This window comes from Mycobacterium sp. SMC-17 (assembly GCF_045310915.1).
GTDB lineage: Bacteria > Actinomycetota > Actinomycetes > Mycobacteriales > Mycobacteriaceae > Mycobacterium.
Genome location: NZ_JBJIAK010000020.1, coordinates 1 through 56,508, shown reverse-complemented (window position 1 = coordinate 56,508; position 56,508 = coordinate 1). Strand labels below are relative to the sequence as shown.

Genomic DNA, 56,508 nt, shown 5'->3' with positions numbered 1-56,508 from the left:
AGCTGGATCACGCTGCCCATCCTGGGTGTGCTGCTCGGCGCGCTGGTCGCGTTCATCATCTTCGGCCGACGCGCGCAGAAGTCGGTCTACAGCAAGGCTGACGGCCAGACCGGCGCGGCGGCCTGGGCGCTGGACAACATGCGCGGCCAGTGGCGCGTCACGCAGGGCGTCGCCGCCACCGGCAGCTTCGATGCCGTGCACCGCGTGGTCGGCCGGCCGGGTGTGATCTTCGTCGGCGAGGGTTCGCCGCAGCGCCTGAAACCGCTTCTGGCGCAGGAGAAGAAGCGCACCGCACGACTGGTCGGCGAGGTGCCGATCTACACCATCGTGGTCGGCAACGAAGAGGACCAGGTGCCGCTGGCCAAGCTGGAACGGCACCTGACCAAGCTGCCCGCCAACATCACCACCAAGCAGATGGACGCCCTCGAGTCGCGCCTGGCCGCCCTCGGTACCAAGCTGGGCCCCGGCGGCCTGCCCAAGGGCCCGCTGCCCGCGGGCGCCAAGATGAAGGGCATGCAGCGCACCGCGCGTCGCAAGTAGCCCGCCGCCTGCGATTTGTGCACGATTTTCCGCGCTGACCGCGGAAAATCGTGCACAAATCGCTTCGGTCAGCGGCGCAGGACGGCGGTGTTGGTCAGCCGGTCCTGCAGCCCGCGGCCGTCGGCGTCGGTGAACAGCGCCGGCACGGCCAGCAACACCAGCAGCATGCGGACGAAGGCGCGGCCGAGGCCGACGTACTGGCTCCGGCCGACGGACACGACGCGCAATCCCAGTGCGAACTGGCCCGGCGTGAAGGTGAAGAGCCGCACCGACACCGTGCCGACGACGACCCAGGCGATCACCGCGGGTGTGCCGTGCCAGACGTATTGGTATTCGTATTCGCTCAATCCGCCGAACACCACACTCAGGGTGCCGAGGCCGTAGCAGATCAGCCAGTCCACCAACAACGCGGCGAAGCGGCGCCCGAATCGGGCGAGGGAACCCGGGCCGGTTTCCGGCAGGCCGAGGGCTTTACCCGGGTACGTGGAGTCATCAACGGGGCGCTGCGATTCGGGCCCGGACAGCCACGAACCGAGCCGGAATTCATCAGCACCTGCCATGGTGTCAGGATAGGCGTGCGCGCTCATGCAACCGAACCGCGCGGCGGGTGGCCCACGGTTCCAGGAACCACCGATCGCGTAACGTCCGCGAAACATACGGTTGATTGGCGTGCAACATCGTGTCCCTAGGTTCAACCGCGGGTAACACCAGTAAAGGAGATCACTTACGTGGCAGAAAAGACGTCTGACGACATTTTCAAGCTGATCAAGGACGAGAACGTCGAGTACGTCGACATCCGTTTCTGCGATCTGCCTGGTGTTGTCCAGCACTTCTCGATCCCGGCTTCGGCTTTCGACGAGAGCGTTTTCGAAGACGGCCTCGCGTTCGACGGTTCGTCCGTGCGCGGCTTCCAGTCCATCCACGAGTCCGACATGATGCTGCTGCCGGACGCCAACACCGCGCGCATCGACCCGTTCCGCGCCGCCAAGACGCTGAACCTGAACTTCTTCGTGCACGACCCGTTCACGCGTGAGGCCTACTCCCGTGACCCGCGCAACGTCGCACGCAAGGCCGAGAACTACCTGAAGAGCACCGGCATCGCCGACACCGCGTACTTCGGTGCCGAGGCCGAGTTCTACATCTTCGACTCCGTGGCCTTCGACTCGAAGATCAACGGCACGTTCTACGAAGTCGACTCCGAGTCGGGCTGGTGGAACAGCGGCGAGCCCTACGAGGCCGACGGCTCCCCCAACCGCGGCTACAAGGTCCGCCCCAAGGGTGGCTACTTCCCCGTCGCGCCGTACGACCACTATGTCGACCTGCGTGACGAGATGTCGACCAATCTGATCAACGCCGGGTTCACCCTGGAGCGCGGCCACCACGAGGTCGGCACCGCCGGCCAGGCCGAGATCAACTACAAGTTCGACACGCTGCTCGCCGCGGCCGATGACGTGCTGCTGTTCAAGTACATCATCAAGAACACCGCGTGGGCGAACGGCAAGACCGTCACCTTCATGCCGAAGCCGCTGTTCGGTGACAACGGCTCGGGCATGCACGCCCACCAGTCGCTGTGGAAGGACGGCAAGCCGCTGTTCCACGACGAGTCCGGCTACGCGGGCCTGTCCGACATGGCGCGCCACTACATCGGCGGCATCCTGCACCACGCCCCGTCGCTGCTGGCGTTCACCAACCCGACGGTGAACTCCTACAAGCGTCTGGTGCCGGGCTACGAGGCCCCGATCAACCTGGTGTACAGCCAGCGCAACCGCTCGGCGTGTGTGCGTATCCCGATCACCGGCAACAACCCGAAGGCCAAGCGCCTCGAGTTCCGTTGCCCGGACAGCTCGGGCAACCCGTACCTGGCCTTCTCGGCGATGCTCATGGCCGGTATCGACGGCATCAAGAAGAAGATCGAGCCGCTGGCCCCGGTCGACAAGGACCTCTACGAGCTGCCGCCGGACGAGGCCGCCAACATCCCGCAGGCCCCGACCTCGCTGGCCAGCGTCATCGACAAGCTCGAGGAAGACCACGACTACCTCACCGAGGGTGGCGTGTTCACCGAGGACCTGATCGAGACCTGGATCTCGTACAAGCGCGAGAACGAGATCCTGCCGGTGCAGATTCGCCCTCACCCGTACGAGTTCTCGCTCTACTACGACTGCTGAGTCGCGAGCACACGAACTGCCCCTCTCCTCCGGGAGAGGGGCAGTTCTGTATCGGGGTGACGACGTCGGGGGTGCCCGCTTGCCCACCGCGAACAAGTACGGTAGCCTAACCATCGCGAGCGTCACTGCTCGCGGTGCTGACAACCTCACAGGTCAACGGAGAGATTCGTTGGCCTTTTTCGTTTCTCTCCAGCCCTATTCACAAGCGAGAGAATGAGGTTCGCCCATGTTCACGGTTTTCCTGTTGGTCAAGACCAACCCCGAGTGGCTCGGTTTCCCGGTCGCTAAACGGTTCGACGAACTCACGCTGCATCTGCAGCCGATCCTCGATCGCCACAAGGCGGTCAACTTCACGTGGTACGACACGGAGTTCTACACCGCCCGGGTCACCGATGTCTGGATGCTGACGGCCGCAGACCCGCACGAGTATGAGCTGGCGGTCGAAGAGCTGCGCGAAACACCGCTGTGGGACCGGTATTTCGCCATCGTCGAAATCCTGCCCGGAGTCGCGAATGCCTACGCGGACAACTACGGCCGGGCCGCTATCGGATGACCGGTAGCCGGGTTGCCTCTCCCTCCGGGGAGGGGCAGCCCGGTGGCTCAGCACCCGTCGCCGCGGCGCTGTGAGGCAAATCGCGAGAATTTGCTCCCATTCCGCAATCTCGCAGCACCTGGCGCGTCACAGGAACCTCATATGATGTCGCCATGGCTCAGACTGACATCGAATCCCGGCTCGACGCTGTAGCTCCCATCGTGCTCTCCGTGTTCCGGATGGTCATCGGCTTCCTGTTCACGCTCCACGGCGCCACCACGCTGTTCAAGTGGCCCGTCGACACCAATCCCGGCATGGCCGCACCGGATTTCGGTAGTTTTCCGGGCTGGTACGCCGGCGCCATCGAGCTGATCGTCGGCATCCTGGTGTTCACCGGTCTGGCCACCCGCATCGCGGCCTTCATCGGTTCCGGCGAAATGGCTTTCGCCTACTTCATGGCGCACCAGCCGAAGGGCCTGCTGCCCATCGCCAATGGCGGCGAGCCGGCGGTGCTCTACTGCTTCGCGCTGTTCCTGCTGGTGTTCACCGGCGGTGGCGCCATCGCGCTGGACGCGCTGCGCAAACGCTAGTTACAGGCCCCGGTCCACGCGAAACCGCTTGAGTCCGTCGATCTTCTCGGCCAGCGTGGCCGTCGGACCGCTGTAGAACATCCACGGCATCGTGACGTTGCCGGTGATGCCGGCCCGCGCGGCGCGCTCGAAATGCTCCGGCAGATAGGCGTCGGCAAGCGGTGTCAGGATCTCGTAACCCTCGAGCGGTAAACCGTTTTCGACCCGCAGTTCGCGCACCCGCGTCGCCGCGGCGATGGCCTGGTCGGTGGTGATCAAGTCGCCGATCCAGCCGTCGTTGCGCGCAGCCCGGCGCAGGGCGATCTCACTGAGCCCGCCGACGTAGATGGGCACCGGCGGCGGCGTCGGCTCCATCTCGAGCCGCGGCACCTGGTAGAACTCGCCGTCGAACGATGTCCAGCCCGGTTGCCACAGCTGCCGGATCAGCTCCAGTATCTCGTCGGTGCGCTTGCCGCGGCGCTCGAAAGCCTGCCCCATCAAGGCGAATTCGTCGGCACACCAGCCCACACCGACACCGAACTCCACGCGGCCACCGGACAGACAGGCCGCGGTCCCGACCGACTTCGCGACCGAGAACGGGTCACGCATCCCCGGGATGTACACCGTCGTCACGAATTTCACGCGGCTGGTCACCTGCGACAGGGCACCGACGAGCACCCACGGGTCCGGCCAGTGCGTGAACGGCTGCCAGCGCCGCTGCCCGTCGGGTGTGTACGGGTAGGGCGTGCTCAGCGTCTCCAGGTTCACCACGTGGTCCGGGATGGCGATGCCGTCGTAGCCGAGATCATCTGCGGCCCGGGCGATCTCGGTCACCTCGCTGATGTCGAGGAATGCCAGGGAGACGTAGAACCTCACTCGCGCGCCCAGGAGGGCCTGATGAAGATGCCGTCGGCCTCCACGCTGACACCGTCGACATCGGACAGCGTGCCGCGGGCGAACGTCTTGACGCCGTCGACACGGTCGATCCAGGCCTCGGCCCGCACCGGCCCCTGCTTGGTCCCCCGCACGTACCGCAACGTGATGGTCCCCGTGAAATGGGGCTTGGTCAGCCCGTCACTGGCCGCCTCCCCGAGAATGTGGTCGAGCACCAGGGCGCAGATGCCACCGTGCACCAGGCCGGGCGGCCCTTCGTAGGGCAGGCCCAGTTCGAACTCGGCCCAGCACCGGCCGTCCCCTTGCCCGCCCTCGTGGTGGATCTCCATCGGCGGGGCAATCGCATTGCGCACGCCCACAGCCGGATTCGTGTAGGCCAGCGGCCGTCCGGTGTCCGCGTTCCGTAGCGTCGAGGTGCTGTTGTGCTGCACCGCCACGAGCCGGTCGGTGACCGATTCGATCGCCGCCTGCGCCTCGGCGATGGTGGCCTCGTCGACACCGGTCCGGATGCCGGCGTCGATCAGCCTGCGCACCGCATCGGTGAACGGTCGGTACACCGCCAGCTGACGCTCGTATTCCGCATCGCTGATCACGTCGAACGGAAAATCACTCACGCTGCCTACTCCCCAAACACCTTGCGCACCACGGTTTTGGCACGACGGGTCACGCGCAGATAGTTGTCCAGGAAGGCGCCGCCGTCGCCGCTCGGCCACCCGGCCGCCACCGCGACCGCGTTGAGCTGACGGCCCGGACCGGGCAGTTGGTCGGTCGGCTTGCCGCGCACCAGCACCAGGGCGTTGCGCGCGCGGGTCGCGGTCAGCCAGGCCTGCCGCAGGATGTCCGCCTCGTCGCCCTCGATCAGCTGGGCCGCCTCGATGGCGTCCAGCGTCTGCAGCGTCGAGGTGTTGTGCAACGTGGGAACCTGGTGCGCATAACGCAATTGGAGCAACTGCACGGTCCATTCCACGTCGGCCAGGCCACCGCGGCCCAGCTTGGTGTGGGTGTTCGGGTCGGCGCCGCGGGGCAACCGCTCGGCGTCGACGCGGGCCTTGATGCGCCGGATTTCGCGCACCGCGTCCGCCGAGACGCCACCGGGCGGGTACCGGGTCTTGTCGGCCATCAGCAGGAATCGTTCACCCAGTTCCAGGTCCCCCGCCACGCGGTGGGCCCGCAGCAGGGCCTGAATCTCCCACGGCTGCGCCCACTGTGCGTAGTACGACTCGTAGGACGCCAACGTCCGCACCAGTGAGCCGTTGCGGCCTTCCGGCCGCAGCCCGGCGTCGACCTCCAGCGGCGGGTCGCTGCTGGGCTGCCCCAACAACGTCCGCACCTGTTCGGCGACCCCGATCGCCCAGCGCACCGCGGCGGACTCGTCCGCCCCGGCCGCGCCCTCGACGGGTTCGCACACGAACATCACGTCGGCGTCCGACCCGTAGCCCAGTTCGCCGCCGCCGAGCCGGCCCATGCCGATGACGGCGATGCGCGCCGGCGGGCCGGCGGGTCCCGAGCGTGCCCGGATCACCGCATCGAGCGCGGCCTCCAGCACCGCGACCCACACCGAGGTCAGCGCCTTGCAGACGTCGACCACCGGCAGCAGCCCCAGCAGGTCGGCCGACGCCACGCGCGCCAGTTCGCGACGGCGCAGGGTGCGTGCCGCGGCGATGGCGCGGACCGGGTCGGCGTGCCGGCCGGCCGAGGCGACCAGCGCGCGGAACACCGCATCCGGTTCCACTTCAAGCAGTTTCGGCCCCTGCGGACCGTCGGCGTACTGCTGCAGGACTTCCGGCGCCCGCATCAGCAGCTCCGGCACATAGGCCGACGTGCCCAGCACCCGCATCAGCCGCTTGGCGACGGCACCCTCGTCACGCAGGGTGGACAGGAACCAGCGCTGGTCCCCCAGTTCCTCACTGATCCGCCGGTACGCCAGCAGGCCCGCGTCCGGATCCGGGGTGTCCGACAGCCAGTCCAGCAGCGTCGGCAGCAGCACCTGCTGCACCGTGCCGCGGCGACCGCTGGCGCTCGTCAGCGCGGCGAGGTGCGTCAGGGCGCTCTGCGGGCCTTCGTAACCCAGTGCGGCCAACTGTCTTTCGGCCGCGGCGGTGGTCAGGCTCGGGCCGAACTGGTTTCCCACTTCGAGCAGCGGCTGATAGAAGAGCTTGGCGTGCAGGCGGGACACCCGCATGTTCTGCCGCTTCAGGTCCTCGCGCAGGACGCCGAGCGCGTCGTGCTGACCGTCGGGCCGGATGTGCGCCGCGCGCGCCAGCCAGCGCCACGCCTCGTCGTCGCCGTCCTCGGGCAGCAGGTGGGTGCGCTTGAGTCGCTGTAGTTGCAGCCGGTGCTCAAGCAGCCGCAGGAACTCATAGGACGCAGTGAGATTCGCGGTGTCGTCGCGGCCGATGTAACCGCCGGAGCCGAGCGCCGCCAATGCGTCGACCGTCGAGGCGACGTGCAGCGAATCGTCATTGCGGCCGTGCACGAGCTGCAACAGCTGCACCGCGAACTCGACGTCCCGCAGGCCACCCTTGCCCAGTTTCAGCTCGCGGGTACGCACCCCGGCGGGCACGAGATCCTCGACGCGGCGCCGCATGGCCTGCACGTCGGGCACGAAATCCTCACGGTCACAAGCAGTCCAGACCATCGGCATCAGCGCGTCGATGTACTGCTCGCCCAGCTCGGCGTCACCGACGGCCGCGCGGGCCTTCAAAAGCGCCTGGAATTCCCAGGTTTTGGCCCAGCGCTGGTAATACGCGACGTGCGACTCCAGGGTGCGGACCAGCTGGCCGGCCTTGCCCTCGGGCCGCAGCGCCGCGTCGACCTCGAAGAAGGTCTCGCCGGCGAACCGCATCATCTCGCCGGCCACCCGGGTGGTCACCGAGTCCGCCGTCTCCGCCACGAAGATGACGTCGACGTCGCTGACGTAATTCAGTTCGCGCGCACCGCATTTGCCCATTGCGATGACCGCGAGCCGGGGACCGGGCTCGTCGCCGCACACCGTGCGGGTCGCCACGACCAGTGCCGCCGCGAGCGCCGCGTCGGCCAGGTCGGACAGGTGCTCCCCCACGGTGACATACGGCAGCACCGGCTCGTTCTCGACCGTCGGCGCGACGTCCAGCGCCGCCAGCACCAGGATGCGGTCCCGGTAGTAGGTCTGCAGCACCGCGGAAGCCGTTGGGGTACCGGCGACTTCGGATGCCAGCCGCTCGAAGTCCTCGAGCAGCTCGGCGCGCGACGGCAACGTGATGTCACCGTGCAGCAGTCGCCACGAAGCGGGGTGTGCCACCAGGTGATCACCCAGGGCCAGCGACGACCCCAGCACGGCGAACAGCCGGCCCCGCAGGGCCGTGTCGGTCACCAGCAGCGAGCTGAGCTCGGCCCAGTCACCCTCGAGGGCGTCGGCGATGCGCACCATGGCGCGCAGGGCGCTGTCGGCGTCAGGGGCGCGCGACAGCGACCACAACAATGGGACGTGCGCGTCGGTGTTCCAGCCGAGCCGGTCGAGGTCCGCCCGCGCCGTGGGCGCCACCAACCCGAGGCGCCCGACGCTGGGCTGTGTGGGGCGCTGCGTCGCGGGGTTGGGCACCACCCGACGTTAGCGCACCATCACGGCGTCACAGCGACAGGTATTCCTTGAGTTCGAACGGTGTCACGTGGCTGCGGTAGGTCTCCCACTCGCTGCGCTTGTTCCGCAGGAAGTAGTCGAAGACGTGCTCCCCCAAGGCCTCGGCGACGAGTTCAGACTTCTCCATCTCGGCCAGCGCCACACCGAGGCTGCTCGGCAGCTCCTTGTAGCCCATCGCGCGACGCTCCTCGGGCGTCAGGTTCCAGACGTTGTCCTCGGCCTGCGGCCCCAGTTCGTAGCCCTTCTCGATGCCACGCAGGCCGGCGGCCAGCAGCACCGCGAACGCCAGGTACGGGTTGCATGCCGAGTCGGGGCTGCGCACCTCGATACGGCGCGACGAGGCCTTGCGCGGCGTGTACATCGGGACCCGCACCAGGGCGGAGCGGTTGGCCGCACCCCACGACGCGGCGGTCGGGGCCTCGCCGCCGTGCACCAGCCGCTTGTAGGAGTTCACCCACTGGTTGGTGACGGCGCTGATCTCGCTGGCGTGCGTCAGGATGCCGGCGATGAAGGACTTCGCGACGTCCGACAGCTGCAGCGGATCGTCGGCGCTGTGGAAGGCGTTGGTCTCGCCCTCGAACAGGCTCATGTGGGTGTGCATCGCCGAGCCCGGGTACTGGCTGAACGGCTTGGGCATGAACGTGGCCCGCACGCCCTCGTTGATCGCGACTTCCTTGACCAGGTACCGGAAGGTCATGACGTTGTCGGCCATCGACAGGGCGTCGGCGTACCGCAGGTCGATCTCCTGCTGGCCGGGTGCGCCCTCGTGGTGGCTGAACTCCACGGAGATGCCCATGGACTCGAGCGCCTCGATGGCGTGCCGGCGGAAGTTGGGGGCCGAGTCGTGGATGGCCTGGTCGAAGTAGCCGTTGTTGTCGGCCGGGACCGGCACCGAGCCGTCGTTGGGGCCGGGCTCCAGCAGGAAGAACTCAATTTCCGGGTGCACGTAGCAGGAGAAGCCCAGATCGCTGGCCTTGGCCAGTTGCCGGCGCAGCACGTGCCGCGAGTCGGCCCACGACGGCGAGCCGTCGGGCATGGTGATGTCGCAGAACATGCGGGCCGAGTAGTGCTTGCCGGTGCTCTTGGTGGTCCACGGCAGCACCTGGAACGTGGACGGATCCGGGCGGGCCACCATGTCGGCCTCGGAGACGCGGGCGAAGCCCTCGATGGCGGATCCGTCGAAGCCGATGCCCTCTTCGAAGGCGCCTTCCAGCTCGGCCGGCGCGATCGCCACGGACTTGAGGTATCCGAGCACGTCGGTGAACCACAACCGGACAAAGCGAATGTCGCGTTCTTCCAGCGTGCGCAGCACGAATTCCTTCTGGCGATCCATGTCCGCAGCGTAGGCAGCAGCTGTTAAATCCGTGTTACCAAGTGGACTCTGTTCGGCATGTTTCGCTGGTGAGACGCTCAGGTCAGCACCGCAATCCCGCCGCCGGCAGCACGGATTGCGTCAGGAACGCCACCACGGCCGTGTCGATGCACCGGTCACCGTTGAACACGACGGTGTGCTGGGTGCCCTCGTAGCTGATGAGTGAGGCGCCCAGTTCGCGCGCCAGGTTCACCCCGGCTTGATACGGCGTGGCCGGGTCGTGCGTGGTGGACACGACGACGACCTTGCCCGGGCCGGGCGACGCCGGCGTGTGGGGGCGGGACGTCGCGGGCACCGGCCACATGGCGCAGACGTCGCGCGGCGCGTAGCCGGTGTACTGGCCGTAGCTCATGAACGGCGCCAGCTGGCGCGCGCGCTGGTCGGCGGCGGCCCAGGTCGCGGGATCGGTCGGGAACGGCGCGTCGACGCACCGGATCGCGGTGAACGCGTCCTGCAGGGGCGCGTAGTGCCCGTTCTGATCACGGTGCTGATAATCGTCGGCCAGCAGCAGCAGATCGCCGGCGTCGCCGCCGCGCTGCAGTCCGATCAGCCCACTGGTCAGAAACTTCCAGTACTTCTTCGTATAGAGCGCGTTGATGGTGCCGGTGATCGCGTCGGAGTAGCTCAGGCCCCGTGGATCGGACGTCAGGCCCGGGCGCACGGCGAGCGGATTGACCAACTGCTGGTACCGCGCCACGAACTGCGTCGGGTCGTTGCCCAGCGGGCAGCCGACGGACTGCGCGCAGTCCGTCGCATAGTCGTTGAAAGCCGTTTGGAATCCGGCCAATTGGAGCAGGTTCTCGGTGACGGGATCGGCATTGGGGTCGACGGCGCCGTCGAGCACCATGGCGCGCACCCGGTCCGGGAACCGTTCGGCGTAGGCCGCACCCAGCTCGGTGCCGTAGGAGAAGCCCAGATAGTTGATCTGCGTCTCACCGAGCGCGGCGCGCACCACGTCCATATCCCTTGCCGCCGAGGCGGTTCCGACATTGGCCAGGAAGCTGCTGCCCATCTGCTGCAGGCAGTCCTGCGCCGTGCGGCGGCTGACGGCCTCGATGTGCGCCACCCCGGCCGGGCTGTAGTCGACCATGGGGTCGCGGCGGTTGGCGTCGAATTCGGCGTCGCTGCGGCACCGCAGTTGCGGCGTCGAATGCCCCACGCCGCGCGGGTCGAAGCCGACGAGATCGAAGCTGCGGCCGATCTCGGTGTCGGACAGGACGGCGCCCATGCCCGCGACGGTGTTGACGGCCGACGCTCCCGGACCACCGGGGTTGACGAGCAGCACGCCGAGGCGCGGGCCCGAGGCCGGGACCCGGATGACGGCCAGCTTCGCTTGTGGCCCTTGCGGATCCGCGTAGTCGACGGGGACGCTGATGTTGGCGCACCGCGCTGTCGGCAGGTCCGTGGTGTCACCGATGACGGGTTCGCAGCTGCCCCAGGCCGGCGCCTGTTCGTAGTAGGACTGCAGCGATTCGGGGGCCGCGTGCGCGACCGATCCCGGCGCGGCGCTGATGGCCACCAGCAATCCGACGACCCCTACCGCACACCGTCGTCCACGACCACCCGCCCGCCACATGGCACACATGGTCGCACGGCGCGCAGCCCAGCCGAAGCCTGGTTCCGGAGGGAGACAACCCGGCAATCAGACGGTGACCGAACAGTTATCTCCCGGCAGCACCGGACTTTTCGCGAATCAGCATTTCGCGCCCGCCTCGGGCACGGTCCCGTTGACCAGATAGCCGGCCGCGTGTTCGTCGACGCAGCTGTTGCCCTGGAACACCACGGTGTGCTGCGTGCCGTCGAACGTCAGCAAGCTGCCACCGAGCTCCTTGGCCAGGTCCACGCCGGCCTGGTACGGCGTCGCGGGGTCGTGGACCGTCGAGACCACCAGCGTCGGCGCCAGGCCCTTGACCGAAATCTCGTGCGGTTTCGACGTCGGCGGCACGGGCCAGAACGCGCAGGTGCCGAGCGGCGCGTCGCCGGTGAACTGGCCGTAGCTCATGAACGGCGCCACCTCGCGGGTGCGCTTGTCCTCGGCAATCACCTTGGCGCGGTCGGTGATCGGCGGTTCGTCGACACAGTTGACCGCCACCCGGGCGTCGGTCGAGTTGTCGTAGTGGCCGTCGGCATCGCGACCCATGTAGGCGTCGGCGAGCCGCAGCATGATGTCGCCGTGGCCGCCCGCCAGCTCGGTGAGGCCTGCGGTGAGGTCCTTCCACATCGCCGGTGAGTACAGCGGCAGGATGGTGCCGACCAACGCGTCGCTGTAGCTCAGACCGCGCGGATCCTTTGTGGGAGCAGGCTTTTGGACCAGCGGGTCGACCAGACTGTGATAGACGTCGTTGACCTTGGCCGGGTCGGTGCCCAGCGGGCAGTCCGGGTTGGTGGCACAGTCGGCGGCGTAGTTGTTGAACGCGGTCTGGAACGCGGCGGCCTGGTTGATGTCGGCCTCGATCGGATCGGCGTTGGGGTCGACGGCGCCGTCGAGGATCATCGAGCGCACCTTGTCGGGGTAGTCCTCGGCGTACTGGGCGCCGATCCGGGTGCCGTACGAGTAACCGAGGTACGTCAGCTTGTCGTCGCCGAGCGCGGCCCGGATGGCGTCCAGATCCTTGGCGACATTGGCGGTCCCGACGTTCTCGAGGAACTCCTTGCCCATCTTGTCGACGCAGCGCTGCACGAACGCCTTGGTCTCGGACTCGATGTGCGCGACACCGGCGGGCGAGTAGTCGACCTGCGGGTCGGCGCGCTGCCGGTCATTGTCGGCGTCGGAGTTGCACCACACCGCGGGCTTGGAGGACCCGACGCCACGGGGGTCGAAGCCGACGAGGTCGAAACGCTGGCGCACCGAGTCGGGAATGTTGTTGAGCAACGACACCGCCGCGCTGACGCCGGACTCCCCCGGACCGCCGGGGTTGATCACCAGGGACCCGATCTTGTCGCCGGTCGCCTTGATCCGCAGCAGTGCCAGCTGCGCGACGTCGCCGTCGGGCTTGCTGTAGTCGACGGGCACCGACAGCATCGCGCACTCGGCCCCCTTGGGGATGCGCGACTGCGAGTCCGGGGATGTGGTCTGGCACGGCGACCACTGCAGGGGCGCGCCCGGCTTCGGCACCGCGCGGGTGGCGCGTCCGTCGATCACCTGGCTGCAGCCTGTCGCCATCACGAGCACCATTGCTGCGGCGAGACTCCCCCGTCTGAGGTTCATGGTCGACCATGGTGCCATGTGCGCTGGTCTGACCTGATGAGGGCGTTGCCGCGCGCCGTCAGACGGTGGCGGCGGCAACCAGTTCGTCCAACGCGGCGGCGAACTCGTCGGCCATGTCCCACAGGTCCGGAACCAGTTCCGGGCAGGAGATCAGGCCGACGTCGAGCGTGCCGTTGAGCGACATCACGGTGATGTTGAGCCCGGAGCCGTGGAACAGCGGGCCCAGCGGGTACATCGCCTTGACCTCGGCGCCGAGCATGTACAGCGGATCCTGCGGACCGGGCACGTTCGAGACGACGAGGTTGTGCACGGGCTTGGCCTCGGCCAGGCCCGTCGATGCGAACACCCGCATCGCGGCGCCGAACACCGACGGCGCGGCGAACTGCGACCAGTCCTGCAGCAACGTCGCGCTGATGGCCGAACTGTGTTGTTTGGCAACGGTGCTCGAGTCGGCGATGGCCCGCAGGCGCTCGGCCGGGTCTTCGATGGTGGTTTCGAGTTTGGCGAACATGCCGGATACCTGATTGCGGCCCGGGCGGTCGGATTTGTCGCGCACGGACACCGGGCACATGGCCACGAGGGTCGATTCCGGCAGCGCGTCGCGCTCGGCCAGGTAGCGCCGCAGCGCGCCCGACACCAGCGCCAGCACCACGTCGTTGACCTTGACGTGGAAGTGGTTCTTGACGGTCTTGATGTCCGCGAGGTCCAGCTGCGCGAAGGCGACGTTGCGGTGCGCGGTGACGTTGACGTTGAAGGCCGTCTTGGGTGCGGCGAACGGCGCCGCCATGGTGAGTCCCTTGGCGGCGCGGCGGACGGTGTCGATGACGGTCGTAGCCGTCGAGGGCAGCACGTTGGCCAGCTTCAGCGGCCGAGTGAAGTACTTGACCGCGCCGCCAACCGCGATCTCGAGTTCGGAGGCGGTGCCGGCGGCCGCGACCGGCTCGGGCGCCGGTGCGTCCGGCTCGAGGGTGCACAGCTGCGACATCAGGTTGGCGCCGGTGACGCCGTCGATGCCGGCGTGGTGCATCTTGGTCATCACCGCCAGCCGGCCGCCGTCGTGGGCGTCGGTGCCGGCGATGTTCTCGATCACCCACATCTCCCACAGCGGGCGGCTGCGGTCCAGTTGCAGCGCGGCGATGTGGCCGCAGATCTCCGACAGTTCGACACGGCCGCCCGGGGCCGGCAGCCCGATCCGGTGGACGTGCCGGTCGATGTCGAAATCCGGGTCCTCGACCCACACGGGGTGGTCGAGGTTCAGCGGCGAGTCGGCCAGCTTCTCGCGGAACTGCGGCATGGCCGCGATGCGCTCGCTGAGCATCTGGCGCATCTTGTCGAACGTGTAGCCACCCGGAATGGTGGCGGCGTCGAGTTCCAGCATCGCGCACACGTGCAGGGGCTGCACGGCGGTCTCCAGATAGAGGAAGCTGGCGTCGAGTCCGCTGAGCCGTTGGTATCCGGGCATGGGCGTGATCGTAGGCGGCCCGGATTACCCAATGTGAGGCATTCCACTTCATGTGTCGTTCACCTTGGGGGTGCGGTGGTGGCAGACTTGACGGCGTCAAACGTCCCGGGGACCCGATATGGGCCTCGAGGTTCGTACCGACCAACACATTTGAGGACGACGATGTCTGATCAGGTTTACGGCGCTGCCCCGGAGTCTGTCTGTACGACCCCGCGCACCAAGATTCGTACCCACCACCTGGCGAAATGGAAGGCCGAAGGCCACAAGTGGGCGATGCTCACGGCCTACGACTACTCCTCAGCCCGCATTTTCGACGACGCCGAGATTCCCGTCCTGCTGGTCGGCGATTCGGCGGCCAACGTGGTCTACGGCTACGACACCACGCTGCCCATCACCATCGACGAGCTGATCCCCCTGGCCCGCGCGGTCGTCAAGGGTGCCCCGCACGCGCTGGTGGTCGCTGATCTGCCGTTCGGCAGCTACGAGGCGAGCCCGCAGCAGGCTCTCGCGACGGCGACCCGTTTCATGAAGGAGACCGGCGCCCACGCGGTCAAGCTGGAGGGCGGTGAGCGGATGGTCGAGCAGATCGCCGCACTGACCCAGGCCGGCATCCCCGTCGTGGCCCACATCGGTTTCACCCCGCAGAGCGTCAACGGGCTCGGCGGCTTCCGGGTCCAGGGCCGCGGTGAGGCCGGCGACCAGACCATCCACGACGCCATCGCCGTCGCCGAGGCCGGTGCCATCGCCGTCGTACTCGAGATGGTGCCGGCAGAGCTGGCCACCCAGATCACCGGCAAGCTGACCATCCCGACCGTCGGCATCGGCGCCGGCGCCAACTGCGACGCGCAGGTGCTGGTGTGGCAGGACATGGCGGGCATGACGGCGGGCAAGACCGCCAAGTTCGTCAAGCGTTTCGGCGACGTCGGGGCCGAATTGGGCCGTGCTGCACGGCAATACGCCGCCGAGGTGGCGTCCAGCGTGTTCCCGGCCGAGGAACACTCCTACTGAGTCAGCCGCGACAAGACGCAAAACTGCCCTTCTTCTCGAGAAGAAGGGCAGTTTTGCGTCTTGTCGCGGGATATCCCTACGCGAATTCCGGCTTGCGCTTGCCGACGAACGCGCCGACGCCCTCTTTGCCGTCGGCCGACGACGCACACTTGGCGATCAGCCGGCCCTCGCGTTCCAGCTGGGTCTCGTAGTCGGCGCCGTAGGTGGTCAGCAGCAGCTGCTTGACGGCGGCGTTCGAACCGCCGGGCTGCGTCGCGACCTCGGCGGCCAGCGCGTCGAGCGCGGCAGGCAGTTCGGCGTCGGGCACGACGCGCGTGACCAGGCCCCAGTCGGCGGCCTCCGCAGCCTTCAGCACGCGGTTGGTGATCATGAGTTCCTGCGTCCGGCGCAGGCCGATCAACCGCGGCAGCACATACGACGATCCGCCGTCGGGGCTCAGGCCGGCCTTGGTGTACGCCATGGTGAACGACGCCGACTCGGCGGCGAGCACCAGATCACCGGATACGCCCAGCGGGAAGCCCGCCCCGGCGGCGACGCCGTTGACGGCGGTGATCAGCACGGCGTCCATACGGGCGAACGTCGACATGGCGCGGTGCAGGTCGTCGGCGATGCCCTTGACGAACGCACCCGGGTCCTCGGCGGCAGCCATCGCCTTGAGGTCGCCGCCGGCGCAGAAGAACCGGCCGGCGCCGGTGAGGGTGACGACCTTCACGCCGGCCGTGTCGCACAGCGCGGCAGCCTTCGCGAGGTCGCGGGTCAGCGCGTCGTTCATGCCGTTGGCCGCCTCGGGCCGGTCGAGCACGATATTCACGACGGCACCGGACTGGGCGAACTTCAGTGTCTCGAATTCGGTCACGCTTCAAGACGTTATCGGCAGCGGGTGCCGCGCCGCGATATGGCACCCTAATGGCAGCGTTGGTACTGCCCGTCCCGGGTCGCAAATGAAGGTGAACATGGCCGCTGGCAAGCGTAAACCGTCCCGCCACACCGAGATTGAACGCAAGTTCGCGGTGGTCGACAGCACGGTGTCCCCGTCGTTCGACGGATTGTCCGCCGTCGGCCGGGTCGAGCAACTGCCCGTCGCGCACCTCGACGCGGTGTACTTCGACACTCCGGATCATGGCCTGGCGGCGCACAAGATCACCCTGCGCCGGCGCACCGGCGGCACCGATGCGGGCTGGCACCTGAAGCTGCCCGCCGGCGCCGACGCCCGCACCGAGGTGCGGCTGCCGATCACCGCGGCGCGCGAGAGCGTGCCTGACGAACTGCGCGACATCGTGCTGGCCATCGTGCGCGACCGCTCACTGCAGCCCGTCGCCCGCATCGAGACCGAGCGCACCGTCTCGATGCTCTACACGCCGGACGACGCCGAGCTGGCCGAGTTCTGCGACGACCGGGTCACCGCCACGGCGGGCCGGTCGCTGCAGAACTGGCGCGAGTGGGAGCTGGAGCTGGTCGGCGCGGATTCGGAGGCCGCCGACTCGGGTCCCGAGGTGCTCGACCGGCTGGCCAACCGCCTCTTCGACGCGGGCGCGCAGCCGGCCGGGCACGGGTCCAAGCTGGCCAAGGTCCTCGCCGCGGCGCGGGGCGGGGACGCGCCCCAGGCGGCGCCCGAGCCGACGGACAAGGTGCACCGCGCCATCGCGGCACACATCGCCGAGTTGATCGACTGGGATCGCGCCGTCCGCGCCGACGCCTTCGATTCGGTGCACCAGATGCGGGTCACCATCCGCAAGATCCGCAGCCTGCTGCAGGAGACCGGGAATCTCGGCGAGCGTGAGTGGGTGCTCGACGAGCTGAAACTGCTGGCCGCCGTACTGGGCACGGCGCGCGACGCCGAGGTGCTCGCCATGCGGTACGACGACGCGTTGAAGGGGCTGGCGCCGGAGCTGGTTCGTGGGCAGGTGCGCGAGCGCCTCGTCGAGGGCTCGCAGCGGCGCTACCAGTCCGGGCTGCGCCGGTCGCTGACGGCCATGCGGTCGGAGCGGTACTTCCGGCTGCTCGACGCGCTCGACGCGATCGTCGTCGACAACACCCAGCCGGCCACCGCCGACGAGGACGCCAAGCCGGTGACCGTCGGCGGCGCCTACCGCCGCGTCCGCAAGTCGGTGCGGCGGGCCGAATCGGCGGAAGCCGAGGGCGCCGAGGACAGCGAGGAAGCGCTGCACCGAATCCGCAAGGGCGCCAAGCGGCTTCGCTACACCGCTGCCGCCATGGGCGAGTCGAAGGTGGCCGACTGCGCCAAGGACATCCAGACGCTCCTGGGCGACCACCAGGACAGCTACGTCAGCCGCGGACATCTGGTCCAGCAGGCCGAGGCCGCCCATGCCGCGGGCGAGGACACCTTCACCTACGGCATCCTGTACCAGCAGGAGGCCGAGGTCGCCGAGTACGCCCGGCTGCAATTGGACGCGTCGCTCAAGGCGCTGGCCCGCGCGATGCGCAAGGTGAAGAAGTAGCGGGGCGGACGAGCTGGCCTGTAAGCCGGATTCTGTTCCCCGCCACCATCACTGGTGCCGGGGCGGCGACCATCCATCTGGGCACACCGTCGCCGGGTGCCTCGAGCGGCCTACCCGCAGGCTCGGGCGAGCAGCCCTCGGGCACCTGCGCGGGCCGCAACCAGGTTGCGGCCTTCTTGGCCTTGCTTCGGGTGGGGTTTACCTAGCCACTCCGGTCACCCGGAATGCTGGTGCGCTCTTACCGCACCGTTTCACCCTTACCGTCTTCGCACCAGGCTCAGACGGCGGTCTGTTTTCTGTGGCACTGTCCCGCGAGTCACCTCGGATTGCCGTTAGCAATCACCCTGCTCTGTGAAGTCCGGACTTTCCTCGAAACCTTCCGGTCCCGCGGCCGCCCGGCCAACTCGTCCGCGTCGACCACCATATCAGCTGGTCAGAGCGCCGCGACCAACGAGTCCAGGACGACGACCGCGCCGTACGCCAAGAGCACCTGTTCCAGCCAGCGCGGCCCGTCCCGATGCGTGCGGGCGAGCGCCAGGCCGATGCCCAGCACCAGGATCAGCGGCACCGTGATCGCCCACTCCGACCACACCTGCCGCGGTCCGTACACCAGCAGCGCGGCAGCCGGACCCAGCGACCAGTCGCCGGAGGTGGCCAGCGAGTTGCCCATCGCGTCGGTCAGGAGCTGAACCGCCTGGTGACCACCGAACAGCAGGCACACGCAGGCGGTCACCAACAGTATCGACTCCGCGGCCAGCCGGAAGTCGAGCCGGTGTTTGACCACCTGGTGACCTCCGATCAGTGCGTGCGGCGCAGGACAATCAGATTGTCCCGCAAAACGGCGGGTTCGCCGGTAGGGCCGATCGCCTCGCGTTCCACAGTACCGACGTGCTGCGCCTGCCAGCCGTCGTCAGGCAGATCGAGCTCGGCGACGACCTCGTCCGCGGACTGAAAGTGGTGGTCATGGATGTGCTGGGACGCCCAGGGCGGCGCCTCACCGTGGTCGACGATCAGCAGCGTGCCGCCCGGAGCGACGGCCGCTGACGCCTGCTGCAGTATTTGCCGGCGCTCCAGATGAACTGTGGAATGCAGGAACTGCGCCGATACCAGATCGAAGCTGCCCGCCGGGAAATTGTGCGACAGGTCGTGGTGCTGAAAGTCGATTCGCTCGGCCACTCCCCTGTCCACGGCCGCGGCGCGGGCCCGATCGAGGGCATTGGTGGCGATGTCGACCGCAACCACCTGCCAGCCCGCGGTGGCCAGCCAGATCGCGTCGGCACCTTCGCCGCATCCCAGGTCGAGAGCGCGGCCCGGGGTTAAGCCGCCGGCGATCTTCGCGAAGTTGGCGTTGACCCGGCCGCTCCACATCTGTGGCTTCTCGGCGTACCGGCCTTCCCAGTGTTCTTGCGGCGATTGTTCTTGGGGCGTTTCAGTCGCGGACATCAATTCTCCTGCTCATCGAAGTGGGGCCAGGGCATGACGGGTAGGCCGAACTCGTCGTGCAGCAGACTCTGCACGATCGCGGCGGCCGCGGCGGAACCGGCGGCGATCGCCGCCGCGACCTGGGGCATCTGAGCGCAGACGTCGCCCGCGGCGAAGACGCCGGGCACCGACGTGCGCTGCATCGGGTCGACCCCGACGGCGTCGACGACGACCGGGCCGGGCGGGGCGATCCGCACACCGAGCTGCGTCGCCAGGTCGGTCCGCTGCCGCAACGCGCTGGCCACCAGCACGCCCTCGCGCTTGAGTTCGTCGCCGTCGGCGAACACCACGGCAGCCAATTCACCATTGCGCGAGGCGAATTCGACGACCTTGCGTTCGTCGACCGGCACACCGGCGTCGGCCAGGGCACGGTTCTGGTCGTCGTCCAGGCCGGAGGGCCCGTTCGTGAGGACGACGACGTCGCCGGTCCAGCCGCGCAGCATCAGCGCCATGTGCACGGCCCGGTCGCCGTCGGCGAGGACGGCGAGCGCCTGGTCGCGCGCTTCCCAGCCGTGGCAGAACGGGCAGTGGAACACCGCCCGGCCCCAGTGCTCGTTCAACCCCGGGATGTCGGGAGCGTCGTACTGCATGCCGCCGGCCAGCAGTACCCGCTGGGCGTGGTGCACCGAGCCGTCGGCGAGTTCGAGCCGGAACGCGGGGCCCTCTTGCGCCGTCGCACCGGTGACTTCCCCCTCGACGACCTGCACCGACGGGTACTTGGTCAGCTCACGGCGGCCGTCGGCGTACAGCTCGGCAGGCGGCCGTCCATCCTGTCCCAGCAGGCCCCCGATCCCGTGGGCCGCGCGGTTGCTCTGCTCGCCGGCGTCGATGACCAGCGTCCGCCGGCGCGCGCGTCCGAGCACCAGGGCGGCGCTCAGCCCCGCCGCGCCGCCACCGACGATGGCGCATTCCCATTCGTTGTTCATGACACCGACCTTGCCGGGCGCCGGCGAAAATGCCAAGCTGATTTGCCATGCAGGCAAACCCCGAGGACGACGACATCGAGGCGCGGGTCCGGCGGCGACTTCGGGAACTGCGCACGCAACGCGGCATGACGCTGGAAGATGTTGCGCGCGCGGCCGATATCGACGTCTCGACGTTGAGCCGTCTGGAATCGGGCAAGCGCCGGTTCGCACTCGACCACCTGCCCCGGCTGGCCGCGGCACTGTCGATCAGCACCGACGAACTCATGCGCGCACCAGAGGCCGAGGACCCGCGGGTCCGTGGGGCGTCACACAGCCGGGACGGCGTCACCTACTGGCCGCTCACCCGCGGCGGGCCGGCCGGCGGGTTGCACACCTTCAAGATCCGCGTGAGCACCCGGCGCCGGACGCCACCCGTCGAGCTGCCGGTGCACGACGGCCAGGAGTGGCTCTACGTGCTGTCGGGGAACCTTCGCCTACTGCTGGGCGAACGCGACTTCACCATCAAACCCGGTGAGGCCGTGGAGTTCTCGACGTGGACACCGCACTGGTTCGGCACCGTCGACGGCCCGGTCGAGGCGATCGCCATCTTCGGGCCGCACGGCGAGAAGCTGCACGTGCGCAACTGAGCAGGATTCGCCCCGCGAATGTGCACTCAGATCGCTAGTTCGGCGATTTTCTCGCTCTGCGCGCACACTCGCGATACAAGAGCCCTAGTTCGCCGGGTACGCCGGTGCCGGGAAGACGCCGCGCAGGATCCAGGGGAACCAGTTGAAGAAATGCTCGACTTCGTCGCTGCCGTCGTAGTCGGGGCTCGGGTCGAAGCCGTTGTTGCCGCCGCCTTCCTTCTCGTCGCGGTGCGGCGGCTCGGGCAGCTGGCCATAGACGGCGACGACGACGGTGCGGTCCAGACTGTTCTCGGACCACACCCCCATCTGGTTGTTGGCGCAGTTGGACATGATCTGTTTGATGACGGGGTCGTAGTACCACTGGTTGATCAGCTCGACGCCGCTGATCGCGAGCGCCGGGTTGGTGGCCACCGTCTGCGCCACCGGGCCACCGCGGTAGCCCGCCTGCTCGGCCCGAATCTGCGGCGTCGATCCGTCAGAACCGATGTCCCCGTCCAGGTCCCGGTTGGCCATCATGTCCCGGGCCTGCCGCGCGGCGGCCTGCTGCAGTTGCGGGTTGACGGCGATGTCGTTGGTACAACCGGCCTGGTGCTGCACGGTGTAGACGTTCGACACGACGGAATCGTTGAGCCGCTTGTTGTTCGGAATGAGGGTGTTGCCGTTGTCGGCGTGCGCCAGCGGCGCGCACAGCGCCGCGCTGAGTGGCACGACGGTCAACGCGGACATCACCAGCGGCCGACACCTCATCGTGAATTCCTTTGCATCAGGGGTGAACACCGGGCGGTGACTGGTAGTGCGCCGCGGAGTTGCGCAGCTGCCAGATCTGCGCGGGGCACAGTTCGTTGACGGCCTGTGAGACGAGGTAGGACGCCTGATAGTCGTCGTCGGTGCCGAAATCGCCTCGTACGTCGTCCATCACCTCGGCGAACGGTCGGCCGGCCGCCACCTTGTCGCAGATGCCGTAGCCATAGCCCAGTGCCGCATCGGCATTGGGAAAGTTGTAGCCCGGTCGCACGGTCACACCGATCAGATACGCCGTCGCATCGGCATGAGCCGACGGCGCGGATACCGCCGGGACGGCCAGCGTCGCCGCCGCGAGCAGCCCACAGGTCCAGCGTCGAATCATGGCGCTCACATCGGATCGAATTGCGATATGAGCCAACGGTTATCGACCTTGTCGAGCGTCACACGCACGCTCGACGCGGTACTCGTCGGGGCGCTGTCGCCGATGATCATCGTCTGATCCACGAACAGCATCACGACCGCATGGTTCGGCGTCGCCTTCGTCCAGGCGGCCGCGGGTACGGTGGCGACGGCCGAGATCTTCTTCTGCTTGGACCCGGGGATCACCACGTCGCGGGTGAGCGAGGGTGTAGGAGTTCAGGAAGTTGCCGGTCATGTACTTCTTGGCGGCCTCCAGATCCTTGTCGACCGTCTCGGGCTTGTAGGACAGCAGCGCGACGGTGCCGTCGGTGGCGGCCTTCGTGGATTCCTTTTTGGCCGTGTCGGATCGGCTCAGCGACACGTCTTTCCACTGCAGGTAGCCGGCCGCCCCGCCGAGCGCGAGGACGACGGCGGGCAGCAGTCCGTAGACCGCCACGTTCGCCCACGCGACGCGGCGCCGTGGGACGACAGGCGCCGCGTCGGTGGTCTCTGCGGCGTCGACCTCGGCCGCACCTTCGCACTCATCGGCGGCGAGCTCATCCACCGATGCCGTTGCCTCGAAAGTTTTTTCAGCTGCGGCCTCGCCGCCGCGGGTCTTGATCAGTTTCACGGCACAAACTCCACGTTCGACACCTTCATCACATCTCCGACTTTCTGCACCGCGAGGCGCATCCGCCATTCGCGTGGTTGTTGTTCCGGCGCACCGACATTGGAGGTCTTGACGGCCACCGCGACCAGCACCTGCGCCGAATCACCAGCCTCCGATTCCAGCCCGGCCTCGGTGATCGAGCCCGTGGACGTCGACTTCGCCTCCTTGACGACCTTGATGAAAGGTGCTGAGCGCTTGGCGAAGTCGTCGTAGAACTCGCCGGTCGCGCTGTCGAGGATGCGCTGGACGTCGGCGTCGGCGCGCTGCCAGTCGATGGTCGTCAGGTTCAACGCGCCCTGCCGGGCGACCTGCACGATCTGGCTCTGCCGCTCGTCGACGTCGGTCGCACGATGCGTGCGGACCACCAGCCAGCCGACCAGCGCGCTCAGCGCAACCACCAAAACCAGCCCGAGCACCGCCGCGAGCCGGCGCACCCGCTTTGGCTTCGCGGGCTCGTCGACGCGCTCGTCGGGACCACCCGGGTCGGCATCATCGAGCTCCTCGATGTCATCGATCTCGGGATCGAGGACGGCGACTGCGCCCTCGGTCAGCTCCCCGGCTGCGGCGTCATCATGCTCTGCCATGTCTTCTCCTTCGGAGCCGTGTGGGCCAAATCGGCTTGGGTATAGGTCTTTCCGTCCGGGCCGATATACGACCCACTGGCCGGGTCGTACTCGGCCACGGCGACCGGTGGCGGTGGCGGCGCGCCCGGAGGCGGGGCCGAGCCCGGCCGCAGTTGTGGCACGTCCTGCCCGGTCCAGGTGGCGTTGGGATCGCCTTTCCAGTTGTAGCCGTCGTTGAGAGGCACGTACGGCTCGTTGCTCTCGCACTGCTTGACGGTCGCGGCGCGCTTGCCGGGCACCGTCTCGCACGGCAGGTTCTTGGCACCGCGCACGTTGAACATGCCGTCCTGCGGGGTCCGGCAGTACAGCTCACCGGCCGGCAGCTCGGGGTAGTCCTCCAAGGCCGGGTTGCGCATCTGCTGCGCCGGCAGATACCCGGTGGTGCATGGCGGCGGCAGGTTGAGGTTCAGATTGAAGCTCAGATACGCGCCCTTGTAGGCCTGCTTGGTGTCGCGGTTGGCCAACGTGACGCCTTGCGCCGCTTCGGTTGTGCGCGGCAGCAGCACCAGAAGTTGTTCGAGGTTCGGCTGGTAGGTGATCGCCACCTTGTTGATGGACACCAGGTTCTGCAACAGGATCGGCAGTGTCGGACGCAGCCGGTTGAACAACTGCCCCATCTCGCCGAATGCCGGTCCGCCCTTGTCGAGCAGGGTGCCCACGGCCTTGTCCTGTGCCTGCAGCTCACCGGTCACCGTGGCGAGGTTCGCCGCCCACGCCTGGATGGCACCCGAGGTGTTGTTCTGCGAGTCGAGCACGGGTTTGACCTGATCGATCAGGCTCAGCAGCGGGTCGAGGTTGGCGCGCGCGTCGATGGCCAGCTGGCTGCCGCCCTTCACGATGTGGGAGAGCTCCGGCCCCAAACCGCCCACAGCCGTGGCAGATTCGTCGATGACCGTCTTCAGGTTGTCCTTGGGCACCGCTTGCAGCCCCTTGGTCAGCGAGTCGATGACGGTGTTGATGTCGGGCGGCACCGAGGTGTGCGCCAGCGGGATCACGTCGCCGTCCTTCAGTGGTCGCGAGCCGGTACCCCGGGGCGTCAACGACACGAACTGCTCACCGATCGCCATCTGGCTGTGCACGTCGGCCTGCACGTCGGACGGAATGTCGGTGCCCGAATTGAGCGACAGCTCGGCCTGCACCCCGGTGGGCGTGAGCCCGACAGACTGCACCCGGCCCACCACCGTGCCGCGGTAGGTGACGTTGCCGGTGGCGTAGAGGCCGCCGGTCTCGGGCAGCTCCATCTTGACCACGTAGCGCCCGATGCCGAAAAGCTTGGCGGGCAACTGCATATAGATCAGGCTCATCATCGTCACCGCGACCAGGGCTACGAGGGCGAAGATCGCGAGCTGAATTCTCACGCGTTTGTCGAGATGCATTTACGGCCCCTGATCCCAGCGGTACGGAATGGTCAGCGGATTACCCGGGTTGTTCGGCCCGCCGGCGGTGCACGGACTGGGGAACTGGCCGATGGTGCGGCCCCACTGCAGTTCCAGCTCGGTCAGGTCGCACTCCCAGCGGGTACCGGTGAAGAACGCCTGATCGATGCGGCTGAGGGTGAGGTCGACGATCGCGGTGAGGTTCGCGTAGTCGCCGCGCTGCCACTTCTCGATGGTGTCGCTCGGGAACGGCACCGTGGGAATGAAGCTCAACGCCCGCGTCATGGCCGGCCCGGCGTTGGCGAGCTGTTCGAGCGTCGGTCCCAGATCACGTAATTCCTTGATCACGTTCTGTTTTGACCGGTCCACGGTGTCGGCGGCGAGCGCCGCGAACTTGCTCAGCTTGTCGGCGGCCTTGACGAGGTTCTCCCGTTCACCATTGAGCACCGCGAGCGCTTCCGGGACGGTGTCGACAGCCCGGTCCAGCACCGGCTGGCTGGCGGCCAACTTGCCGACGACGACGTTCAGGCTCTCGGACGCCGCGATGATGTCGGGGGTCTGGTCCTTCACGTTGGCCGTGAACGTGTCGAGCTGTTTGATGAGGCTGCGCAGGTCCTCGGCACGCCCGTGGAACGCCGTGCTGAAGGCTTCGGTGATGTCCTGGACGTTGCCGATGCCACCGCCGTTGAGCACCATCGACACTGCCGACAGCGTCTGCTCGACCGACGGGAAACTGCCGCTGCTCGCCAGCGGGATGACCGATCCCTGATGCAGTTTGCCTTGCGGGTGGCCGTCTTTGGGCGGCCCGAGCTCGATGTGCAGCGTGCCCAGCAGACTGGTCAGGCCCAGCTTGATGGTCGAGTTGGCGGGCGCGTCGACATCACCGTTGAGCCGCATGGTGACCAGCGCGTGCCAACCCTGCCGCTGGATCTTGGTGACCGTGCCGACCGTGACGTCGGAAACCCGGACCCGCGAATTCTCCTGCAGGTTGGTGACATCCGGCATCTGCGCCTGGATCTCGAACGCTCCGGGCCCACCGCCCTCGGTACCGGGCAGCGGCAGGCTGTTGGCGCCGCGCCAGTCCGAGCAGCCGGCCGAGGCCAGTAGCGCCAGCGCGGTGAGGACGCCGCCCCCGGCGGACCGAAGGCGACTCATGATCCGCCTCCGGCCGGCGGCGTCATCATCCCGGCGAGGCCGGCGTTGGCGTCGGTGGGCACGGTCTGGGGTGCCGCGGCCGCCTGCTGTGCGACCGGGGCCGCAGGCCGCGACGGCGGGACTTAGTCGGGGCGCATCCAATCCTCGCTGTAGGTCACCTCATTGGGCCGCGCCTGGGTACCGACCATCAGGTTCACGCCCAGCGGCAGGAAGTTGTATTGCCGGTTCTTGACGATGGGCGCCAGGTACTGCGCGCACAACTTCGACGACTGATCCGCGCCCAGGCGCGACGCGGCCTGGATCGCACCGCAGATGAAGCTCACCGGATTGGCGAAGTTGTTGGCCGCCAGGATGCCGGTCAGTGAACCGACCGCCGGCTCGTAGATATTGTTGAGATCGGCCAAAGCTGTTGGTGTGACGTGCAATACCTGCTTGATGTCGTCGAGGCTGCCCACGATCGCGGTGCTGACCGACGCCAGCTTGTCCGATGCCGTGCCGACGGCCTCCTTGTTGTCGGCGACGAAGGATCGCACGTCGTCGGCGACTGCACTCATGTCGTGCAGTGCCTGACCGACCTTGTTGGGGTCGTCGGCGACCAGACCGGTCACCTCGGCCAGGTTGGTGTTCAACCGTTCCAGCAAGCCGGTGCTGTCCTGCAGCGCCGACACCAGGATCGACAGGTTCTTGAACGTCGAGAACAGGTCATTGCTGTGGTCACCGAGGATCGACACCGCTTGCGACAGTCGAATCACCGATTCCCTGATGCTGGCGCCCTGCCCGCGCAGATTGTCGGCCGCGGTGTTGATGAAGCCGCCGAGGGTACTGACCCCGCCCGGCTGGTCGGGTTTGAGCAGATCGGCCACTCGCTGCAGTTGGGTGCGGACCTGGTCCCACTCCACGGGCACCGCCGTGCGATCGAGCGGGATGACGGCGCCGCCGCGCAACGTCGCCCCGCCGCGGTAGGGCGGGATCAGCTGAATTGCCCTGCCGGTCACCAGCTGTGGCGACAGGATGACGGCCTTGGCATCGGCCGGCACCTTGTACTTGTCATCGATCCAGAAGGTGACCTTGACCTTTTCGGGCCCGGGTTCGATCTTCTCGACCTTGCCGACCGGTACCCCCTGGATCAGCACATCGTCGCCGCTGAACAGCTGATTGGTGTTCTGGAAGTAGCCCACCACCTCGTTGCGCGATGCACGCTGGAATGCCTGCACGGCGAAGTAGCCGCCGCCCACGACGAGGGCCAAGACGGCTGCCACGACGAGCAGACGTGTGGACAGCTTGCTCATCACTGTCCTCCTGGCGACGGTGCTTCAACGGGATCCGACACGTGCAGTGGCGGGGTCTTCGGTGGTTCCGGCATGGCGGTCTGTCCGGGTGCGAGCGGCGGTGGTCCGGGTGGCGGCCCGCCCGGCGGCGGGGCCGGTTGCGGTTCGCGAACGGGGTAGCAGCCGGGGCCGGGCAATGGGATTCCCGGTGGGCCGCATGCGGTATCGCCGGGCTTGCCGGTGATGGCGTCCGGAATGGTCATCCGTGGGTCGCCGGCCTGGCCGGTGCGCGGGAACGGCACCGGCAGCGGCGGGGTGCCGGGCTGCCCGGTCTGTGGATCCTGAAGCTGCGACGGCAGTTTCGTGTTCGGGTCGACGCCGAGGTCCGAGAACGCGGCGTCGACGAACGGCTGCACGAACTGACCCGGCAACAGGTTGACGATGTACGCCTTGAAGAACGGGCCCGAACTGACCGCATCACCCAGTGCAAGGGCGTACTGGCTCAGTCCCTTGACGGCCTGCTGCAGCCGCTCCTTGCGATTGTCGAGCATCGCCACGACGCCGTTGAGTTTGTCCAGTGCCGGCCGGAGTTGCGAGCGGTTCTCGGCAATCAGACCCTCAAGTTGCTGCGCGACCGCCGACAGGTTGTGCCACAGCCGGCTCACCGCGGCACTCTGCGAACGCAGTTGCACCAGAAGCGCATTGGTGTTCTTGACCAGGCTCACCACCTGGTCGCTGCGCTTGGCCAGCACCGTCGTCGCCTTGGCGGCGTTGTCCAGCAGGCCGCGCAGTTGCGCGTCGCGATCGTTCAGCGTCTTGGAGAACCGCGCGATGCCGTTCACCGCGTCCCGCAGATCGGGGGCGGTGTTCGCGAATGCCTCCGAGACGGTGGCCAGCGAGTCCGACAGCTGATGGGTGTCCAGGCCGCTGATCGCGTTGGTGACGTCACCGAGGGCGTCCGGCAGCTGGTATGCCGATACGGTCCGCTCGAGCGGGATGGTGCCCTTGAGGTCGCCGTCACCCTTGGGGACGACTTCCAGCATCTTGCTGCCCAAAAGACCCTTGGTCTTGATGGCGGCCTCGGTGCGCTCGCCGAGGTGCACGTCGTCGTCGACGGTGAATTTGATCAGCACGCGCGGGCCGTCGAGGTCGATGCTGGCGACCCGGCCCGCCGGAAACCCCGAGATGTCCACGGGCGCACCGGTATGCAGGCCGCTGGCGTCTTCGAAGTATCCGGAGTACGTGGTGGTTCCACTGACGAACGGAATCTTCTGGAACAGCAGCGCGACAGTGGCGACGATCACCACGGCGCTGACGCCTATCGCGCCCAGGGCGAAATGGCTTCGCTCGGCAAAAGGTTTCATTTCGGCGTGCACCGTCCCGTGGTCTGGCTGGCCACCTTGACGTAAACCGGTTGTCCGCCTTTACCGTTGAGTTTGAGCACCGCGTCGCACAGGTAGAAGCTGAAGAAGTCGCCGTAGATGCCCTGCCGCGACAGCGCTTTGTACTTGTCGGGCAGGGTGTTGAGGAAGTTGTCGAAGTAGTCGTGGTCGGCGAGCACGATTCCGGCGGTCCGGTCCACCTCGTGCACGGTCTTGGCCAGCGGCGGCCGGGCCTCGGTGAGCAGGCCGGCGATCGAGTTGGCCGCCGCATCGGTGTACGCCACCGCGTTCGAGACGTCGGTCTTGCGTTGTTCCAGGCGGTCAACCAGCTCCGACAGTGAGACCACGGCCTTGTCGAGCTTGTCGCTCTTGCCGCCGAAGGTACCGAGAACGGTGTTGAGGTTGGTGACGACCTGCCCGATCAGCTGATCGCGGTCGGCCAGGGTATTGGTGACCACCGCGGCCTGCGCCAGGAACGACCCGATCGACGGGCCCTGCCCTTGCAGCGCCTGCATCAACTGCCCGCTGAGATCGTTGATCTTGTCGGGGCTCAGGGCCGAGAACAGCGGGCGAAAGCCGCCGATGACGGCATCGAGGTCCAGCGCGGGCTGGGTTCGGTCGACGGGGATGGTGTCGCCCGCATTGAGCTTCTTGGTGCCGCCGGCGCCTTCCTCGAGGGCCAGGAACCGGTCGCCGACAACGTTGTCGTACCGGATCACCGCACGGCTGCCTTCGGTCAGTACGACGGAACTGTCTGCGGTGAATTCGACGGTCACCGTCGAATCGCGGTTGATCGACACGTTCTTGACCTGGCCCACCTCCACGCCCGCGATGCGAACGTGGCTGTCCTTCTTCATGTTCGAGACGTTGACGAAGCGGGCGAAATAGGTGTGCCCCTCGTCGAACCGCAGGTCCGCGAACACCGCCCAGAGGGCCACGGTGCCAAGCAGACAGACCGTCAGGAACGCCGACAGGCGCACCAACGTGCCCCTAAGGTTCTCCACGACTGCCCTCCTGTCTCGGTCGTTGGTTGGTCATCACGGTCAGTTCCCGCCTGCCTCGGCCGGCAGCGGCGGTGCCTCGGCCGGCGCCGGTATCGGCTCCGACTGTGGTTGTGCGTCAGCGGGATTGGGCGGCGCCGGTGGCACGCCGGGCCACAGCGGCACCCCGCCGGGGCCGTACAGCGGTGCGCCATAGGGCGGCGCACCGGGGTACGGGATCGGACCGGGAGCCGGCCCGGGCAGGCACTGCCGGATGCTCGGGGCCTGCGGTACCGCGCGGGTGCTCTGGAACCACTGACCCCAGCAGGGGCTGCCGATGCCCGGGTTCGGTCGGATGTCCAGCCCGGTGCCCCAACCGGTGTTGGTGATCAGTTGCCGCACCGGGAAGTTCTTGGCGACGTCGGGCAGCGAGCCACAGCCCGGCTGTCCGCCCGGTCCGCCCTTCGCCCCGTTGATCGGCAGGTTGTCGGGGAACACGTACGGGTTCTTGCCCGGCAGCAGCGTCGCGTCGAGGATCAGTGAGCGACCATCGGCGCCGCCGAACACGCCCCAGGCGCCGGTATCGAGGAACTTCTTGGTGCCCTCCAGCCAGCACGTGTATCCCGGGCTGTACTTGAGCAGCAGACTCGTCGTGGGCTCCAGCCCGTTGATCGCATCGACGAGGTTGTCCCGGTTCGGGCCCAGCAGATCCGTTCCGGCCTCGGAGAATCCGATGACATTCATCAGCAGACTGTCGAGCGCCTTGGCCTTGCCCGTCACGGTGCTGCTCGTGGTGCTGGCGGCGTTGAGGATCTTCACGATGTTGTCCGCGGCCGCCCCGTAGGTGTCGCTGAACTGCTTGAACGACCGCCAGTCGTCACGAATCTTGTCCGAGCGCGAGTTGAGCGCCGTCAGCACCTCGTTGAGATCCGTTGTGGCCTGGCCCATTCGCTCACCCTGGCCGCGGACGCCTTCGGCGACGGCGCTGAGCACCGAGTTCAGTTTCGCGGGATCCACCATGTCGAGCAGGTTGACGATGTTCTCGAAGACGGTGTCGACCTCGGTTGTGGTGTGCAGGGATTTCAGCACCGCACCGGCGGCCAGCCGGGTGCTGCTGGGCGCCTGCGGATACACCAGGTCGACGAACTTGGCGCCGAATGCCGTCGTAACACTCACCTGCGCGGCGACATTGGCGGGGATGTACTTCACCTGGTCCGGGTCGAGCTTGAGTTGCAGGGTCGCCCCCGAGTTGCTCACGTCGATCTGGCTGACGCGGCCCACCAGCACGCCGCGCATCTTGACCTTGGCGTTGTTCTCCAGCACCAGACCCGCACGGTCGGGCATGACCGTCACCGGCACATAGGATTTGGCCGCACCGGTGAAGATGACCACGGTCACCACCATGAACAGCACAACGGCGGCGATCAGGATGAGGGCCCACCACGAGTTCGAGATCCGGCGATCTCCCTTGCGCGCTTCCACTGGCTAACCCGCCATGTTGAAGTTGCCGGACTGGCCGTAGATGGCCAGGGAGATGAACACAATTTCCACGGCGGCGATCACCATGGACAGGCGCACCGCGCGCCCCACCGCCTCGCCGACACCGGCCGGACCGCCGGAGGCGGCGAACCCGAAGTACGTGTGCACCAACATGATCACGACGGTGATGGCAACGCACTGAACGAACGACCAGATCAGATCGGTCGGGTTGAGGAACGTGTTGAAGTAGTGGTCGTACACGCCGGCGCCCTGTCCGTAGACGGTGGTGGTACCCATGCGCGCGGCGAAGAACGCCATCATGACCGCGACGCAGTACAGCGGGATCACCACGACCACGGCCGCCAGCACCCGGGTGGACGCGAGGTAGGTGATGCTGCGGATGCCGATCACTTCGAGGGCGTCGATCTCCTCGTTGATCCGCATGGCGCCGATCTGCGCGGTGGCGCCGGCGCCGATCGTGGCCGACAGCGCCACCGCGGTGGTCGCCGGCACGATCATCCGGACATTGAGAAACGCCGACGCGAACCCGGTGAGGGCCTCGAATCCGACGGACGAGAACTGGTTGTAGCCCTGGATTGCCACGAGGGCACCCGTCGTCATGGTCAGGAAGCCGACGATCGCGACAGTACCGCCGACAACGACGAGCGCACCCGTGCCCAAACCCGTTGCGGCAATGAGCCGAAGCAGCTCCGCACGATAGTTGACGACGGCATCGGGAATCGATCCGATGGCGTGCGAATAGAAGGCGCCCTGCTCACCGATGCGGTTCCAGCGGGCGACCGAACTCTTGGTCAGCTTGTCGAGCCGCGGGAACCTGCGGCTGGGAACGTCGACAGTCATCTCTCCCTCACGACACCGTGTACTGGATCGCGACGGCGGTCACGATGACGTTGATGGCGAACAGCACCATGAAGGTGAAGACCACGGTCTCGTTGACGGCGTTGCCCACCCCCGCGGGGCCGCCGCGCACGGAAGTGCCCTTGTAGCAGGCGATCAGGCCGGCAGCCATGCCGAACAACGTCGCCTTGATGAGCGCGACGATGATGTCCCCCGGTCCGGTCAACAGGTTCAGGCCGCCGACGAAGGCGCCCGGTGAGACGTGCTGCACCGTGGTGCAGAACAGGAAGGCGCCAGTCAGACCGACGAGGATCACCGTGGCCGACAATGCCAGCGCCACCGTGGTGGCCGCCAGCACGCGCGGCACCACAAGCGAACGGATGGGGTTGATGCCCATCACGCGCAGCGCGTCGAGTTCCTCGCGGATGGTCCGCGCCCCGAGGTCGGCGCACATCGCCGTTGCGCCGGCCCCGGAAACCACCAGCACCGTGACGATGGGGCCGATCTGGTTCACCGTGCCGATCGCTGCACCGGTGCCGGAGAAGTCGGCGGCGCCGAATTCGGTCAGCAGGATATTGAAGGTGAATGTCAGCAGCACTGCGAAAGGCATGGTGAGCAGCAGCGCCGGCAGGACCGACACGCGCGCGACGAACCATGTTTGCATGACGTATTCGTGCCACGCGAACGGCGGCTGGAACATTTGCACGAAAGTGTCGAACGTCATGGCGAAGAAGCCGCCCAATGAGGTGACGGGCTTGGCCGCCGCGCGCGTAATCGCTACCATTCGTCGCCCGCGCTTTCCAACGCCGAATCCACTGCGCATCGTCGATACAAGATCGCTGCGGCCAACATGGGTGAAGACGCTATCAATGCAGTTCAGACGCCAACCATCTCCAGATGGAGGGATTCGGTCTTGTGATGTGTCCCCCATCGGAGTGATGCATGTGTCTTGCATCACATGTCAGCGTGGCGGAATGCGAAATCCGCCAAAACGCACAAATAAGCCATATCACGTAATTCCAGAAATCGCATCAGAATGGAAAATTCTGAGCACTTGTTAATTCACCACAGCGGCAATTATGGAATAGCCCTGCGGACACTGAAACAATGGCGACTATCGCGCCTGCTCACCGAATCCGGCTTGCGCGTCCATGTAGAGAGTGATGGCTTCCAACCGATTGGCGGCGCCGATCTTGCGCAGGATGCGTTTCACGTGCGTCTTGACGGTTTCCACCGATACGACGAGTTCGTCGGCGATCTCGGCATTCGAGTCGCCGCGCACCATCCTGGCGAACACGTCGCGTTCGCGGTTGGACAACGCCGCCGTGACGGCATCGACCGCCGCGTCCGTCTCGAACACGTCCTCGTCATCGGCGGCATCCAGGCTGACGGCCGTTCTGGCAATGCGGTCGGCTTCCTGCGCCAAGCGGGCCGCGGCTCCGATGATCGATACCCGAAGTTGTTCCACCCGCTCAGAATTCAGCAGCCGCTCGTAGGCGAACGAGTACACCGCGAGCAGCAGTCCCAGCGTGTCGACGTCGCCATCGGCGATGGCGCCCCGCGCACGCGACAGGTGGACCAGCGCCACCACCTTCGACTCGACCACGATGGGCGCGACCAGATAGTCCGCGGCACCCAGAACTTCACGGAAACCTTCGGTGGCCGGCACCTCACCGTCGCCGGCGTGGACGATCCGCCGGAACCTGATGCAGTCCTGCTCGGCGAGAGCGGCGTTGCGCGGCACCGGTTTTCCGGTGCCGTGTGTGCCGTGCGATGTCGTGGGGATGAACTTGTCGGGCGCTATCGACGACAGCACTGCGCTGCTGAACCCGATGGTATGGCACAGTTCGGCGCACACCTGGCGCTCGAGCGCCTGCAACGACGGGGCGGCTTTCAACCGCCGGATGCTGTCGATCACCGACCGCGCTGTGGCACCGGAGTCGTCACCGCTGATCAGTCTCGCTTCGACCTGCGCCTGCAACGACGCCATCAGCAGCCGCTGCGCCACGGCGGGCATGAGCGCGATGCCCTCGCCGTCATCGCCGAACAGCACTTCCTCGGTCGTGGCCGCCGAGTTGGCGATGGCCTGCTCAAGAGTGGTGGCCTTGGCCGATGTCGGCAGGTTGAGCACGCTGCGCAGGTGTCCGTCGATCTGATTGAGCCTGGTCACCATCGCACGCCGCGTCATCGCGACCGTCCGCTCCCCACGCCGGCGTCCATGGCCAGATACATCGCGAGGGCGGCCGCGCGGTTGGTGGTGCCGAACTTCTCGGCGATGCGCTTGAGATGCGACTTGACGGTGCCTTCCGAAATCTGCAGGCACCGCGCGATGTCGCGGTTGGTGGCACCGGTCGCCACGTAGGACATGACTTCCCGCTCCCGCGGGGTCAGCTCGAGTGGTGCGGCGGGAACGCCGGCCGGCTCGGCCACCGCGGCAGAGCCCGCGTCCGAGGCCGGGGCGCCGGCCGGCCCGCGCTGCGTCATGAGTTGATCCATTGTGGCGCAGAGCTTGTCGACCTCGACGCGCTGCTGCGACACCTTCTCTTCGAGAACCGCCCGCTCGTACACCACGGCCAGGCATTCGGCGAACGCCTCGAGCAGATCGAACTGATCCATGACCGTGGTGTCGGGAGCGTCGGGGAAGTCGGCGTGCAGCATCCCGATCACGGCGCCGCCGACCGTGATGGGCGCCGCGAGGTAGTCCTGCCGGGCCGATGCGGTCGGACGGGATACGACGACGCCGTGTCGCCCACGGACCAGGGCGGTCTCCGCCTCGGAGTCCGCGAACCGGACGGGCAGGCCCACCGAAAAGCCGTGGAAGGAAGACGATGTCGCACCACGGCCATGCAGATACCGCGGCAGCCAGTCATCCTCACGGACCGTGGAGACCATGACCCGACTGAATCCGAAGTCCCGGCACAACAGCGTCATCGCGGCCTTGATGGTGTCGCGCGACGAGGTGCCACGCAGCGAATCGACAGCATGGCGAATGGCGGTCAGGCGTCCGGCACCACGGGACACCGCGCGACCGCTCAGCTCACGCCGGAGCCGCTGGACGCCGGCCAGCAGGTCCTCGGTCGCGGTGCCGGCCGCACGCTGACGTTCGAGGCGGCGCCGGAAGCGGTCCAGGTGCCGGTCCAGCTCGCGGTGGGCTCCGGGATCACGATGATTGCGGCCCAGCGAGTGCAGCGGGTCCGCGTCTGTCGTCATCTCGGTGCGCCCGGCGATGAGCGTGGCCATTCACTCCCCTGCCTTGAGGTCAAATCAGGACTGGTCCCAAAATGTTCCGCGGGTGCGCGGCCAGACGGGTCGACACGCGGCAGCTCTGCCCAGCTGCGATCGATGCGCGTTCAACAACCGTTCGGAATGTTGCTACGCAGATTCTGCGCGGGCGACAGCTGTCTAACTATGTCCGCAACCGACGAAAAAACCCGAACCAACCGCCCGGCTATGTCCTGACGCAACAAACCTGGGAACAAGCTGACGGTTCCCCAGCAAACAGCGCCGACTACAGGTATGCGGTCTGATTGACCAGTCGCACGGCGGAACCGCCGTCACCGAAGAACTCGGCGATGCTCAGTGACGCCAGATCCAGGTGCAGGCGGTACAGAATGCCGGGCCCGGCATCGAGCGCCTGGCGCAGGATGGTCTTGATCGGAGTCACGTGCGAGACCACGAGTACCGTTGTCGCGCCGTGCTCGGCGATGATCCGGTTGCGGGCCCGCCGAATCCGGTGGGTCACCGAATCGAAGCTCTCGCCACCGGGTGGCGCCACGCTGGTGTCCCCCAGCCAGCGGCCGTGCAACTCCGGATCCCGTTCGGCCGCTTCGCGGAAGGTCAGCCCTTCCCAGGCACCGAAGTCGGTCTCGATGAGGTCGTCGTCCACGGTGACGTCAAGGCCGAGCGCATTCGCCGCCGCCTTCGCGGTGTCCAGTGCGCGCTGCAGCGGAGAGCTGATGACGGCCGAAATGCCGTCGATACCAGCGACATACGCCGCGGCCGCCGCGGCCTGCTCACGCCCCAATTCGGTGAGCGGAGGGTTGCCCCGGCCCGAGTAACGGCGGTGCACTGATAGCTCGGTCTGCCCGTGGCGCAGCAGCAGGAACCGGGTCGGCGCACCCACGGCGCCGGTCCATCCGGGCGCGGCTGGTTGTGCCGCAGCAGCTTTCGGCGCCGGCTGAGCCACCGACACCGGAGCCGCCACCGGAGCCGCCACCGATGCCGACGCAGCGTCCATGGCCTCGTTGGCCAACCGGTCGGCGTGCGAGTTCTGCGCCCGCGGAATCCACGTGTAGCTCACCCGCCCGAACCGCCGGGCCAGCGCCACCGCCTCGCGGTTCAGCGCGATCAGGTCGGGGTGCTTGACCTGCCAGCGGCCCGACATCTGCTCGACCACCAGCTTCGAATCCATCGACACCGCAACGTCATCGGCGTCGAGAGCGGCCGCGGCCTCCAGCCCCGCGATCAGACCCCGGTACTCGGCGACGTTGTTGGTCGCCACGCCGATGGACGCGCTGCTCTCGGCCAGCACCTCGGCCCGGTCATCCGAAAACACCACGGCGCCATAGCCCGCGGGTCCCGGATTGCCGCGCGACCCACCATCGGCCTCGACCAGAACTCTCACAGACCGGTTTCTCCCGCACGGAAGTCCTTGACCCGCACCAGAATCGCCCCGCACTCGGGGCAACGCAGCACATCGTCGGGCGCGGCCGCCGAAACCCGGGACAGCTCACCACGATCCAGGTCGATGCGGCAGGCGCCACAGCGGCTGCCCTGCAGCAGGCCCGCGCCGGCACCGCCCTGCTTGCGCTGCTTCTCGTACATCTCGGCCAGTTCCGGGGCCACCGAACCCAGCAGCGCCGCGCGGCGGTCGGTCGCCACCTTCCGCGATTCGTCGATGGACACCAGCGCCTGGTCGCGCTCGACCTGCGCCGAGGTCAGATCACCTTGCAGCGCGTCGATGAGAGCCAGTTCCTCGTTCCGCTCGCCCTGCAGCTCTTCGCGACGCTCCATGATCTCCAGCTGCTGCTCCTCCAGCGCGGCCTGCCGGCGCTGCAGCGTCTCCAGCTCGTGCTGCAGTTCGGCCACCTGCTTGGCACCGACCGAGCCGCTCTCCATCAGCTTCTGGTCGCGGGCCTCACGCTGGCGCACCGCGTCGATCTCGGATTCGAACTTGGCGATCTGCGCGTCCAGATCCTCGACGGCGATGCTCAGCGCCGCCAGCCGATCATTGGCCTCGCGGTGCTCGGCCTGCACGGCGTCGAAGCGCTGCTGCTCGACCAGGTGCGTCGACCGGTGCGTCAGGCGGGTCAGCGCGGCGTCCACTTCGGCCACCTCGAGCAACAAACGTTGTTGCGACACTTCAGCTTTCATCTTCACGTCTCTCAGCAGGTTATCTCGACGTTCCAGGGGTCGGTACGGATCTGGCTGACCCGCACCGGCAACGCATCACCGAATTGTGCACGCAAGACCCCGGCGGCCTGCTCGCACCACGGAAATTCACTCGCCCAATGCGCCACATCGACCAGCGCCACGTCCGATGCGCGGCGGTGCTCGTCGGCCGGATGATGGCGCAGGTCGGAGGTCACGTAGGCGTCGACGCCCGCCCGCGTCACCGTGTTCAGCAGCGAGTCGCCCGCGCCGCCGCAGACCGCGACACGTGACACCAGCGCGTCCGGATCACCAGATGCCCGCACGCCCCACGACGTCGTGGGCAGACCACGCGCGACGCGGGAGGCGAAGGCCGACAACGGTTCCGGCTCCGGCAACGAGCAGATACGCCCGATCCCCACGTCCGACGGCAGCGGCGCCAGGGTGAGGACGTCGAATGCCGGTTCCTCGTAGGGGTGCGCCGCGCGCATCGCCGTCAGCACCGCACGCCGCAGCCGCGACGGCGCGATCACCTCGACGCGGTCCTCGGCGACCTGCTCGATGGCGCCGACCATGCCGATGGTCGGCGACGCGCCCTCGTGCGGCAGGAACTGGCCCACGCCCATGGTCGCCCAGCTGCAGTGCGAGTAGTCGCCGATCTGCCCGCCACCGGCCGCGAACATGGCGTCCCGGACCGCGTCGGCGTTGACGTGCGGTACGAAGACGACCCATTTGTCCAGGTCAGCGCGCGCCTCGGCGGGGTCGAGCACCGCCTCGACCTGCAGGCCCAGTGCCTCGGCCAGGGCGTCCGACACCCCTGGCGCGGCCGCATCGGCATTGGTGTGCGCGCTGAACAGCGCCGCGCCACGGCGGATCAGCGAGTGGATCAGCGACCCCTTGCCGGTGTCGGCGGCCACGGTGTCGACACCGCGCAGCAGCAGCGGGTGGTGCGCCACCAGCAGCCCGCCGTCGGGCACCGACGCCGCGACGGCCGCCGTGGCGTCGACAGCGACGGTCACCGACTCCACGGCCTCGGCCGGGTCGCCGCACACCAGGCCCACCGAGTCCCAGCTGTGCGCCAGGGCCGGCGGATAGGCGTGGTCCAGCGCGGCGATGACGTCACGCAACGGCACACTCACCAGAGCACCTCCTGTAGGGCCTCGACCAGGACCGGCCATTCCGGCCGGACCGCCGCACGCAGGTAGCCGTCGGGCAGCCCGAAGAACGTGTCGCAGCGGCGCACCGCGATTCCCTTCTCCGCCAAGCGCTTCCGCGCCAGCTCGGCGTCCGGCACCGAGAACAGCACGAAGGGCGCGACACCGGCGGCGACGGGGAATCCGGCCGCCGTCAAGCCCGCCGCCATCTCGGCCCGCAGCTGCGCCAACCGGCGTGCCCCCGCGTCGGCCTCGGCTACCGCCTCGGCAGAGCAGCACGCCGTCAACGCCTCCAACTGCAGTGTGCCCAGCGGCCAGTGCGGCCGCTGCGCCGTCAGCCGTGCCAGCACCTCGGGTGAGCCCAGCGCGTAGCCGACCCGCAGCCCGGCCAGCGACCAGGTCTTGGTCAGGCTGCGCAGCACCACGACATCGGGCAGCGACCGGCCGGCCAGCGACTCCGGTTCACCGGGGACCGCGTCGGCAAAGGCCTCGTCGACGACGACGAGGCGCCCGGGCGCGCGCAGCGCCAGAATCTCGTCGCGGCGGTGCAGGACGCCGGTCGGATTGGTGGGATTGCCCACAACCACGAGGTCCGCCTCGGCCGGCACCGCCGCCCCAGACAGCCCGAACGGCGCGTCCAGCACCACGTGCGCGACGGGCACGCCGGCGCTGTCGAACACGGCTTGGGGCTCGGTGAACGACGGCGCGATGAGCGCCGCCAGGCGCGGCCGCAGCTGCGGCAGCAGCGCGAAACCCTCGGCGCCGCCCGCCAGCAGGGCCACTTCCTGCAGGTCACGGCCATGCCGGGCGGCGACGGCGGCGCGGGCCGCGGCCACGTCGGCAGCGGTCGGGTAGCTACCCAGATCGGTCAGACGGGCCGCGAGCCGGTCGGCCAGCCACTGCGGCGGGCCGGCGCCGCGGACGTTCACCGCGAAGTCGAGCATGCCGGGCGCCACCGCCTGATCGCCGTGATAGCGCGCCCCGGATTCCACACGTAGACCCTAATGCGCGGCGCAGGCGGCCAGATACATCAGGGACAATGACACCGTGACCCCGCAGTTGGTGCTATTCGACCTCGACGGGACGCTGACCGACTCCGCCGAGGGCATCGTCGCCAGCTTCCGTCATGCGCTCGGCGCTGTCGGCGCCGCCCAGATATGTGACGCAGTGCCCGACGACGACTTGACGGAACGCATCGTCGGCCCGCCGATGCATGTGACACTCGGCTCGCTGGGCCTGGGCGACAAAGCCGCCGACGCCATCGCCGCATATCGCGCCGACTACACCACGCGCGGCTGGTCCATGAACCGCATGTTCGACGGCATCGAGGACCTGCTGGCCGACCTGCGGGCCGCCGGGGTACGACTGGCCGTCGCGACGTCGAAGGCCGAACCGACGGCCCGGCGCATCGTCGAGCACTTCGGCATCCACGACCATTTCGAGGTGATCGCCGGCGCCAGCGTCGACGGCACCCGGTCGGCGAAGGCCGACGTCGTCGCCCATGCGCTCGCCCAGCTGGCCCCAGTGCCCGAGCAGGTGCTGATGATCGGCGACCGGTCACACGACGTCCATGGCGCCGCGCACCACGGCATCGACACCGTCGTCGTCGACTGGGGTTACGGCGCAGCCGATTTCACCGACGATTCGACGGTCCGGCGGGTCGCCACCGTCGACGAGCTACGGGAGGTGCTGGGTGTCTGACCGCGTGCACGTGACGTTCATCTGTTCGGGCAACATCTGCCGATCGCCGATGGCCGAGAAGATGTTCGCCCACCAGATCGACGAGCGCGGGCTGGCCGGCCTGGTCCGGGTGACCAGCGCCGGCACTGGCGGCTGGCACGCCGGTGACCCCGCCGACAGCCGCGCCGAACGGGTGCTGCGCGCGCACGGCTACCCCACCGCGCACGCCGCCGCGGCCATCGACGCCGACCATCTCGCCGCCGACATGATCGTTCCCATGGGCCGCAACCACACCCGCATCCTGAGCGACCTGGGCGCCGATCCGGACCGGGTGCGGATGATGCGCTCGTTCGACCCCCGTTCGGGCGCGCACGCGCTCGACGTCGAGGACCCGTACTACGGCGGCATCGACGATTTCGAGGAGACCTTCGCGGTGATCGAGGCGTCGCTGCCGGGGCTGCACGACTGGGTCGACAAGCAACTGGCGGAGCGAGGCGACTGATGCGCCGGCTCGGGTTCCTCTTCCGGCCGCAGTGGCTGGCCCTGTTCGTCGTGGTGATCGCGTTCGCCTACCTGTGCTTCACGGTGCTCGCGCCGTGGCAGCTGGGCAAGAACACCCGCACCTCCCGCGAGAACAACCAGATCGCGTCGTCGCTGAACACCGAACCCGCGCCCCTGCTTTCGGTCCTGCCGCACCAGGATTCGTCAGACCCGGACGCGCAGTGGCGGCGGCTGACGGCGACGGGCCACTACCGCCCCGAGGCGCAGGTGCTGGTCCGGCTGCGGACCGATGACGGCGACCCGTCCTATGAGGTGCTCACCCCGTTCGCGGTCGACGGCGGCCCGACGGTGCTGGTCAACCGCGGCTACGTGAAGCAGGGCGACGGTCCGGGCGTGCCACCCTTCGCCGCGCCGCCGCCGGGGACGGTCACGATCACCGGGCGGCTGCGGGACGCCGAGCCGATCATGTCGGGCAAGGAACCGTTCAAGCAGGACGGCATCCAGCAGGTGTACTCGATCAGCCCGACCCAGATTTCGCAGCTGACCGGCGTGCCGCTGACCGCGGAGTACCTACAGCTCGTCGACGGCCAACCGGGCGGTCTCGGGGTCATCGCGCTTCCCCACCTGGATGCCGGCCCGTTCCTGTCGTACGGCATCCAGTGGATCGCGTTCGGCATCGTCGCGCCGATCGGGCTGGGCTACTTCGTGATGGCCGAAATCCGGCAGCGCCGGCTGGAGAAGGCCCAATCCGGCTCGGGCACCGACACTTCCGGCGGGCCCGACCCCGAGGAACCGGCCACGCCACTCACCGCCGAGGAGAAGACCGAGCAGAAGCTCGCCGACCGCTACGGCCGGCGCCGCTGAGCCCGACGGCCACCACCGTCGCCAGCGCCTGCACCCGGCGGGTCAGTCGCACCGCGTGACGCAGATCGGCGGGCACCGGCGCGGGCCCGACGCCCAGGGTCGGCCGCATCTCCAGCCGGTGCGCGTACTGCGTCGCTCCCCCGAGGCGCACGCCCAGCGCCCCGGCGAAGGACGCTTCGGCGACACCGGCATTGGGGCTCGGGTGCTTGTGCGCGTCGGCGCGCCACGCCCGCCACGCCGCGGCGTGCCGGCGCGATGCCGCCATGACGCACAGCCCCGTCACGCGGGCCGGGAGGTAGTTGAGGACATCGTCCAATCGGGCTGCCGCCCAACCGAATCGGGTGTAGCGCGGGTTGAGGTGACCGATCATGGCATCGAGGGTGTTGGCGCCGCGGTACACCAGCAGGCCCGGCACCCCGGCGACCGCACCCCACAGGATAGGTGCCACCTGCGCGTCGGAGGTGTTCTCCGCGACCGACTCCAGCGCGGCCCGGGCCAGCCCGTCGGCGTCGAGCGCCGACGGATCACGCCCGCACAGAGACGGCAGTAGCTCGCGCGCCGCAGCCACGTCACCGCGCTCGAGCCGCGCCGCCATGTCGGCGCCGGTCCGGGCCAGCGACGTCCCGCCCAGCACGGTGTAGGTCGCCGCGGCGGTCACCAGCGTCTTCGCCACCGGACCCCGCGCGACGCGTTCCAGGCCCAGACCCAGTGCGCCCAGCCCGACCAGCAGCGCCGCGGTGTGACCGGCCCCCGCCAGTCGGTTGTCGCTGTATGTACGCCGTTCCAGGGCGGCGGCCGTCGTCCCGAACAGCGCTACCGGATGGCCGCGGCGGGGGTCGGCCCAGCACACGTCGGCCAGGTAGCCGAGCACCAGACCGGCCGCCCGCGGGGCGCTTCTGTCAAACACGCCGGGCAGCGTCTCACAGGGTGTTTACTCGGCACCATGCGGCTCGGTCCACCTCGGCATCCGAAGCGGGTTGTCGACCTCATCAACCCCGCGGCGGCACTGGCGCCGGCGGCCAACGTCATCATGCAACTGGCCCTGCCCGGCGTGGGTTACGGCGTGCTGGAGAGTCCCGTCGACAGCGGCAACGTCTACAAGCACCCGTTCAAACGCGCCCGCACCACCGGCACCTATCTCGCGGCCGCGGTGTACGGCACCGACGACGACCGCGCGCTGATCCGCCGCGAAGTCGACCGGGTGCACGCGCTGGTGCGGTCGACGGCGTCGAGCCCCGTGAAATACACCGCGTTCGATCCGAAGCTGCAGCTGTGGGTGGCGTCGTGCCTCTACCGCTATTACATCGACCAGCACGAGTTCCTCTACGGCCCGCTGAGCCCCGCGGCCGCGGACGCCATCTATCAGGACGCCCGCACCCTCGGCACCACGCTGCAGGTGCGCGAGGGCATGTGGCCGGCCGACCGCGTCGCCTTCGACGAGTACTGGAAACGCACGCTCGACGAGCTGCAGATCGACGAGCCCGTCCGCCAACACCTGCACGGCGTGGCGGCCCTGGCGTTCCTGCCCACCCCACTGCGGCAGCTGGCCGGTCCCTTCAACCTGTTCGCGACGACGGGCTTCCTGCCCGCCGAGTTCCGCACCCACATGAAGCTGGCGTGGACACCCACCCAGCAGCGCTGGTTCGACCGGCTGCTGACGGCGGTGCGGCTGGCCGACCGGGTGATCCCGCGCGACGTCTGGCTGCTGGGCTACCAGCTGTACCTGTGGGACATGCGGTCGCGCGCCCGGCGCGGAAAACCAGTGGTATGAAACAACATTCACGATCAGGAGGCATCTCATGGCATTTGCGGCCCTTAACCATGTCGCGGTCACCGTCAGCGACATGGCGGTCAGCGGCCGCTGGTACCGCAACCTGATCGGCGAGGACCCGGTGCTCGACGAACACACCGACGCCGGCTACCGGCATCTGGTGTGGGCACTGCCCGGCGGCACTCTGTTCGGCATCCACCAGCATGACCGCGACATCGAACCGGGCCAGTTCAGCGAGTTCCGGGCCGGCCTCGACCACGTCGGCTTCGGCTGCGCCTCCCGGGCCGAGCTCGTCGACTGGGCCGCCAAACTCGAGGCGCTGGGCATCACCCATGGCGGCGTCGTCGACGCGCCCTACGGCTCCGGTCTGAGCTTCCGCGACCCCGACGGCATCGCCTTGGAGTTCTTCGCGCCGCCGGAATGAGCGTCAGCGGTGCCCGCCGCCACACGCCCCGTTCACGGCCGGCCGCACCATCGCGAACGTGGCCTGGAGGGCGCCGTTGCCGTCCTTGGTGCCGCGCGCGCCCAGACACATCCCGGCGGCGATCGCCTTCGCGTCGGCAGCGGCGCTCTTGGTGTAGCGGGTATCGGGTGTCACCGTCACGGTGATCTGCGCGTTGTCGGCGTCGGTGACCATGATCGTGCTGCCGTTCACCGAGGCAACCGTGCCGTTGATGCCGTGTTCGCGCTTTCCGCCCTTCTGACCGCATTGCGCGTTGCCCGGTTGGCCGACGAGGACGTTGGCGGCCGTCACCGCGTTCCCGGTGTCGTTGCCCTTGACCGGGCGGACCGCGACGCACTCGCCGGCCGTGACGTCGGTCAGCTGGCCGGCGGCGAGCTGGGTGATGCGCGTCGAGGACGTGATGTCCACGGTCCCCGGCCCGTCTTTCCCGGTGATCGATACCGTGCCGCCTGAAACCGAGTTGACCAGCCCGGACAGCCGGTCTTTACCGCCCGGACCGCCGGGAGCCGCAGGTGCCGGGCTCGCGGACGACGGCGCTGAACTGGCGGCGGCACTGGAACCGGCCGACGGTGTGTTCGATGATCCGCAGGCCGCCAGGGACAGCGCGGCGAATCCGGCGAGAGTGACGACGCCGTAGCGCCGGGTACGGGATGTAGTGGACATGAGCCCACAGTGAACGGCCCAGCCATGAATCAGCCCAGATCTTGATATGAAGACGCTGGGCGCCGCGGTCAGCTGAGGAATTCGTCCAGCGCCGCGAGCGTCTCGTCGGGGCGCTCTTCCGCCAGGAAGTGGCCGGCGTCGATGCCGTGACCCCCAACGTCGCCGGCGTACTGCCGCCACACCTCGAGCGGCTCATACAGCCGCCCGACGACGCCACGCGTGCCCCACAGGATCAGCAACGGGCACTCGACCTTTCGGCCGCCGTCGGCGGCGTCGTGCACCAGATCGATGCTCGCCGCGGCGCGGTAGTCCTCGCACATGGCATGGATGGCCTCGGGCGTGGCGAAGCAGCGCTCGTACTCGGCCATGGCCGCGGGGTCGTAACAGTCCGTGCCGCCGAAGGCGCCGAGAAACGCCTTGAGCAACAGTGCGGCGCTCGGCTCCATCATGAGTTCGGGCAGCGGCGCGGGCTGGATGAAGAAGAACCAGTGGAAGTAGGCGGTGGCCAGAGCCTGATCTGTGTGGTCGTAGACGTACTTGGTGGGCACGATGTCGAGCAGCGCGGCCCGGGTGACAGTCTCGGGGTGGTCGAGCAGCATCCGGTGTGTCACGCGTGCGCCACGGTCATGAGCCACCACGCTGAAGACGTTGTGGCCCAACTGGTCCATGAACGCGACCTGATCGGCGGCCATCGTCCGGAAGCTGTAGTCGGCATGGTCACCGCCGCCGGGCGGTTTCGAGCTGTCGCCGTAGCCGCGCAGATCCGTCGCGACGACGGTGAACCGCTCGGCCAGCCGGGGTGCGAGGTGGTGCCACATGACGTGGGATTGCGGTGCGCCGTGGAGCAGCAGCAGCGGCGGGCCCGAGCCGCCGATGACGGCCTGAATCTCGACACCGTTGACCGCCAGCCGCTCGTCGGTGAACCCCGGGAAGAGGCCCATCAGTCGAAGACGTCCGGCTGGCCGGCGACGACCTGCTCCCACAGCGGCCGGAACTGGAACCAGGCGACCAGGTCGCTGCCGATCTGGCTGTGCACCAGTTTGGCGGTGTCGTGGTCGATGACGGTGGGCCTGCCCGCAGCCATCGCGAGCAGTTGCGCCTGGCACGACCGCTCCATCGTGACGAACCACCACGCGGCCGCCGAGACCGACGTGCCGACGGTGATCAGGCCGTGGTTACGCAGGATCGCCGCCTTGTTGTCACCGATCGCGGCGGCGATGTTCTTGCCTTCCTCTTCGGCGAGGACCACGCCGCGGTAGTCGAGGTACAGACCGTGGTCTTCGTAGAAGGGGCAGGCATCCTGGGTGAGCGGCTCGAGCGGGATGCCGAGCGCCGAGAACGCCTTGCCGTACAGCGAGTGGGTATGCGCCGCGGCGACGGCGTCGGGCCGGGCGTTGTGCACCTGCGCGTGGATCGTGAACGCGGCCGCGTTGACCGGCCGCGTGCCGTGCACGACGCGGCCCTGGTGGTCGACGCAGATGAGGTCACTGACGCGAATCTGGTTGAAGCTCATGCCGAACGGGTTGACCCAGAACAGCTCCGGGTGCTCCGGATCGCGGGCGGTCATGTGCCCGGCGACACCTTCGGAGAACCCGAACTTGCCGAACACCCGGAACGCGACCGCGAGATCGCGCTTGCGCTGCTCGCGCTCCTCCTCGACCGACAGGCCCGTGGGCGGAAGAGGTAGATCGCAGGGATCGGGCAAGGGACCGAGCGCCCGTTCCAGCAGTTGCCGCATCTCGTCGCTGATCGTGCTCACATCCATCGCCAGGCCCTTCCGACGCCGATACCGAGCAAGCATCACACGTCAGGTCGCTCGGCGGAAGGCGGGATTTGCTGACTACCGGGCAGTGAACTCGATCGGTAGGGCCGCCGGGCCACACCTGCGGCAACAACCCGTCCGCTACTGTCTCATGGGCACTGAATAGCGTTGCATGGCAATGCCTTTGGCGAATACCACCAAAGCGGCCCGCAACCACCGAAGCCGGGTTATGGTCGCTGGGTAGTCATGTGAGCCAGGACGCGGGGGTGCGTTCGTCCCTCAGCATGTGTTGGATGCCGGATCGGCCCTCGCGTCAGTTTGTCGCGTCTGCACAACCTGAGGAGCTGTCATGAGCACAGCGGCCGAGCGCGCAGCCCAATTGGGCTTGGTGTCCCGACTGAAATCGTCCTACCCGGAACTTCCCGACGCCCCCTACCCCGACATGCTGGATACGGCCCGGATCCAGGCCTACCTGAAACCGGTGCACGACGTGGGCGGCGAGCCCGACGCCCCGATGGAGTACGTCAACAAGCAGTACGAGCTGTGGGAACACATGACGTACGTCATCTGCGAGGTGCTGGCCTGGCGCGGCATCTGGTTGTCGGAGGAGCGGCGCCGCATCGGCAACGTCGACGTCGGCCGTGCGGAGTACCTGGGTCTGCCCTATTACGGCCGCTGGCTGCTGTCGGTCGCCCGGGTCCTGATCGAGAAGCATCACATCAGCCTCGGCGAACTCATGGAACGGATGGCCGAGGTGAGGGGCCGTTACGAGGGCGGGCTCGACGGCAAGACCCTCGAGGCGAAGCCCAGGTCCGAGGGCGACGGGGCGAACGTCAAGCGCAACAAGCATCACATCGAAGCCGTCGGCATCGGCGATCCGCAGATCTACGCCGGTAAGGCCGGGACACCGAAGTTCAAGGTCGGCGACGCCGTGCGGGTGCGGGAGCTGCCGGTGATCTTCTACACCCGCACCCCGGAGTACGTGCGCGGCGCGACCGGCAAGATCGCGGTGCTGGCCTACGAGAGCCCGGCGCCGGAGGACGAGACGTGGGACATCCCCGAGGCGCCGCCCGAGTGGTTCTACGTCGTCGAGTTCAACCAGTCCGAGCTGTGGCACGACTACACCGGCACAGCGAAGGACACCCTCCGCACCGAAATCCCCGAACGCTGGCTGGAAGCCGCCACCTAGCTCGAATCACCGATGCGCTCAATTCACTGATACCAGAAAGGATTTGTATGTCGGATCACCATCATGATCATGACCACGATCACGCCCGCACCGTGAAACCCATGGTCGACGAGATCACCGACTTCGAGGTCCTCGAGATCGCCCTGCGCGAATTGTGCATCGAGAAGGGCATTTTCACCGCCGAGGAGCATCGGCGGTTCACCGAGTTCGCCGAACAGATCGGCCCCACCCCGGCGGCGCGGCTCGTCGCCCGCGCCTGGCTGGACCCCGAGTTCAAAGAGCTGGCCGTCAACGATTCACTGGCCGCCAGCAAGGCCGTCGGCGTCGACTGGCTGGAGCCGACCGGCTTCGGCACCCCGAGCGATTTCGTCGCGTTCCAGATTCTCGCCGATACGCCGACAGTGCATCACGTCATCGTCTGCGCGCTGTGCTCGTGCTATCCGCGGCCGATCCTGGGGAACTCCCCCGAGTGGTACCGCACGCCCAATTACCGCCGGCGCCTGGTCCGTTGGCCGCGTCAGGTGCTGGCCGAGTTCGGGCTCTACCTGCGCGACGACATCGAGGTCCGGGTCGAGGACTCCAACCAGAAGCACCGGTTCATGGTGATGCCGATGCGCCCCGAGGGCACCGACGGCTGGACCGAAGATCAACTGGCCGAGATCATCACGCGCGACTGCCTGATCGGGGTGGCACTGCCCAAACCGGGCGTGACCACCAACGCGATCGTGACGACGCGCCCCGCCATGCACCCGGGGACGGCCGGATGACCGAGATCGCCCCACTGCGAGACATCGTGGCCCGCGACCAGGTGTGGTCGCGCATGGCCGCCAAGTGGGGTGTCGAAAACCCCGTTCCCCCATGGAAAACCAGCCTCGACGGCTTGTGCGACGCACTGGACCATTCGGCGTGCGACACCGAGGTGCTCAACTTCAAGGACCGCCGCGACGAAGAGGACGCCCTCTCCGCCACGGTGTATGCGAGCCTGCCGTACCCCGAGAGCCAGTTGGTCTCGCTCGCCCACTCGCTCGTGGCCCGTGGCGTCATCAGCGAAGCGGAGTTGCAGGAACGACTCGCCAGCGTGCGGGCCAGGCTGGAGGCCTGACGCCGCGGTCAGGACACCTTGATCCGGATGTTCTTGGTCTGCCGGAACTCACGCAGGCCTTCGATTCCGCCCGACCGGCCGAAGCCGCTGTGCTTGTATCCGCCGTAGGGGCTTTGCGGCTGGATGTCGCTTCGGGTGTTCACCCAGACCGACCCGGCCTGAAGCTGCCGTGACACCGTATGGGCGCGGCGCAGATTCGTGGTGTGGACGAATGCGTTGAGCCCGTAACGGGTGTCGTTGGCCAGCGCCACCGCTTGGGCGTCGTCGTGGAATCGCAGCACCGACACCACCGGCCCGAAGGTCTCCTGCTGGGCCAGCGGTGAGCGGTTGTCGACGTCCGCGAACACCGTCGGCTCGACGTAGAACCCTGCGGCCAGCTCGCCGCCGATCCGGTTGCCGCCCAGCACGAGTTCGCCGGATCCTTCTGCCGTCGCCCGCGCGATGGTACCCAGGATGCGGTCGACGGCGGCCTGGTTGATGACCGGACCGAAGAGGACATCGGAGCGCAGCGGGTCGCCGATCGGCGCCCGCGTGACAGCGGCGAGGAACTTGTCCAGAAACGCGTCATAGACATTGTTGTGAACCAGGATTCGGCTACTGCAGGCACAACTCTGCCCGGCCTGCATGATCGGCCCTTGGTGCGCGGACAGGTTCGCGGCGGCATCCAGATCGGCATCGTCGAAGATGATGGCGGCGGCGGTGCCCCCGAGTTCGGCGACCACCGGGGTGATGTTCTCGGCGGCGGCGGTCAGCACCCGCCGGGCAGTGGCGGTGCCGCCGGTGAAATGAATCTTGCCCACACCGGGGTGCCGCACGAGCGCCTCGCCGCCGTCCGCGCCCGCGGGCAGCACATTGACGAGGCCGGCAGGTAGGCCGGCCTCCAGGCAGAGTTCGCCGAACCGGAGTGCCGCCAGCGGCGCGAGTTCCGACGGCTTCACGATCACGGCATTGCCCGCGGCCAGGGCCGGTGCGACCGCCAGCCCGATCACCACCAGGGCGCCGTTCCATGGCGCGATGACGCCCACGACGCCGTACGGTTCATGCTCCACCAGGTTGAGGTCGAAGCCGCCCGCCACGGGAGTGCTTGCGCCATCGGCCTTGTCGACGTATCCGGCGTAGAACCGGAAGAACCGTTCTGTCAGCACCGACGTCGCGGCCAACGACGTCGGCACGCCGTAGTCGTGGGTGTTGATCCGGGCGAACTCCCCGTGGTGCTCACCGAGGAGATCGGCCAGATCGAACAGGATGTCGCGGCGCCGGTCGGGCGGGTACGACATCCAGGTTCGCTGCGCCCGCGCCGCCGTCTCGACCGCACTGTCGACTTCCACGGCGCCGGCCATCTCGACGACGGCATTCACCCGACCGGTGCCGGGATACACGTGGCGGTGGGTCCCACCGGATGATCCCGTAACCCGATCCGCACCGAGAAGCAATGCACCACTGGGTAATTCGTTGCCGCTTGCGATGATGCGGTCCTTTCGATGGCCGACTATGCGTCCTGCTGTGCCTGGTGCGCCGCATCCGGGTCCGGCAGCGACTGCACATCGCCGTCGACACTGGAGGTGATGGTGCCGGTCAGCGCCTGCTGGAACGCGTTGATGTTCGCGTCGGCCGTCAGATAGCCGGTGTGGGCGCCGGTGACGGTGATATCGGCCAGGTAGTGGACCGTCGTCTGACTGGCGTTGTAGTCGGCGGATTCGGTGCCGTTGAGAATCTCGCCCAGTTCGTTCACATAGTTGGTGTAGGTGACGGTGCGGATGGTGCGCGTCGGATCGTTCGCGTCCGGCGCCTCGGTCACCACCGCGGTACCACCACCCACACCCGAATAGGTGCCGGTGGCCGGCAGCGGTGTGGTGGCGGCGACGTAGCTGCCGAGGGCCGGTGCCCACGAATCCGAGCTCGGCGTCGACCGGTCCGCCGCCACCGGGCCGACGCTGGTGGTGTACTTCAGGTTCGCGATGACCAGTCGGGACACCGTCGGATCAGCGGTGCTGGACTCCCAGAACGTGACAGCGGTGCCGTCGGGATTCCAGCTCGGCATGCTGCGGGCCGCGTATCCGTCGCCGGCATCGAACAGCGGAATACCGTTCTCCCGGTTGAGTTCATCACCGACCTGGACGATCCATTCCTGGTTCGAGATGTTGACCGGGGCGGCCCACTCCAGGTACACGGGTGCGCCGACGTACACCGGCAGGAAGTTCTGTCGGATGATCCGCGTCATCGGGGTCAGCGCATTCAGCCCGCGGGTGCTGCCGATGGCGATCCACTGCATGTTGGGCGAGTAATCCATGTCCTCGTCGTAGTCGAGGTTGGCCGTCACCCTGGTGACCTTGCCGGTGGCGAGGTCAACCTCGATGTCGTCGACATTGCCCGCATCAAATTGGCCGCCGAGGATCACCACGCCCTTACCGTCCGGTGTCCACTGCTTGCCCTCGCCGGTCGGGTACACCACCCGGGCGTCGGTGACCGTGTAGCCGGTATCGGTGCGGGTGAGCGTGCCGACGATCGGCAGGGCCTGCAGCAGGTTGTTGGGCCCGATCACGATTCGGGTGTACAGCACGTGGGTGCCGTCCGGCGACACCCGCATCTCGCGTTGCGGATCGATGGCGTAGCCACCGCCGGCCGGCGTGGTGATCGAAACCAGCTGGGTTCCGTTGATTCCGGTTTCCAGCATGGAGTAGCGCGGCGTCTGCCCGGCGACGTTCACCAGCACCAGTACCCGGCCCGAACCGTCGTCGACGGGAACGGGTTTAGCCAGATTTCCGGTTTCGCCGACGCTGACACCGCAAGTCACACATTGCAGCGCGGTTCCGTCGGTCTTGATCTGGTAGATCTCCGAGCGGCCCCCGCTGGTCGGCTGGCCGGCGAAGAAGATGGATTGGCCGTCGGCCGAGTAACGCGGATTCGCCGGGCTGGCAATGGTGTCGGGCAGGTTCAGGATCACCCGCTGGACTTCGGGGTTGAGCACCGAAACGTCGATGCCGGCCTTCGCGCTGTGCGGGCTGAACAGGCCCAGCAGGTTGAACTTGCCGTCTGTCACCGACACTGAGAACGAATCGGTCTGCACCGCGGTGTAATTGATGTCGCCGGTATCGCGGCGGTGGCCGGTATCGTGGCGGTGGCAGCCGTCGCGGCAACCGCCATCGTCTGTGTCGTGGCGGCCGTGGGGGCAACTGCCGCTGCGGTCTTGGCCGTGGCATTGGTGCTGACGGCCGCGGTGCTCGCCGCTTGCGCGGAGGGCGAGGCGGTGGTGGTCTCCGCAGGCGCCGGCTTGGCCGGGGATTTGGTGCTCGCGCCCGGCTTGGACGAGGCCTTGGCACTCGTGCGCGGCTTGGCCGCCACCGATGCCGCACCGCCGCCGGCACTTTCGTGTGCGTCGCCCTTTGGAGTCGTCGATGAACTGCCGGTATGGGCTCCCCCACTGCTGCTGACGACCACGCCCGAGCCCACCTCGGCGCTCGACGAGGTCGATCCGGACGTCGGTGACGTGCCTGCTGTCCCTGCGACCGAAGACGATCCGGTGCCACCCGAGCCGCTCGCCGATTCGGTCGTCCCGGTCGTTCCCGTGCTGCCCGCCGTTGCGGTTGTACCGGTGTTCGTCGTCGATCCGCTCGCGGCACTGCCCGCGGTACCCGGGGACGTCGACCCACCCGGTGCGCTCGCCGAGCTCGTTGACGATGAACTCGCCGACCCGCCAACGGTATCCGCGACGGCCACTCCGTGACCGGTCGCCACCGCGGTGGCCAGCCAGGCCGCGACCGCCAGGCCGCCATACCCGCCGATCTTGGCGGCTCTCGGACAGGAGTGGGACGCAGGCGCCTCGGGTGCTACTGAAGCGAACAGCGGGTTGATACGAGAGCTGTTACTGGCCATGGTCTTTGGCTCCGTTGCCGTTGGGTTGATGGCTATTCGGTTGGGTTGCTGATCAGGGTTACTTGAGCATGCTTCCGGCGTCGACGGTCATGGGAAGACCTGTCACATAACGGGATTCGTCCGAGGCCAGGAACAACACCGCATTGCTGATGTCCACTGGCTCGACCCAGCCCACCGGCAGCACGTGCATCATCTGCGCGACGACCTTCATGTCGTCCGGACCCGGGTTCTCCAGGTCGGGCCGGAACAGCTTCATCGTGCCCTCGTTCATGAACAGCGGGGTGTTCACATTCGTCGGGTGCACCGAGTTCACCCGGATCGAGTGGTGGCCCAACTCCACGGCGAAGGTCCGCATCAGCCCGACCACGCCATGCTTGGCCGCGATGTAGTGCCCCGTGTGCGGGTAGGCCTTGAGTCCGCCCACCGAGCTGGTCAGAATGATCGATCCACCCTGCCCCTGCGAGATGAGATGCGGCACTGCAGCTTTGACCGACTTCCAGACGCCGGAGAGGTTGACGTCGATCATGTCGGTCCAGTCTTCTTCGCTGGTATGGTCCAGCGTCTGGCCACCATTGCCGATACCGGCATTGGCACAGATGATGTCCAGCCGGCCCAGCTGTTCGACGCCGTTGTCGACAGCGGCCTTCACCGCGGCGTAGTCGCGCACGTCGACCTCGGCGGTGACGATGCGCCGGTTCAGCTGCTTGACCAGATCCGCCGTTTCGGCAAGGTCGTCCCGGGTCGCGGGTGCGATCTGGGGGTTGCTGCTCACGGGACCACAGATGTCGATGGCGATGATGTCGGCGCCCTCTTCGGCGAGCCGCACGGCGTGACTACGCCCCTGACCACGGGCCGCTCCGGTGATGAATGCGACCTTGCCCTCTACCCGTCCCGCCATGAATCCACCTCGCTGTTGGTTGTCGCCGCCGCCGCGGAATGGCGGTCCGGCCGTCGATCCCAAAAATTGGTCGATCGATCAGGAACCATGGCATGCGACGCGGCGCAGTGTCAATGACGAGATTCAAGAAAGCCGGCGACGCCGCCGAAGTCACCGAGCGGACGGGCGCGACGGCCCGTCCGGCGACAGGTCAGTCGCGCACGACTTCCGCAGCCTTCGTCAGCAGCTCGATCTGCCGGTCGATGAACGCGCGGAGTTCCTCATGCCCCCGGGTCACACCGACTGCATTCTCATTGCCGACGCTGCGCGCGATCTGAGCGACGATCATGGAGATCACCACCGGCGGGTACGCGTCCAGATTCACGCCGGCGGTCCGCAGAACCAGCGTCACCGCCGCGGTTTCGATATCGCGCACGCGTTCCGAGTACGCCTTCAATTCGGCGCCAACGGCCTTGCGGTGGTTGGCCAATGCCATGAATTCGGTGCTCAACACCGTCTGTCGCGGGTCACTGTTGATCCGCCACAGCGCGCGCAGCGGGTCCTCGTCGAGCAACACTTCCCGCAGCCGCTCCAGAGCCACTTCCCCGCCGGCACGAAGCGCCTCGACGAACAGGTCGTCCATGGTCGGGAAGTAGTAATAGACCAACGCCTGCTTGACGCCGGCCTGGGCCGCGACCCGCCGCGAGGTGGCCGCGGCGTATCCCTCGTCATGCATGATCTGCACCGTCGCCTCGATCAGGCGCTGTCGGGCACCGCCGTCATCGGCCTTCGATTTGCGTGCCTGGGTCATCGACGAACCCGCCCCGAAATGCTTGACCGGCCGTCGCGGCGCGTGATAGGCATACGGCAGTCTAACATTTTGATCGATCGATCAGGAGTTGCTGTCATGCAGCCCAAGTCCACAGTGGCCGACCTCGCCGACGTCGACTACTTCACGAACCCCGACATCGCCCAGGACCCGTACGCGTACTGGGATCATCTGCGTCAGCAGGGGCCTGTCGCTCGCGAACCGCACTACGGCGTGGTGGCGGTGACCGGGTACCAAGAAGTCCAGTCGGCCTTCAAGGATGTCGATTCGTTCTCGGCGGTCAATGCCATCGGCGGCCCGTTCCCGCCGCTCCCGTTCACCCCGGACGGGGACGACATCAGCGAGCTCATCGAGGCGCACCGTCACGAGTTCCCGATCTTCGAACACATGGTGGTGATGGATCCGCCCGAGCACGAGAACGCCCGATCCCTGCTGAGCCGGCTGCTGACCCCGCGCCGCCTGCAGGAGAACTCGGACTACATGTGGGGCCTCGCCGACCGGCAGTTCGACGAGTTCATCGCGAACGGCCGGTGTGAGTTCCTCGGCGAGTACGGCAAGCCGTTCGCGACGCTGGCGATCGCGGATCTACTCGGCGTACCCGAGGACGATCGCCCCGAGATCCGGCGCAACCTCGGAGCCGGCAACGTACCGGGATCCGCAGTCGGCGCCCTCGACCACGAGCCTGTGGGCTCCAATCCCCTTCAGTACCTTGACGATCTGTTCAGCGGCTATATCGCCGACCGGCGCGAGCACCCGCGCGAAGACGTGCTGACCGGGCTGGCCACCGCCACCTATCCCGACGGCTCCGTCCCGCCGCTGCTCGAGGTGGTGCGGCCGGCGACGTTCCTGTTCGCCGCCGGGCAGGAAACCGTCACGAAGCTGCTCAGTTCCGCCGTCAAGGTGCTGGGCGACAACCCCGGGCTGCAGCATCACCTGCGGGAGAACCGCGACCTGATCTCCCCATTCATCGAGGAGGCGCTGCGCTTCGAGAGCCCCACCAAGGTGGACTTCCGCCTCTGCCGCAAGTCCACCACCCTGGGTGGCGTGCCGATCAAGGCCGGCACCGTGATGATGCTGTGTCTCGGGGCGGCCAACCGGGATCCCCGAAAGTTCGACAATCCCAACGAGTTCCGTCTCGATCGCAAGAACGTGCGCGAACACATCGCCTTCGGCCGTGGCATTCACACGTGTGCCGGCGCTCCCCTGGCTCGGGTCGAGGGCCGCGTCACCATCAACCGCCTGTTCGATTTATCTGTAGGTACGGGCGTGTCAGGTGAGTTCTCGGTGCTGTTGACGGCGGTTATGCGCGGGAATTTCATGTTCTGGCTGATGTCGTTTGCGTCTGGTCGTGCTCTGCGCAGTCTGAAACGTACGTTTGAATCGACGAATGTTAATTGACAGGCGTCAGGGGAATCGTGACGGCGGGTGCCGTCGACGCAACATTTCCCCCAAGGTCCGTCCGGTGTCGGATCGGTGACCGTCACTGCGCTGGCTCCTCGTTGCCAGCCCCCGCGCAAAGCTCTCGCTTGACGGCCCGCTGCGCTCATAGAATGTGACAGCGACTCAAACATAAGTGAGGTGACGCGATATGCCGCGCAGAGTGAAACGCGTAGTCGTCAGTCCTGCCGCAGTCGCCCGCGCGGGTCGGCGGTCCATTCGCGCGTCGGCGAAACTAGAGGGTCGTGTCGTTCCGGAGGGGCACGTACGATCGGCGGCCGTTGAACGCTACCTCTCCCGATGCGTACTCGATCGTAAGCACTCGTCGGAAGGCGAAACGCCTTGACTCCGAACGAGAGCGTCGCGGTACGAAGTGCTCATGGCGGCGTTACGGGGCGAAATTTGGCCCGTACTGGCCCGGGGCTGCGGTCATCACGAGAGCCGAGCGCGAACAAGTATTGGGCCATAACGAAATTTGCGGCGGCTCGTCGGAACGTGACAATAGTTGGCGCACTATCACTGCCCCAAACCGGACCCACGGCCCTCAGCTGTCGGGTTCCCGCCCAGAGAAAAAGCGACAGTCAGCCATGACCTCGACTCTTTCGGGGGTCTGCTGCACGAATAGGTGACATCTGAGTTGGCTTGCCCCGGACGGGCGAGCTGGAAGGATGTCTCTGTGCCCAGGCCCTACCCCCGTGAGTTCCGCGACGACGTCGTGCGCGTGGCCCGCAACCGCGGCGACGGTGTGACGATCGAGCAGATCGCCACCGATTTCGGGGTTCACCCGATGACGCTGCACAAGTGGATGCGCCAAGCCGATATCGACGAAGGCGCCAAGACCGGCAAAAGCACCAGTGATTCCGCTGAACTGCGCGAGCTACGACGCCGAAATCGGTTGTTGGAACAAGAGAATGAAGTCCTGCGGCGGGCGGCCGCGTATTTGTCGCAGGCCAATCTGCCGGGAAAAGGCTCTACCCGCTCGTAAGTGAGCTCGCCGCCGACGGGATTCCCGTTGCGGTGACGTGCCGGGTACTCAAGCTCGCCCGCCAGCCCTACTACCGCTGGCGGGCCAATCCCATCACCGATGCCGAGATCATTGAGGGCTCTTCATGATTGAGGGTGTAGAACGGTCAGCTGCTGTCGGCCTGTGATTGGGGTGTCTGGTTGGCTGGGTGTG

At 67.6% G+C, this 56,508-nt stretch carries 55 protein-coding genes, 1 other RNA gene and 1 pseudogene (1 of these 57 only partly in view); 18 read left to right on the top strand and 39 right to left on the bottom strand.

Going from position 1 to position 56,508, the window contains the following annotated elements; translation table 11 throughout:
- Nucleotides 1–540, top strand: partial view of a DUF4191 domain-containing protein gene (locus ACJH7A_RS14965; protein WP_212812118.1) — the 3' portion only. The gene continues 216 nt to the left of window position 1, outside the view; the window shows 540 of its 756 coding nt (coding positions 217–756); the start codon falls outside the window, past its left edge; its stop codon occupies nt 538–540.
- A gap of 68 nt (nt 541–608) precedes the next feature.
- On the opposite strand, the gene ACJH7A_RS14960 is transcribed toward ACJH7A_RS14965, so the two are convergent.
- Nucleotides 609–1,100: an RDD family protein gene (locus ACJH7A_RS14960; protein ID WP_212812119.1), complete on the bottom strand. Its 492-nt coding sequence runs from the start codon at nt 1,098–1,100 to the stop codon at nt 609–611.
- Nucleotides 1,101–1,268: 168 nt separating this feature from the next.
- On the opposite strand from ACJH7A_RS14960, the gene glnA (ACJH7A_RS14955) reads away from it, so the two are divergent.
- From glnA (ACJH7A_RS14955) to ACJH7A_RS14945, 3 genes are all read left to right on the top strand, one after another.
- Complete coding sequence (gene glnA, locus ACJH7A_RS14955) at nt 1,269–2,705, top strand: type I glutamate--ammonia ligase (protein ID WP_073698180.1); 1,437 nt, start codon at nt 1,269–1,271, stop codon at nt 2,703–2,705.
- Nucleotides 2,706–2,931: 226 nt separating this feature from the next.
- Entirely contained in the window at nt 2,932–3,258 is a 327-nt protein-coding gene (locus tag ACJH7A_RS14950) for a darcynin family protein (RefSeq protein WP_346414660.1), read from the top strand.
- A gap of 152 nt (nt 3,259–3,410) precedes the next feature.
- Entirely contained in the window at nt 3,411–3,827 is a 417-nt protein-coding gene (locus ACJH7A_RS14945) for a DoxX family protein (protein WP_346414661.1), read from the top strand.
- On the opposite strand, the gene ACJH7A_RS14940 is transcribed toward ACJH7A_RS14945, so the two are convergent.
- The 7 genes from ACJH7A_RS14940 to ACJH7A_RS14910 all read right to left on the bottom strand — a co-directional run bounded on the left by ACJH7A_RS14940 (nt 3,828) and on the right by ACJH7A_RS14910 (nt 14,361).
- Nucleotides 3,828–4,682 carry a TIGR03619 family F420-dependent LLM class oxidoreductase gene (locus ACJH7A_RS14940; protein WP_346414662.1) on the bottom strand — a complete coding sequence of 285 codons (855 nt, stop codon included), beginning with the start codon at nt 4,680–4,682 and terminating at the stop codon, nt 3,828–3,830.
- Nucleotides 4,679–5,314 (bottom strand): PaaI family thioesterase, encoded by a 636-nt coding sequence (locus ACJH7A_RS14935; protein ID WP_346414663.1) that lies wholly within the window; start codon nt 5,312–5,314, stop codon nt 4,679–4,681. Before ACJH7A_RS14935 ends, ACJH7A_RS14940 begins: the two co-directional genes overlap by 4 nt.
- A gap of 5 nt (nt 5,315–5,319) precedes the next feature.
- A complete protein-coding gene (locus ACJH7A_RS14930; protein WP_406775015.1) occupies nt 5,320–8,280 on the bottom strand; it encodes a bifunctional [glutamine synthetase] adenylyltransferase/[glutamine synthetase]-adenylyl-L-tyrosine phosphorylase in 2,961 nt (986 codons plus the stop codon).
- A gap of 28 nt (nt 8,281–8,308) precedes the next feature.
- The gene (gene glnA / locus ACJH7A_RS14925) at nt 8,309–9,652 is read right to left on the bottom strand and encodes a type I glutamate--ammonia ligase (RefSeq protein WP_406775014.1); all 1,344 of its coding nucleotides are present in this window, start codon (nt 9,650–9,652) and stop codon (nt 8,309–8,311) included.
- Nucleotides 9,653–9,734: 82 nt separating this feature from the next.
- The gene (locus ACJH7A_RS14920; RefSeq protein ID WP_406802227.1) at nt 9,735–11,276 is read right to left on the bottom strand and encodes an alpha/beta hydrolase; all 1,542 of its coding nucleotides are present in this window, start codon (nt 11,274–11,276) and stop codon (nt 9,735–9,737) included.
- A 108-nt stretch (nt 11,277–11,384) separates the two neighbouring features.
- Entirely contained in the window at nt 11,385–12,899 is a 1,515-nt protein-coding gene (locus ACJH7A_RS14915) for an alpha/beta hydrolase (protein WP_406802226.1), read from the bottom strand.
- A gap of 58 nt (nt 12,900–12,957) precedes the next feature.
- Nucleotides 12,958–14,361 (bottom strand): WS/DGAT/MGAT family O-acyltransferase, encoded by a 1,404-nt coding sequence (locus tag ACJH7A_RS14910; protein ID WP_406802225.1) that lies wholly within the window; start codon nt 14,359–14,361, stop codon nt 12,958–12,960.
- Between the two features lie 162 nt (nt 14,362–14,523).
- Between ACJH7A_RS14910 and panB the strand changes: the two genes are divergently transcribed.
- A complete protein-coding gene (gene panB, locus ACJH7A_RS14905; RefSeq protein WP_061005324.1) occupies nt 14,524–15,369 on the top strand; it encodes a 3-methyl-2-oxobutanoate hydroxymethyltransferase in 846 nt (281 codons plus the stop codon).
- A gap of 76 nt (nt 15,370–15,445) precedes the next feature.
- Here the strand turns inward: panB and ACJH7A_RS14900 are convergent, their stop codons facing one another.
- Nucleotides 15,446–16,225 (bottom strand): enoyl-CoA hydratase/isomerase family protein, encoded by a 780-nt coding sequence (locus ACJH7A_RS14900; RefSeq protein WP_061009818.1) that lies wholly within the window; start codon nt 16,223–16,225, stop codon nt 15,446–15,448.
- Between the two features lie 97 nt (nt 16,226–16,322).
- On the opposite strand from ACJH7A_RS14900, the gene ACJH7A_RS14895 reads away from it, so the two are divergent.
- The gene (locus tag ACJH7A_RS14895) at nt 16,323–17,828 is read left to right on the top strand and encodes a CHAD domain-containing protein (RefSeq protein WP_406802224.1); all 1,506 of its coding nucleotides are present in this window, start codon (nt 16,323–16,325) and stop codon (nt 17,826–17,828) included.
- Between the two features lie 5 nt (nt 17,829–17,833).
- On the opposite strand, the gene rnpB is transcribed toward ACJH7A_RS14895, so the two are convergent.
- The 4 genes from rnpB to ACJH7A_RS14875 form a co-directional block, all read right to left on the bottom strand.
- Nucleotides 17,834–18,235: RNase P RNA component class A (gene rnpB, locus ACJH7A_RS14890), an RNA gene on the bottom strand.
- 26 nt (nt 18,236–18,261) lie between these two features.
- Nucleotides 18,262–18,612 carry a hypothetical protein gene (locus tag ACJH7A_RS14885; RefSeq protein WP_406802223.1) on the bottom strand — a complete coding sequence of 117 codons (351 nt, stop codon included), beginning with the start codon at nt 18,610–18,612 and terminating at the stop codon, nt 18,262–18,264.
- Between the two features lie 14 nt (nt 18,613–18,626).
- Nucleotides 18,627–19,271 carry a bifunctional 2-polyprenyl-6-hydroxyphenol methylase/3-demethylubiquinol 3-O-methyltransferase UbiG gene (locus ACJH7A_RS14880; protein WP_061003044.1) on the bottom strand — a complete coding sequence of 215 codons (645 nt, stop codon included), beginning with the start codon at nt 19,269–19,271 and terminating at the stop codon, nt 18,627–18,629.
- Nucleotides 19,271–20,236, bottom strand: a complete 966-nt coding sequence (locus ACJH7A_RS14875) for an NAD(P)/FAD-dependent oxidoreductase (protein WP_406802222.1) — start codon at nt 20,234–20,236, stop codon at nt 19,271–19,273. The genes ACJH7A_RS14880 and ACJH7A_RS14875 overlap by 1 nt, the downstream gene beginning before the upstream one ends.
- A gap of 47 nt (nt 20,237–20,283) precedes the next feature.
- Here ACJH7A_RS14875 and ACJH7A_RS14870 point away from each other — a divergent pair, with 47 nt between their 5' ends.
- On the top strand, nt 20,284–20,862 hold the full coding sequence (locus ACJH7A_RS14870; RefSeq protein ID WP_406802221.1) for a helix-turn-helix domain-containing protein: 579 nt from the start codon (nt 20,284–20,286) through the stop codon (nt 20,860–20,862).
- A gap of 84 nt (nt 20,863–20,946) precedes the next feature.
- On the opposite strand, the gene ACJH7A_RS14865 is transcribed toward ACJH7A_RS14870, so the two are convergent.
- From ACJH7A_RS14865 to cobC, 18 genes and pseudogenes are all read right to left on the bottom strand, one after another.
- Nucleotides 20,947–21,609, bottom strand: coding sequence for a CAP domain-containing protein (locus tag ACJH7A_RS14865; RefSeq protein WP_406802220.1), 663 nt, complete (start codon nt 21,607–21,609; stop codon nt 20,947–20,949).
- Between the two features lie 16 nt (nt 21,610–21,625).
- The gene (locus tag ACJH7A_RS14860; RefSeq protein WP_406802219.1) at nt 21,626–21,988 is read right to left on the bottom strand and encodes a DUF732 domain-containing protein; all 363 of its coding nucleotides are present in this window, start codon (nt 21,986–21,988) and stop codon (nt 21,626–21,628) included.
- Between the two features lie 39 nt (nt 21,989–22,027).
- A complete protein-coding gene (locus tag ACJH7A_RS14855; RefSeq protein WP_267325085.1) occupies nt 22,028–22,636 on the bottom strand; it encodes a hypothetical protein in 609 nt (202 codons plus the stop codon).
- Nucleotides 22,633–23,259 (bottom strand): mammalian cell entry protein, encoded by a 627-nt coding sequence (locus ACJH7A_RS14850; protein WP_406802218.1) that lies wholly within the window; start codon nt 23,257–23,259, stop codon nt 22,633–22,635. The genes ACJH7A_RS14855 and ACJH7A_RS14850 overlap by 4 nt, the downstream gene beginning before the upstream one ends.
- Nucleotides 23,223–24,674, bottom strand: coding sequence for an MCE family protein (locus tag ACJH7A_RS14845; protein WP_061003053.1), 1,452 nt, complete (start codon nt 24,672–24,674; stop codon nt 23,223–23,225). The genes ACJH7A_RS14850 and ACJH7A_RS14845 overlap by 37 nt, the downstream gene beginning before the upstream one ends.
- Nucleotides 24,675–25,829, bottom strand: coding sequence for an MCE family protein (locus ACJH7A_RS14840; RefSeq protein ID WP_061009820.1), 1,155 nt, complete (start codon nt 25,827–25,829; stop codon nt 24,675–24,677).
- A pseudogene (locus ACJH7A_RS14835) lies at nt 25,826–27,118 on the bottom strand (MCE family protein). The gene ACJH7A_RS14840 and the pseudogene ACJH7A_RS14835 overlap by 4 nt, the downstream one beginning before the upstream one ends.
- Nucleotides 27,118–28,461, bottom strand: a complete 1,344-nt coding sequence (locus tag ACJH7A_RS14830) for an MCE family protein (RefSeq protein WP_406774999.1) — start codon at nt 28,459–28,461, stop codon at nt 27,118–27,120. Before ACJH7A_RS14830 ends, ACJH7A_RS14835 begins: the two are co-directional and overlap by 1 nt.
- On the bottom strand, nt 28,458–29,483 hold the full coding sequence (locus ACJH7A_RS14825; RefSeq protein ID WP_406774998.1) for an MCE family protein: 1,026 nt from the start codon (nt 29,481–29,483) through the stop codon (nt 28,458–28,460). Before ACJH7A_RS14825 ends, ACJH7A_RS14830 begins: the two co-directional genes overlap by 4 nt.
- Before the next feature lie 39 nt (nt 29,484–29,522).
- Nucleotides 29,523–30,941, bottom strand: coding sequence for an MCE family protein (locus tag ACJH7A_RS14820; RefSeq protein ID WP_406802217.1), 1,419 nt, complete (start codon nt 30,939–30,941; stop codon nt 29,523–29,525).
- Nucleotides 30,942–30,944: 3 nt separating this feature from the next.
- Entirely contained in the window at nt 30,945–31,799 is an 855-nt protein-coding gene (locus ACJH7A_RS14815) for an ABC transporter permease (RefSeq protein ID WP_406774996.1), read from the bottom strand.
- A gap of 7 nt (nt 31,800–31,806) precedes the next feature.
- Nucleotides 31,807–32,580 carry an MlaE family ABC transporter permease gene (locus tag ACJH7A_RS14810; RefSeq protein ID WP_406774995.1) on the bottom strand — a complete coding sequence of 258 codons (774 nt, stop codon included), beginning with the start codon at nt 32,578–32,580 and terminating at the stop codon, nt 31,807–31,809.
- A 330-nt stretch (nt 32,581–32,910) separates the two neighbouring features.
- On the bottom strand, nt 32,911–33,984 hold the full coding sequence (locus ACJH7A_RS14805; RefSeq protein ID WP_406774994.1) for a response regulator transcription factor: 1,074 nt from the start codon (nt 33,982–33,984) through the stop codon (nt 32,911–32,913).
- Nucleotides 33,981–35,036, bottom strand: a complete 1,056-nt coding sequence (locus ACJH7A_RS14800) for a LuxR C-terminal-related transcriptional regulator (RefSeq protein ID WP_406774993.1) — start codon at nt 35,034–35,036, stop codon at nt 33,981–33,983. Before ACJH7A_RS14800 ends, ACJH7A_RS14805 begins: the two co-directional genes overlap by 4 nt.
- Before the next feature lie 268 nt (nt 35,037–35,304).
- Nucleotides 35,305–36,420 (bottom strand): bifunctional RNase H/acid phosphatase, encoded by a 1,116-nt coding sequence (locus ACJH7A_RS14795; RefSeq protein WP_406774992.1) that lies wholly within the window; start codon nt 36,418–36,420, stop codon nt 35,305–35,307.
- Nucleotides 36,417–37,169 (bottom strand): zinc ribbon domain-containing protein, encoded by a 753-nt coding sequence (locus tag ACJH7A_RS14790; protein WP_226521375.1) that lies wholly within the window; start codon nt 37,167–37,169, stop codon nt 36,417–36,419. The genes ACJH7A_RS14795 and ACJH7A_RS14790 overlap by 4 nt, the downstream gene beginning before the upstream one ends.
- A gap of 11 nt (nt 37,170–37,180) precedes the next feature.
- Entirely contained in the window at nt 37,181–38,305 is a 1,125-nt protein-coding gene (locus tag ACJH7A_RS14785; protein ID WP_406802216.1) for a Nif3-like dinuclear metal center hexameric protein, read from the bottom strand.
- Nucleotides 38,302–39,312 (bottom strand): Rv2231c family pyridoxal phosphate-dependent protein CobC, encoded by a 1,011-nt coding sequence (gene cobC / locus ACJH7A_RS14780; RefSeq protein WP_406802215.1) that lies wholly within the window; start codon nt 39,310–39,312, stop codon nt 38,302–38,304. The genes ACJH7A_RS14785 and cobC overlap by 4 nt, the downstream gene beginning before the upstream one ends.
- Nucleotides 39,313–39,367: 55 nt before the next feature.
- On the opposite strand from cobC, the gene ACJH7A_RS14775 reads away from it, so the two are divergent.
- Genes ACJH7A_RS14775 through ACJH7A_RS14765 form a run of 3 tightly spaced genes read left to right on the top strand, consistent with a single transcriptional unit; the run spans nt 39,368 to nt 41,365 of the window.
- Nucleotides 39,368–40,021 (top strand): HAD-IA family hydrolase, encoded by a 654-nt coding sequence (locus ACJH7A_RS14775; protein ID WP_406802214.1) that lies wholly within the window; start codon nt 39,368–39,370, stop codon nt 40,019–40,021.
- Entirely contained in the window at nt 40,014–40,502 is a 489-nt protein-coding gene (locus tag ACJH7A_RS14770) for a low molecular weight protein-tyrosine-phosphatase (RefSeq protein ID WP_226521371.1), read from the top strand. The genes ACJH7A_RS14775 and ACJH7A_RS14770 overlap by 8 nt, the downstream gene beginning before the upstream one ends.
- The gene (locus tag ACJH7A_RS14765) at nt 40,502–41,365 is read left to right on the top strand and encodes an SURF1 family protein (protein WP_406802213.1); all 864 of its coding nucleotides are present in this window, start codon (nt 40,502–40,504) and stop codon (nt 41,363–41,365) included. The genes ACJH7A_RS14770 and ACJH7A_RS14765 overlap by 1 nt, the downstream gene beginning before the upstream one ends.
- On the opposite strand, the gene ACJH7A_RS14760 is transcribed toward ACJH7A_RS14765, so the two are convergent.
- Entirely contained in the window at nt 41,307–42,272 is a 966-nt protein-coding gene (locus ACJH7A_RS14760; protein WP_406802212.1) for a cobalamin biosynthesis protein, read from the bottom strand. The genes ACJH7A_RS14765 and ACJH7A_RS14760 overlap by 59 nt on opposite strands.
- A 36-nt stretch (nt 42,273–42,308) precedes the next feature.
- Between ACJH7A_RS14760 and ACJH7A_RS14755 the strand changes: the two genes are divergently transcribed.
- Nucleotides 42,309–43,136 carry an oxygenase MpaB family protein gene (locus ACJH7A_RS14755; RefSeq protein ID WP_064859965.1) on the top strand — a complete coding sequence of 276 codons (828 nt, stop codon included), beginning with the start codon at nt 42,309–42,311 and terminating at the stop codon, nt 43,134–43,136.
- Between the two features lie 28 nt (nt 43,137–43,164).
- Nucleotides 43,165–43,560, top strand: coding sequence for a VOC family protein (locus ACJH7A_RS14750; RefSeq protein ID WP_406802211.1), 396 nt, complete (start codon nt 43,165–43,167; stop codon nt 43,558–43,560).
- Nucleotides 43,561–43,563: 3 nt separating this feature from the next.
- Here the strand turns inward: ACJH7A_RS14750 and ACJH7A_RS14745 are convergent, their stop codons facing one another.
- The 3 genes from ACJH7A_RS14745 to ACJH7A_RS14735 all read right to left on the bottom strand — a co-directional run bounded on the left by ACJH7A_RS14745 (nt 43,564) and on the right by ACJH7A_RS14735 (nt 46,000).
- Nucleotides 43,564–44,262, bottom strand: coding sequence for a DUF5666 domain-containing protein (locus ACJH7A_RS14745; RefSeq protein ID WP_406802210.1), 699 nt, complete (start codon nt 44,260–44,262; stop codon nt 43,564–43,566).
- Between the two features lie 68 nt (nt 44,263–44,330).
- Nucleotides 44,331–45,203: an alpha/beta fold hydrolase gene (locus tag ACJH7A_RS14740; RefSeq protein WP_406802209.1), complete on the bottom strand. Its 873-nt coding sequence runs from the start codon at nt 45,201–45,203 to the stop codon at nt 44,331–44,333.
- Complete coding sequence (locus tag ACJH7A_RS14735) at nt 45,203–46,000, bottom strand: class II aldolase/adducin family protein (protein ID WP_406802247.1); 798 nt, start codon at nt 45,998–46,000, stop codon at nt 45,203–45,205. Before ACJH7A_RS14735 ends, ACJH7A_RS14740 begins: the two co-directional genes overlap by 1 nt.
- A gap of 373 nt (nt 46,001–46,373) precedes the next feature.
- On the opposite strand from ACJH7A_RS14735, the gene ACJH7A_RS14730 reads away from it, so the two are divergent.
- The 3 genes from ACJH7A_RS14730 to ACJH7A_RS14720 are packed head-to-tail and all read left to right on the top strand — an operon-like array spanning nt 46,374 to nt 48,315.
- Nucleotides 46,374–47,213, top strand: a complete 840-nt coding sequence (locus ACJH7A_RS14730) for an SH3-like domain-containing protein (protein ID WP_406802208.1) — start codon at nt 46,374–46,376, stop codon at nt 47,211–47,213.
- Between the two features lie 47 nt (nt 47,214–47,260).
- Nucleotides 47,261–47,980 (top strand): thiocyanate hydrolase subunit gamma, encoded by a 720-nt coding sequence (scnC, locus tag ACJH7A_RS14725; protein WP_226521365.1) that lies wholly within the window; start codon nt 47,261–47,263, stop codon nt 47,978–47,980.
- A complete protein-coding gene (locus tag ACJH7A_RS14720; protein ID WP_226521364.1) occupies nt 47,977–48,315 on the top strand; it encodes a nitrile hydratase subunit beta in 339 nt (112 codons plus the stop codon). Before scnC ends, ACJH7A_RS14720 begins: the two co-directional genes overlap by 4 nt.
- Nucleotides 48,316–48,323: 8 nt before the next feature.
- On the opposite strand, the gene ACJH7A_RS14715 is transcribed toward ACJH7A_RS14720, so the two are convergent.
- Nucleotides 48,324–49,784, bottom strand: coding sequence for an aldehyde dehydrogenase family protein (locus ACJH7A_RS14715; RefSeq protein ID WP_406802246.1), 1,461 nt, complete (start codon nt 49,782–49,784; stop codon nt 48,324–48,326).
- 20 nt (nt 49,785–49,804) lie between these two features.
- Nucleotides 49,805–51,355, bottom strand: coding sequence for a hypothetical protein (locus tag ACJH7A_RS14710; RefSeq protein WP_406802207.1), 1,551 nt, complete (start codon nt 51,353–51,355; stop codon nt 49,805–49,807).
- Nucleotides 51,356–51,415: 60 nt separating this feature from the next.
- Here ACJH7A_RS14710 and ACJH7A_RS14705 point away from each other — a divergent pair, with 60 nt between their 5' ends.
- A complete protein-coding gene (locus ACJH7A_RS14705; protein ID WP_226521362.1) occupies nt 51,416–52,039 on the top strand; it encodes a hypothetical protein in 624 nt (207 codons plus the stop codon).
- Nucleotides 52,040–52,246: 207 nt separating this feature from the next.
- Here ACJH7A_RS14705 and ACJH7A_RS14700 read toward each other — a convergent pair whose 3' ends face one another.
- A complete protein-coding gene (locus tag ACJH7A_RS14700; protein WP_226521361.1) occupies nt 52,247–53,086 on the bottom strand; it encodes a mycofactocin-coupled SDR family oxidoreductase in 840 nt (279 codons plus the stop codon).
- A 190-nt stretch (nt 53,087–53,276) separates the two neighbouring features.
- The gene (locus tag ACJH7A_RS14695) at nt 53,277–53,876 is read right to left on the bottom strand and encodes a TetR/AcrR family transcriptional regulator (RefSeq protein ID WP_138248548.1); all 600 of its coding nucleotides are present in this window, start codon (nt 53,874–53,876) and stop codon (nt 53,277–53,279) included.
- A gap of 114 nt (nt 53,877–53,990) precedes the next feature.
- Between ACJH7A_RS14695 and ACJH7A_RS14690 the strand changes: the two genes are divergently transcribed.
- Both ACJH7A_RS14690 and ACJH7A_RS14685 read left to right on the top strand, forming a co-directional pair.
- Nucleotides 53,991–55,292 carry a cytochrome P450 gene (locus tag ACJH7A_RS14690; protein ID WP_406802245.1) on the top strand — a complete coding sequence of 434 codons (1,302 nt, stop codon included), beginning with the start codon at nt 53,991–53,993 and terminating at the stop codon, nt 55,290–55,292.
- Between the two features lie 664 nt (nt 55,293–55,956).
- A complete protein-coding gene (locus ACJH7A_RS14685) occupies nt 55,957–56,316 on the top strand; it encodes a transposase (RefSeq protein WP_406802206.1) in 360 nt (119 codons plus the stop codon).
- The last annotated feature ends 192 nt before the right edge of the window (nt 56,317–56,508 follow it).

Bases quoted from the DNA above. Each gene is read 5' to 3' on its own strand.
- ACJH7A_RS14800 (WP_406774993.1), bottom strand. From the start codon at position 35,036: ATGGCCACGCTCATCGCCGGGCGCACCGAGATGACGACAGACGCGGAC.
- ACJH7A_RS14920 (WP_406802227.1), bottom strand. From the start codon at position 11,276: ATGTGTGCCATGTGGCGGGCGGGTGGTCGTGGACGACGGTGTGCGGTA.
- ACJH7A_RS14845 (WP_061003053.1), bottom strand. From the start codon at position 24,674: ATGCATCTCGACAAACGCGTGAGAATTCAGCTCGCGATCTTCGCCCTC.
- ACJH7A_RS14850 (WP_406802218.1), bottom strand. From the start codon at position 23,259: ATGGCAGAGCATGATGACGCCGCAGCCGGGGAGCTGACCGAGGGCGCA.
- ACJH7A_RS14755 (WP_064859965.1), top strand. From the start codon at position 42,309: ATGCGGCTCGGTCCACCTCGGCATCCGAAGCGGGTTGTCGACCTCATC.
- ACJH7A_RS14740 (WP_406802209.1), bottom strand. From the start codon at position 45,203: ATGGGCCTCTTCCCGGGGTTCACCGACGAGCGGCTGGCGGTCAACGGT.
- ACJH7A_RS14750 (WP_406802211.1), top strand. From the start codon at position 43,165: ATGGCATTTGCGGCCCTTAACCATGTCGCGGTCACCGTCAGCGACATG.
- ACJH7A_RS14945 (WP_346414661.1), top strand. From the start codon at position 3,411: ATGGCTCAGACTGACATCGAATCCCGGCTCGACGCTGTAGCTCCCATC.
- ACJH7A_RS14815 (WP_406774996.1), bottom strand. From the start codon at position 31,799: ATGACTGTCGACGTTCCCAGCCGCAGGTTCCCGCGGCTCGACAAGCTG.
- ACJH7A_RS14695 (WP_138248548.1), bottom strand. From the start codon at position 53,876: ATGACCCAGGCACGCAAATCGAAGGCCGATGACGGCGGTGCCCGACAG.
- ACJH7A_RS14915 (WP_406802226.1), bottom strand. From the start codon at position 12,899: ATGAACCTCAGACGGGGGAGTCTCGCCGCAGCAATGGTGCTCGTGATG.
- ACJH7A_RS14840 (WP_061009820.1), bottom strand. From the start codon at position 25,829: ATGAGTCGCCTTCGGTCCGCCGGGGGCGGCGTCCTCACCGCGCTGGCG.
- ACJH7A_RS14805 (WP_406774994.1), bottom strand. From the start codon at position 33,984: ATGACGCGGCGTGCGATGGTGACCAGGCTCAATCAGATCGACGGACAC.
- ACJH7A_RS14860 (WP_406802219.1), bottom strand. From the start codon at position 21,988: ATGATTCGACGCTGGACCTGTGGGCTGCTCGCGGCGGCGACGCTGGCC.
- scnC (WP_226521365.1), top strand. From the start codon at position 47,261: ATGTCGGATCACCATCATGATCATGACCACGATCACGCCCGCACCGTG.
- ACJH7A_RS14730 (WP_406802208.1), top strand. From the start codon at position 46,374: ATGAGCACAGCGGCCGAGCGCGCAGCCCAATTGGGCTTGGTGTCCCGA.
- ACJH7A_RS14870 (WP_406802221.1), top strand. From the start codon at position 20,284: ATGCAGGCAAACCCCGAGGACGACGACATCGAGGCGCGGGTCCGGCGG.
- ACJH7A_RS14950 (WP_346414660.1), top strand. From the start codon at position 2,932: ATGTTCACGGTTTTCCTGTTGGTCAAGACCAACCCCGAGTGGCTCGGT.
- ACJH7A_RS14765 (WP_406802213.1), top strand. From the start codon at position 40,502: ATGCGCCGGCTCGGGTTCCTCTTCCGGCCGCAGTGGCTGGCCCTGTTC.
- panB (WP_061005324.1), top strand. From the start codon at position 14,524: ATGTCTGATCAGGTTTACGGCGCTGCCCCGGAGTCTGTCTGTACGACC.
- glnA (WP_406775014.1), bottom strand. From the start codon at position 9,652: ATGGATCGCCAGAAGGAATTCGTGCTGCGCACGCTGGAAGAACGCGAC.
- ACJH7A_RS14745 (WP_406802210.1), bottom strand. From the start codon at position 44,262: ATGTCCACTACATCCCGTACCCGGCGCTACGGCGTCGTCACTCTCGCC.
- ACJH7A_RS14790 (WP_226521375.1), bottom strand. From the start codon at position 37,169: ATGAAAGCTGAAGTGTCGCAACAACGTTTGTTGCTCGAGGTGGCCGAA.
- ACJH7A_RS14880 (WP_061003044.1), bottom strand. From the start codon at position 19,271: ATGTCCGCGACTGAAACGCCCCAAGAACAATCGCCGCAAGAACACTGG.
- ACJH7A_RS14810 (WP_406774995.1), bottom strand. From the start codon at position 32,580: ATGGTAGCGATTACGCGCGCGGCGGCCAAGCCCGTCACCTCATTGGGC.
- ACJH7A_RS14830 (WP_406774999.1), bottom strand. From the start codon at position 28,461: ATGAAACCTTTTGCCGAGCGAAGCCATTTCGCCCTGGGCGCGATAGGC.
- ACJH7A_RS14700 (WP_226521361.1), bottom strand. From the start codon at position 53,086: ATGGCGGGACGGGTAGAGGGCAAGGTCGCATTCATCACCGGAGCGGCC.
- ACJH7A_RS14720 (WP_226521364.1), top strand. From the start codon at position 47,977: ATGACCGAGATCGCCCCACTGCGAGACATCGTGGCCCGCGACCAGGTG.
- ACJH7A_RS14735 (WP_406802247.1), bottom strand. From the start codon at position 46,000: ATGCGGCAACTGCTGGAACGGGCGCTCGGTCCCTTGCCCGATCCCTGC.
- ACJH7A_RS14865 (WP_406802220.1), bottom strand. From the start codon at position 21,609: ATGAGGTGTCGGCCGCTGGTGATGTCCGCGTTGACCGTCGTGCCACTC.
- ACJH7A_RS14875 (WP_406802222.1), bottom strand. From the start codon at position 20,236: ATGAACAACGAATGGGAATGCGCCATCGTCGGTGGCGGCGCGGCGGGG.
- ACJH7A_RS14895 (WP_406802224.1), top strand. From the start codon at position 16,323: ATGGCCGCTGGCAAGCGTAAACCGTCCCGCCACACCGAGATTGAACGC.
- ACJH7A_RS14960 (WP_212812119.1), bottom strand. From the start codon at position 1,100: ATGGCAGGTGCTGATGAATTCCGGCTCGGTTCGTGGCTGTCCGGGCCC.
- ACJH7A_RS14910 (WP_406802225.1), bottom strand. From the start codon at position 14,361: ATGCCCGGATACCAACGGCTCAGCGGACTCGACGCCAGCTTCCTCTAT.